Origin of the sequence: Streptococcus sp. SG2 (assembly GCF_030439925.1) — a bacterium.
Taxonomy (GTDB): Bacteria; Bacillota; Bacilli; order Lactobacillales; family Streptococcaceae; genus Streptococcus; species Streptococcus gordonii.
In genome coordinates this window covers 576302-633972 of the sequence record NZ_JAQFJD010000002.1, presented here as the reverse complement: position 1 = coordinate 633972, position 57671 = coordinate 576302, and the positions used below count along the sequence as shown (strand labels likewise).

48 protein-coding genes, 1 other RNA gene and 4 pseudogenes (1 of these 53 cut by a window edge) are annotated in these 57671 nt (G+C 41.1%); 6 read left to right on the top strand and 47 right to left on the bottom strand.

Annotated features, from left to right (window positions below):
* From PCY09_RS06850 to PCY09_RS06830, 5 genes are all read right to left on the bottom strand, one after another.
* On the bottom strand, positions 1 to 1230 hold the 5' portion of the coding sequence (locus tag PCY09_RS06850) for a cell division site-positioning protein MapZ family protein (RefSeq protein ID WP_301556700.1). The gene continues 183 nt to the left of window position 1, outside the view; only the first 1230 of its 1413 coding nucleotides appear in the window; its start codon is at positions 1228 to 1230; its stop codon lies beyond the left edge, outside the window.
* Positions 1231 to 1235: 5 nt separating this feature from the next.
* Positions 1236 to 2393: a class I SAM-dependent RNA methyltransferase gene (locus tag PCY09_RS06845; RefSeq protein WP_045634194.1), complete on the bottom strand. Its 1158-nt coding sequence runs from the start codon at positions 2391 to 2393 to the stop codon at positions 1236 to 1238.
* Between the two features lie 160 nt (positions 2394 to 2553).
* Positions 2554 to 2919, bottom strand: an RNA gene (gene rnpB / locus PCY09_RS06840) — RNase P RNA component class B.
* Between the two features lie 14 nt (positions 2920 to 2933).
* Positions 2934 to 3284, bottom strand: a complete 351-nt coding sequence (gpsB, locus tag PCY09_RS06835) for a cell division regulator GpsB (RefSeq protein WP_012000085.1) — start codon at positions 3282 to 3284, stop codon at positions 2934 to 2936.
* 69 nt (positions 3285 to 3353) lie between these two features.
* A complete protein-coding gene (locus tag PCY09_RS06830; protein WP_125396923.1) occupies positions 3354 to 3881 on the bottom strand; it encodes a DUF1273 domain-containing protein in 528 nt (175 codons plus the stop codon).
* A gap of 65 nt (positions 3882 to 3946) precedes the next feature.
* On the opposite strand from PCY09_RS06830, the gene recU reads away from it, so the two are divergent.
* Positions 3947 to 4549 carry a Holliday junction resolvase RecU gene (gene recU, locus PCY09_RS06825; protein ID WP_045634195.1) on the top strand — a complete coding sequence of 201 codons (603 nt, stop codon included), beginning with the start codon at positions 3947 to 3949 and terminating at the stop codon, positions 4547 to 4549.
* A complete protein-coding gene (pbp1a, locus tag PCY09_RS06820) occupies positions 4542 to 6680 on the top strand; it encodes a penicillin-binding protein PBP1A (protein WP_020992772.1) in 2139 nt (712 codons plus the stop codon). Before recU ends, pbp1a begins: the two co-directional genes overlap by 8 nt.
* A gap of 111 nt (positions 6681 to 6791) precedes the next feature.
* Here the strand turns inward: pbp1a and pepC are convergent, their stop codons facing one another.
* The 13 genes from pepC to rsmH form a co-directional block, all read right to left on the bottom strand.
* The gene (gene pepC / locus PCY09_RS06815) at positions 6792 to 8126 is read right to left on the bottom strand and encodes an aminopeptidase C (RefSeq protein ID WP_061601451.1); all 1335 of its coding nucleotides are present in this window, start codon (positions 8124 to 8126) and stop codon (positions 6792 to 6794) included.
* Between the two features lie 78 nt (positions 8127 to 8204).
* On the bottom strand, positions 8205 to 8765 hold the full coding sequence (locus PCY09_RS06810) for a GNAT family N-acetyltransferase (RefSeq protein WP_046165158.1): 561 nt from the start codon (positions 8763 to 8765) through the stop codon (positions 8205 to 8207).
* A 47-nt stretch (positions 8766 to 8812) separates the two neighbouring features.
* Entirely contained in the window at positions 8813 to 9637 is an 825-nt protein-coding gene (gene nadE / locus PCY09_RS06805; RefSeq protein WP_046165157.1) for an ammonia-dependent NAD(+) synthetase, read from the bottom strand.
* On the bottom strand, positions 9634 to 11094 hold the full coding sequence (locus tag PCY09_RS06800; RefSeq protein ID WP_061601452.1) for a nicotinate phosphoribosyltransferase: 1461 nt from the start codon (positions 11092 to 11094) through the stop codon (positions 9634 to 9636). Before PCY09_RS06800 ends, nadE begins: the two co-directional genes overlap by 4 nt.
* A 221-nt stretch (positions 11095 to 11315) precedes the next feature.
* Positions 11316 to 12230: a thioredoxin-disulfide reductase gene (gene trxB, locus PCY09_RS06795; RefSeq protein WP_061583681.1), complete on the bottom strand. Its 915-nt coding sequence runs from the start codon at positions 12228 to 12230 to the stop codon at positions 11316 to 11318.
* 63 nt (positions 12231 to 12293) lie between these two features.
* Positions 12294 to 12518: a DUF4059 family protein gene (locus PCY09_RS06790; RefSeq protein WP_045772959.1), complete on the bottom strand. Its 225-nt coding sequence runs from the start codon at positions 12516 to 12518 to the stop codon at positions 12294 to 12296.
* 105 nt (positions 12519 to 12623) lie between these two features.
* A complete protein-coding gene (locus PCY09_RS06785; protein ID WP_008808573.1) occupies positions 12624 to 13367 on the bottom strand; it encodes an amino acid ABC transporter ATP-binding protein in 744 nt (247 codons plus the stop codon).
* On the bottom strand, positions 13367 to 14176 hold the full coding sequence (locus PCY09_RS06780; protein ID WP_125396921.1) for an amino acid ABC transporter permease: 810 nt from the start codon (positions 14174 to 14176) through the stop codon (positions 13367 to 13369). The genes PCY09_RS06785 and PCY09_RS06780 overlap by 1 nt, the downstream gene beginning before the upstream one ends.
* Positions 14177 to 14345: 169 nt before the next feature.
* Positions 14346 to 15689, bottom strand: a complete 1344-nt coding sequence (locus PCY09_RS06775) for a DEAD/DEAH box helicase (protein WP_125396920.1) — start codon at positions 15687 to 15689, stop codon at positions 14346 to 14348.
* 99 nt (positions 15690 to 15788) lie between these two features.
* A complete protein-coding gene (mraY, locus tag PCY09_RS06770; protein ID WP_125396919.1) occupies positions 15789 to 16772 on the bottom strand; it encodes a phospho-N-acetylmuramoyl-pentapeptide-transferase in 984 nt (327 codons plus the stop codon).
* Position 16773: 1 nt separating this feature from the next.
* Complete coding sequence (pbp2X, locus tag PCY09_RS06765; protein WP_125396918.1) at positions 16774 to 19029, bottom strand: penicillin-binding protein PBP2X; 2256 nt, start codon at positions 19027 to 19029, stop codon at positions 16774 to 16776.
* Between the two features lie 3 nt (positions 19030 to 19032).
* Positions 19033 to 19353 (bottom strand): cell division protein FtsL, encoded by a 321-nt coding sequence (gene ftsL, locus PCY09_RS06760; RefSeq protein ID WP_012000070.1) that lies wholly within the window; start codon positions 19351 to 19353, stop codon positions 19033 to 19035.
* Positions 19354 to 19361: 8 nt separating this feature from the next.
* Entirely contained in the window at positions 19362 to 20312 is a 951-nt protein-coding gene (gene rsmH / locus PCY09_RS06755) for a 16S rRNA (cytosine(1402)-N(4))-methyltransferase RsmH (RefSeq protein ID WP_125396917.1), read from the bottom strand.
* 194 nt (positions 20313 to 20506) lie between these two features.
* Between rsmH and PCY09_RS06750 the strand changes: the two genes are divergently transcribed.
* Together PCY09_RS06750 and PCY09_RS06745 are read left to right on the top strand one after the other, a co-directional pair.
* On the top strand, positions 20507 to 20698 hold the full coding sequence (locus tag PCY09_RS06750; protein ID WP_125396916.1) for a helix-turn-helix transcriptional regulator: 192 nt from the start codon (positions 20507 to 20509) through the stop codon (positions 20696 to 20698).
* Between the two features lie 71 nt (positions 20699 to 20769).
* Positions 20770 to 21309: a DUF3278 domain-containing protein gene (locus tag PCY09_RS06745; protein ID WP_125369397.1), complete on the top strand. Its 540-nt coding sequence runs from the start codon at positions 20770 to 20772 to the stop codon at positions 21307 to 21309.
* 215 nt (positions 21310 to 21524) lie between these two features.
* Here PCY09_RS06745 and PCY09_RS06740 read toward each other — a convergent pair whose 3' ends face one another.
* From PCY09_RS06740 to PCY09_RS06725, 4 genes are all read right to left on the bottom strand, one after another.
* Positions 21525 to 21782 (bottom strand): DUF896 family protein, encoded by a 258-nt coding sequence (locus PCY09_RS06740; RefSeq protein WP_008808564.1) that lies wholly within the window; start codon positions 21780 to 21782, stop codon positions 21525 to 21527.
* Positions 21783 to 21802: 20 nt separating this feature from the next.
* Entirely contained in the window at positions 21803 to 23842 is a 2040-nt protein-coding gene (gene glyS, locus PCY09_RS06735) for a glycine--tRNA ligase subunit beta (RefSeq protein ID WP_125396915.1), read from the bottom strand.
* A 2-nt stretch (positions 23843 to 23844) separates the two neighbouring features.
* Positions 23845 to 24762: a glycine--tRNA ligase subunit alpha gene (gene glyQ, locus PCY09_RS06730; RefSeq protein ID WP_002911276.1), complete on the bottom strand. Its 918-nt coding sequence runs from the start codon at positions 24760 to 24762 to the stop codon at positions 23845 to 23847.
* Positions 24763 to 25121: 359 nt separating this feature from the next.
* Positions 25122 to 29663 carry a S8 family serine peptidase gene (locus PCY09_RS06725; protein ID WP_125396914.1) on the bottom strand — a complete coding sequence of 1514 codons (4542 nt, stop codon included), beginning with the start codon at positions 29661 to 29663 and terminating at the stop codon, positions 25122 to 25124.
* A 325-nt stretch (positions 29664 to 29988) separates the two neighbouring features.
* Here PCY09_RS06725 and adhP point away from each other — a divergent pair, with 325 nt between their 5' ends.
* Positions 29989 to 31011, top strand: a complete 1023-nt coding sequence (adhP, locus tag PCY09_RS06720; RefSeq protein WP_008808560.1) for an alcohol dehydrogenase AdhP — start codon at positions 29989 to 29991, stop codon at positions 31009 to 31011.
* A 299-nt stretch (positions 31012 to 31310) separates the two neighbouring features.
* On the opposite strand, the gene PCY09_RS06715 is transcribed toward adhP, so the two are convergent.
* The 9 genes and pseudogenes from PCY09_RS06715 to PCY09_RS06675 form a co-directional block, all read right to left on the bottom strand.
* Entirely contained in the window at positions 31311 to 31676 is a 366-nt protein-coding gene (locus PCY09_RS06715) for a TIGR02328 family protein (protein ID WP_045634210.1), read from the bottom strand.
* Positions 31660 to 31874 (bottom strand): annotated as a pseudogene (locus tag PCY09_RS06710) (hypothetical protein). Before PCY09_RS06710 ends, PCY09_RS06715 begins: the two are co-directional and overlap by 17 nt.
* Positions 31875 to 32055: 181 nt before the next feature.
* Positions 32056 to 33141, bottom strand: coding sequence for a HigA family addiction module antitoxin (locus PCY09_RS06705; RefSeq protein ID WP_125396913.1), 1086 nt, complete (start codon positions 33139 to 33141; stop codon positions 32056 to 32058).
* Positions 33134 to 33471 (bottom strand): annotated as a pseudogene (locus tag PCY09_RS06700) (type II toxin-antitoxin system RelE/ParE family toxin). Before PCY09_RS06700 ends, PCY09_RS06705 begins: the two are co-directional and overlap by 8 nt.
* A 130-nt stretch (positions 33472 to 33601) precedes the next feature.
* Positions 33602 to 35203, bottom strand: coding sequence for a type I restriction-modification system subunit M (locus PCY09_RS06695; protein WP_048778800.1), 1602 nt, complete (start codon positions 35201 to 35203; stop codon positions 33602 to 33604).
* A gap of 21 nt (positions 35204 to 35224) precedes the next feature.
* Positions 35225 to 35518 (bottom strand): helix-turn-helix domain-containing protein, encoded by a 294-nt coding sequence (locus tag PCY09_RS06690; protein WP_048778802.1) that lies wholly within the window; start codon positions 35516 to 35518, stop codon positions 35225 to 35227.
* Positions 35508 to 35873, bottom strand: a pseudogene (locus PCY09_RS06685) (type II toxin-antitoxin system RelE/ParE family toxin). The gene PCY09_RS06690 and the pseudogene PCY09_RS06685 overlap by 11 nt, the downstream one beginning before the upstream one ends.
* Before the next feature lie 285 nt (positions 35874 to 36158).
* Positions 36159 to 37010: pseudogene (locus PCY09_RS06680) on the bottom strand (HAD family hydrolase); the annotation flags it as partial.
* A gap of 16 nt (positions 37011 to 37026) precedes the next feature.
* Positions 37027 to 38247, bottom strand: coding sequence for a restriction endonuclease subunit S (locus PCY09_RS06675; protein WP_065428752.1), 1221 nt, complete (start codon positions 38245 to 38247; stop codon positions 37027 to 37029).
* A 284-nt stretch (positions 38248 to 38531) separates the two neighbouring features.
* Between PCY09_RS06675 and PCY09_RS06670 the strand changes: the two genes are divergently transcribed.
* Positions 38532 to 40478, top strand: a complete 1947-nt coding sequence (locus PCY09_RS06670; RefSeq protein ID WP_048778807.1) for a retron Ec67 family RNA-directed DNA polymerase/endonuclease — start codon at positions 38532 to 38534, stop codon at positions 40476 to 40478.
* Between the two features lie 103 nt (positions 40479 to 40581).
* Here the strand turns inward: PCY09_RS06670 and PCY09_RS06665 are convergent, their stop codons facing one another.
* The 16 genes from PCY09_RS06665 to PCY09_RS06590 all read right to left on the bottom strand — a co-directional run bounded on the left by PCY09_RS06665 (position 40582) and on the right by PCY09_RS06590 (position 57659).
* Positions 40582 to 43569, bottom strand: coding sequence for a type I restriction endonuclease subunit R (locus PCY09_RS06665; protein ID WP_048778809.1), 2988 nt, complete (start codon positions 43567 to 43569; stop codon positions 40582 to 40584).
* 136 nt (positions 43570 to 43705) lie between these two features.
* On the bottom strand, positions 43706 to 44158 hold the full coding sequence (locus PCY09_RS06660) for a GNAT family N-acetyltransferase (protein WP_125365788.1): 453 nt from the start codon (positions 44156 to 44158) through the stop codon (positions 43706 to 43708).
* Positions 44159 to 45004, bottom strand: coding sequence for an aldo/keto reductase (locus tag PCY09_RS06655; RefSeq protein ID WP_125396911.1), 846 nt, complete (start codon positions 45002 to 45004; stop codon positions 44159 to 44161).
* 79 nt (positions 45005 to 45083) lie between these two features.
* Complete coding sequence (locus PCY09_RS06650) at positions 45084 to 45281, bottom strand: hypothetical protein (RefSeq protein WP_008808554.1); 198 nt, start codon at positions 45279 to 45281, stop codon at positions 45084 to 45086.
* 146 nt (positions 45282 to 45427) lie between these two features.
* Positions 45428 to 46579 (bottom strand): N-acetylglucosamine-6-phosphate deacetylase, encoded by a 1152-nt coding sequence (gene nagA, locus PCY09_RS06645; RefSeq protein WP_125365784.1) that lies wholly within the window; start codon positions 46577 to 46579, stop codon positions 45428 to 45430.
* 161 nt (positions 46580 to 46740) lie between these two features.
* Positions 46741 to 48372, bottom strand: a complete 1632-nt coding sequence (locus PCY09_RS06640) for a Na/Pi cotransporter family protein (RefSeq protein WP_125365782.1) — start codon at positions 48370 to 48372, stop codon at positions 46741 to 46743.
* 144 nt (positions 48373 to 48516) lie between these two features.
* Positions 48517 to 48864 (bottom strand): 30S ribosome-binding factor RbfA, encoded by a 348-nt coding sequence (gene rbfA / locus PCY09_RS06635; protein WP_008808551.1) that lies wholly within the window; start codon positions 48862 to 48864, stop codon positions 48517 to 48519.
* Between the two features lie 192 nt (positions 48865 to 49056).
* Positions 49057 to 51906, bottom strand: coding sequence for a translation initiation factor IF-2 (gene infB, locus PCY09_RS06630; RefSeq protein ID WP_125396910.1), 2850 nt, complete (start codon positions 51904 to 51906; stop codon positions 49057 to 49059).
* Positions 51907 to 51923: 17 nt separating this feature from the next.
* On the bottom strand, positions 51924 to 52223 hold the full coding sequence (locus tag PCY09_RS06625; RefSeq protein WP_008808549.1) for a YlxQ-related RNA-binding protein: 300 nt from the start codon (positions 52221 to 52223) through the stop codon (positions 51924 to 51926).
* The gene (locus tag PCY09_RS06620) at positions 52216 to 52512 is read right to left on the bottom strand and encodes a YlxR family protein (RefSeq protein ID WP_008808548.1); all 297 of its coding nucleotides are present in this window, start codon (positions 52510 to 52512) and stop codon (positions 52216 to 52218) included. Before PCY09_RS06620 ends, PCY09_RS06625 begins: the two co-directional genes overlap by 8 nt.
* Positions 52513 to 52522: 10 nt before the next feature.
* Entirely contained in the window at positions 52523 to 53764 is a 1242-nt protein-coding gene (gene nusA / locus PCY09_RS06615; protein WP_125396909.1) for a transcription termination factor NusA, read from the bottom strand.
* Positions 53765 to 53808: 44 nt separating this feature from the next.
* A complete protein-coding gene (gene rimP, locus PCY09_RS06610; protein ID WP_008808546.1) occupies positions 53809 to 54297 on the bottom strand; it encodes a ribosome maturation factor RimP in 489 nt (162 codons plus the stop codon).
* A gap of 111 nt (positions 54298 to 54408) precedes the next feature.
* Positions 54409 to 55044: a tRNA (guanosine(46)-N7)-methyltransferase TrmB gene (trmB, locus tag PCY09_RS06605; RefSeq protein ID WP_045772936.1), complete on the bottom strand. Its 636-nt coding sequence runs from the start codon at positions 55042 to 55044 to the stop codon at positions 54409 to 54411.
* Positions 55041 to 55835: a cell cycle regulator CcrZ gene (ccrZ, locus tag PCY09_RS06600; protein ID WP_008808544.1), complete on the bottom strand. Its 795-nt coding sequence runs from the start codon at positions 55833 to 55835 to the stop codon at positions 55041 to 55043. Before ccrZ ends, trmB begins: the two co-directional genes overlap by 4 nt.
* Positions 55836 to 55875: 40 nt before the next feature.
* Positions 55876 to 56931 (bottom strand): ABC transporter permease, encoded by a 1056-nt coding sequence (locus PCY09_RS06595; RefSeq protein WP_061601472.1) that lies wholly within the window; start codon positions 56929 to 56931, stop codon positions 55876 to 55878.
* Positions 56928 to 57659: an ABC transporter ATP-binding protein gene (locus tag PCY09_RS06590; RefSeq protein WP_061601473.1), complete on the bottom strand. Its 732-nt coding sequence runs from the start codon at positions 57657 to 57659 to the stop codon at positions 56928 to 56930. The genes PCY09_RS06595 and PCY09_RS06590 overlap by 4 nt, the downstream gene beginning before the upstream one ends.
* Positions 57660 to 57671: the final 12 nt, after the last annotated feature.

Below are 57671 nucleotides of genomic sequence, written 5' to 3'. Positions count from 1 at the left end.
TTTTAAGATTTTTTCCAAAATACCTGGATTAAAGACCCAAGCGGGATTATTGACATCATCAATCACAGCCTGATTATAAGGAACACGGCTTAGATTTCTCTGCAGAGCCACACCAGTGCTGGACAGTCCTCCATATCCAGTAGAACCACCAGTGATTACGCCTTGATCCGCATTATTAGTGGTCGGTGCTGTTGGAGTTGTTTCAGCAGGTGCTGGAGCTGTATTTGAAGGAGTCCCTTGACCTCCAGCTGATTGAGAGACTGTTTGCTGACCCTTTCCTTGACTAATGGCAGAGCTGATTAACTTATCTAAATTATCATTACCCGTTTTAGCTTCAGTAAAAGTCGCGTCTCCCTTAACTTTTGCATTGGTATCCAAAACGCCATCTTTGATCGCAGCTGTTTCAAACTGAGAATTGACTGCTTGAATTGCTGAGATTTGTTTTACAAGACTATCATATTTAGCCTTAGCAACCGTATATTCCTTATCATTTTTTAGGGCTTCAAGTGCCGTTTTTAATTGATCCAAGTTGGCAAAGCTACTGTTTTTAAGAGCCAATTTATTCTTATCAGTAAAGAAAGAATCGTATAAATCATTAAATTTTTTCAAGGCCTTGTTTTCAGAACTTGAACTACTTGAACTAGTTTTTTTACTTGATTGACTGCTGGAGCTCGTTACTGTTTTACCAGCCTGATTTCGATTCATCGCAAAGTAAGCAGTTGCCGCAATTCCAGCCACCGCCAGAAGAGCCACTAGAGCGTAGATGACCTTTTTACTATCAGAACCGGTCTTTTCATCATCATCTTCATAAGAATCCTCAGTAACCGGTGTAGTTACTGGAGCAACAGTCTCCATGTCCACTTGAGTCTTATCTTCAGGCTCGTCAGCAAAAGCTTGGCTGACCTCAGCTTCTAATCCAGAACTTTTAGGAGAAGCTATAACTTCTTCTTTCGTCTCATCAGTTGAAACTGTTTCTTTTTTCGCTTCTTCTGCCTTTTCGTCTTGTTTCTTTTGAGCTTGAACCGTCGCTGTATACTTTCCAGCTTCAATTTCTTGACGATGCTGCTTGATATATTTGTCTAAAACACTATCATCTTCTTTGACGCCAGCTTCTAATTCTTCACTTTTTCTGGCAGCCTGACCAATAGTCATTTCCTTAGCTTCTTCAAAATCTAAAATAGATTCTTGCTCTTGGCTTTCAGGCTTTGTATTTTCCTTACTCATAGTCATCCTTTCTACTCTTCAAGTTTTCGTTTGACTCTTTGTCCAAAATATTGATATAAATCAACCTTCAAGGTTCCATTATAGAGTTTTCTCTTTTTATCTGCTGGACTTCCATATTTACTTTCAAAAGCCTCATCACTGGTCAGAATAAATTTACTCCATGTTTCTAATGGTGCAAAAGTCTGCCCCATTTCCTGGTAGAGTTTTGTAACAGCCGTATCATCCAAAAGCCTTTCCCCATAGGGAGGATTTGAGATAATTACACCATTGATTTTGTTAGTGTGCAAGTCTTGCAACCTCATTTGCTTAAAGCAAATACAGTCTGCCACTCCAGCTTTTTCAGCATTCTTCTTGGCAATATCAATCATACGCGCATCCAAATCTGATCCAGCAATATCCAATCGAATATCCTGCTTAATTTGCAAACGAGCATCAGCTTTTGCTTTCTGAATCTGTGCTCGATCTATCCAATTCCATTCTTCAAAAGCAAAAGAGCGATAGAGACCAGGAGCAATGTTTTTACCAATCAAAGCAGCCTCTATACAAAAAGTTCCAGAGCCACATGTTGGATCAACTAAAGGTTTATCAGGATACCAATTGGATAAGAGAAGAATGGCAGCTGCCATATTTTCCTTAATTGGTGCTCCACCCTTATCTGTCCTATAACCACGCTTAAACAAGCTAGTCCCCGTCGTATCAATCATGACTGTCGCCAAATCTTTTAAAATAGAAACTTCAATCTTAAATTCAGGTCCATTTTCCATAAGGGGAACCCCTTCAGGACGCGCATAGTGTTTCTGCAACTTCTTCACAACGGCTTTCTTAGAAATTGCCTGAACGCTGGGTTCATTGTGAAGTTTGGACTTGACACATTTCGCTTTCGAAATAGGGAATTTTGCGCCTAAGGGTAGGTAGTTTTCCCAATCAAGTGCAAAGACACCTTGAAAAAGCTCTTCAAAAGTCTTGGCAGGAAAAGTCCCAACAATGATTTTGATCCGGTCTGCCGACCTCAGCCAAAGATTGGTTTGAATAATCGTTTGAACGTCTCCTTCAAAACGAACACGACCATTTTCAACCTGACAATCGATTCCAAGATTTCTAATTTCACGACCAACTACTGCTTCTAGACCTGCTGCAGCTGTCGCTATTAAGTCAAATGTTTTTTTCATTATTTCCTCAAAACAAAGGGGAAGCGTCTATCCATATACTGAGATAGCCGACTTGAGATTTACTTACATCAGGAAAAGTTGCTGTCCCTAACTTTTTAAAGTATATTTCACTATAATTAGAGGCTAAGAACCAAGCCCTAGCCTCCACCTATATGCAATTTTCTATAAGCCATGTTTTGTTCCAGAAATGACTAGGCACCATTTCCTTCGATAATCATCTGTCTACTGTTTCCAGTCAGAATGCAATGTTCGTTTCCACGCATTCCATGCCCCGACCAAAGTTTGGGTTGCTAGCTTGAGGGGTTTACCGCGTTCCACTTCTTGTGTTTCCACAAAAACTACGTCACTGTGGCACTTTCAGGCCTACTCCAGCATATCAAGAGACTTAGCTGTTTCATCCGCCGTAACGGAAAAATCCGTCCCTAGGCTTATTGTTTCGCCTAGCACAAACACTACCGGCATCACAGCCAGTGCTAGCATGGACTTTCCTCATGAAAAATAACTTTTCATGCGATTATCCAAAAATTGCACGTCTTATAATTACAATTGATTTAATTCGCTCGCTTGAATTTGCTTACCGAACACTTCTTTTTCCAAACGGCTTAGTCGTTTCAAGATATCAAAATTGGTAATTGTCGTTTGAGTTGTGTCTCCAAATGACTGATGAACCTGAGAAGCAGTTGAATTTGGAGCTTCCTGCATACGCTTAGAAAGTTCTTGTTTTAAACGGCTATTTTCTTCACGTAATTCCTTCACTAAAGCTGAATAAGTTTCATAGTCTTTGATCACATCATCTAAAAACTCATCTACTTCTTGCTTACTATATCCACGTACTGCTGTTTTAAAATCTTGATCAAAAATATCTTTAGGTGTAAAAATAATACTAGCCATTTCTCTCTCCAATCTGGTTTATTATTATCATTATATACGAAAAGGAAGAGAAAAATCAAGGTATAAACTTTAAATTTCAGAAAAATTTGCCGCCATCTCATTTAAGTCATCAAATGTTAATTTTTTGATATGATATTGTTTATTTTCCTTCATCATTCGGTAAAGATACTTGAGCTTTGTCTCATTTTCTTCATCGTAGAATAGATAAGCGCCATCCGTGCTCTCTAACAAAAATTGATTATAGGTACGAAATTGACTGGGGTTTTCATAGCTAGGATAAGCATATTTGATAAAATCAACATTTTTGAAGTTGGCTAATTTTTCTTGGTTAGCCTCATTCCAATTTTCACCTTGGTTTTCAAAAATAAAGATTGTCGCCAATTGAAAATTATATTCTTCCTGTAATTCCTTGGCAACTTCCAGAACCCAGACTTCGAAGCCCAAGTTCCCAGTAAAAACCAGCCATTTCATGCCATTTTCTAAGAGATAGATCAAATCCCTGCGAATAGCTGCTTTGATAATTTTCAAGCGTTGATCCTTGTCGCCAAAGATTCCTAAATCAAAGGCTTTATAGCCTACAACAAGTACACTGACCATTTTTTATCCTTTTACAATGATTTATGGTATAATAGAGTGATGTTATTGTACCAATAAGGAGTTTTATGGTCAACTATCCGAATAAGCTTACATCTAAAAATAACATAAAAAAGGTGAAAAAAGGGACTGTCGATTTCGCTAATCGGGGAATGACTTTCGAAAAAATGATTAACGACACCAATGACTATTATCTTAGCCGTGGATTAGCTGTTATTCATAAAAAGCCTACACCCGTGCAAATTGTCAAAGTCGATTATCCTAAGCGAAGCCGTGCCAAGATTGTCGAGGCCTACTTTCGCCAAGCATCTACTACGGACTACTCGGGAGTTTACCGTGGGCATTATATTGACTTTGAAGCCAAGGAAACGCGGCAAAAACAATCCATGCCTATGAAGAACTTTCATGCACACCAGATTGAGCATATGGATCAAGTGCTCAATCAAGGCGGAATTTGCTTTGTCTTACTTCACTTTTCTAGCCTGAAGGAAACCTACCTCCTTCCTGCTCCCTACTTAATTGAGTTTTACAAGATTGATAAGGGTGGGAAATCCATGCCCCTGGATTATATTCAGAAACATGGTTATCTCATTGAACAAAACATCCTTCCCAGCGTACCTTATCTTGATATAATCTCAAAAAATTTACTAGGTGGTCACTCTAATGAATAAACAAACCTTAATCACTGCCCTAAAATGGGTTGCAAGCGGCCTTATCTCACTCTTTCTTTTGGGACTTCTGATAGGAAGTTGTCTCTTCTTCTACTATGTGAGCAAGGCCCCTGAGTTATCAGAGAGCAAGCTCGTTGCTACTACTTCCAGCAAAATTTATGATAGCCAAAATAACCTTATTGCAGATTTGGGATCTGAAAAGCGCGTAAATGTAACCACTGATCAAATTCCAACTGATTTGGTCAATGCTATTGTTGCTATTGAAGACCATCGTTTCTTCAATCACCGTGGAGTGGACTCTATTCGGATTATCGGCTCTATCTTTAATAATATTCTTAAGAGATCAAATGGACTTCAGGGTGGTTCTACCTTGACCCAACAGTTGATCAAACTGACATATTTTTCTACCTCAAAAGCAGACCAGACAGTCTCACGTAAAGCTCAGGAAGCTTGGCTGGCTTTCCAACTAGAAAGAAAAGCTACAAAGCAACAAATTCTGACCTATTATGTCAATAAGGTTTACATGTCTAATGGGAACTATGGGATGCAGACAGCAGCACAAAGTTTTTATGGCAAGGACTTAAAAGACCTAAGCTTGCCTCAATTAGCCTTGCTTGCCGGAATGCCCCAAGCTCCAAACCAGTATGATCCATACTCTCAACCAGAAGCAGCACTTCAACGCCGTAACCTGGTTTTATCTGAGATGTACCAACTGAAATACATCACTGCTGAACAGTATGAACAAGCTATCAATACTCCTGTTACTGACGGTTTGCAAAGCTTGAAGAGCTCTGCATCTTATCCAGCATATATGGATAACTATTTAAAACAAGTTATCGAGCAGGTCGAAAAAGAAACAGGCTATAACTTGCTGACTACTGGTATGGAAGTCTACACCAATGTCAATACTGACGCTCAAAAGCAACTGTGGGAGATCTATAACTCCGATACCTATGTTAACTACCCAGACGATGAACTTCAAGTTGCTTCCACGGTTATGGATGTAACAAATGGTAAAGTCATTGCTCAGCTTGGAGCTCGTAAACAGTCTACTAATGTTTCATTTGGTACGAACCAAGCCGTTGAAACCAATAGGGACTGGGGTTCAACTATGAAACCTATCACAGACTATGCACCAGCCATCGAAGATGGGGTCTATAGTGCAACATCTGCAACTATTGCAGATGCCCCTTATAATTTCCCTGGCTCTAGCACCCCTGTCTACAACTGGGATATGCGCTATTATGGTAATATAACCATGCAATATGCCATCCAAGAATCACGGAACGTTCCAGCTGTTAAAACTTTAGAAGCCGTTGGTCTCAAACAAGCACTTAAGTTCTTGAATAAGATTGGTATCAACTATCCAGAAATGCACTATTCAAATGCTATTTCAAGTAATACCAACAAATCTGGAAACGAATATGGCGCAAGCAGTGAGAAGATGGCTGCGGCCTATGCAGCTTTTGCTAATGGAGGAACCTACTACAAACCTCAATATGTCAATAGAATTGTCTTTAGCGATGGTACTGAAAAAGTCTTCTCTAACGAAGGTTCAAGAGCCATGAAAGAAACAACAGCCTACATGATGACAGATATGATGAAAACTGTTTTGACATCCGGAACAGGTACAAATGCAGCAATTTCTGGTGTCTATCAGGCTGGGAAAACTGGTACTTCTAACTATGCAGACGATGAATTAACCAAACTTACAAAACCTTATTACGGCTCTAGTATTGTAACTCCAGATGAACTCTTCGTCGGTTACACTCCTCAGTATTCAATGGCTGTATGGACTGGTTATTCAAACCGATTGACACCAGTTCTTGATGATGGGGTCAAGGTTGCAACTGATGTCTATCGGTCTATGATGACTTTCTTGAATACCAATGGAAACGAAGACTGGGAGCAACCAAATGGGGTTTATCGAGTTGGTTACTATCTATACCTAAACGGATCTAATCCATATCGATACTATATCCAACCTTCTTCAACTTCAGAAGAATCATCTTCTTCTGAGGAAGAGTCTTCTTCAAGTAGTTCGGAATCTTCTACTACTTCCGAATCAAGTTCATCCTCTACTTCCAACCCTCAAGAAAGCAAACCGCAAATTAATAACGGCCAGCGCTAATGTTTGGAAGATCAACATAAAAACTCTATCTTCTCTCATATGAGAAGATAGAGTTTTTTTATTTAGAAAAGGCCTTATATAGCTATAAGGACCTTCTTCATAAATATTCTTTTATAGGGCTAAGGCTCCCATTGGATCCCACGGAGCCAAGACAATAGGCTCTGATTCATAAGCAGCTAATTCCGCTTCAGTCAGAAATTCTTTGCGCACTACGATCTGGTAGGTATATTCATCCATCCAAGAGTCAGAGGCTACAAAGTAACCCTTGTTACCAACCTTTTCGCCCCAAGAGTTCTCGACCTTCCATTTATTGGCTTTTCCATTTTCATCCAAGTCAACCCCTGTCAAAACCATTGCATGAGTCATCAGACTTTCGCTATAGTCCAAACGTCCTGCCTTGTCTTGAGTCAACTGGATATCCATACTAGAAGTAAAGTCATACATGCCGTCAGCCATAATACCCGCTTTACGATTGCTAGACTGTCCAACATCAGAACCAAACCATACGGTTTCGCCAGCTCGCATTTGGGCGATAGCCAGCTCTTTTAGTCTGTCCATTTCAACATTCAAATAACGAACCGGCTTGCTACCAACGACATTACCCAGCATCTCAACTGTATAAGACTGACCATAAGGCTTGTCTGCAGTTGGCGCATTGATGATAGAGACATAATCGTCTAATTTGAGATCAACATATTTTTTGAAGAAAACTTGTGGTGTCAATCCGCTCTCACTATGAAAATTGTTATCTTTATCGCGATAAGAGAAGTCGAATTGGCGAGGCGGTAAACCTAAATTCATAGCTAGGAAGTTAAAGACTTCCTGGAGAAGTTCTTCTTTCTTAGCCTGAAGTTCAGCCGAGTTTGCACCTTCTGCCACTAATTCTCGCAAAATCTGTGCATCCTGACGCAGGAGTTTATTAAGAATCTGATTGAGCTCACGGCTGTTGCTAGAAGAAATTGACTCTGGATAGACTGACTTGGGTACGACGCCATATTTTTCAAAAAGAGAAACAACCATATCCCATTGACCGCCATCCTGCTGAGGCGTATCTAAGAGAAACTTAACCTTGCGACTAGTCAATTCTTGGTCAGCGGTTGCCAGCACCTGCTCTAAGAACCAGTTGGATTTTTCATATTTATCCCAAAAGAAGGTGTGGGCCTGAGATAGTTCAAAATCTTCCAATTGGAAACCAGCAATCATCTTGTGGCGGAAGGTATTAAGAGCTGCAAACATCCAACAGCGCCCAGACGCTTTCTGGTCGCTAACCTTATCCTTAGTGAGATCCAGTGAAAAGACTGGCGTGTTTTCCACAGCACTGCTTCGCTTCTCCAAGGACGTCAAAAGACCATTATGGCTGATGGCATTTTCCATTGCTACAAACTTAGGATTAGCTTCATAAGCAGCATACAACTTATCTGTAAAATCTTGTTCTAACGACTTCATAGAATCCTCCTTGTCATTATACATCTATTATAGAACTTTAAAAAAGGAGTGCAAGTAAAAAGGCTAGACAAAAGAGTCCTAGCCTTTTTCTAAATCAGATTTTAGGATGCCATAGACGGAAAAATCTTTGACTTGTCCTTTATGAAATACAGCCTGACGGAAAGTACCTTCGTAGCTCATTCCAGCCTTAGCCATAACACGCCCCGAAGCTGGATTGGCTGTTACAAATCTTGCTGTGACACGATTGAATCCTGCGTCTTGCAAGAGATAGTTCAAAACAGCTTTCAAAGCTTCTGTCATCAGCCCCTGCCCCCAATAGTCTTTACTTAAAATGTAACCGACCTCGCAATCATTGACCGTATCATCTCTATCAACCACACTGATATCACCAAGCACTTGTTCAGGATTTTCTTTCAGGCAGATGCCCCACTTGTAAAAATCTAAGTTTTGATAATTCTCAACCCAGCGAGCAATAGACTGTTGGGTGACTTCAGGACTCTCGTGAGCATCCCAGGTCACATGTAACAAATTATCCGGACGAGAAGCCCAGTTGTCATACATAGCTTGAGCATCCGATTCCAGAAAAGGTCTTAGTAAAAGACGTTTGGTTTCAATGGACTGTGTACCAATCTTTTTCATAGCTTCCTCGTTTCTTAGCGCAAACTAAAAAGTTTTAATAGAGATTTTCACTTCCAAAATTCATCAAAAATCGTAATCGGCAAATGGCGTTTGTGCTGTCCTTTATGCCACCAAGATTCGATAGTTTCTTGGGCTTGAGCTGAAACAGACTTACCTTCGAGATAATCATCAATTTCATTATAGGTCACTCCCAGAGCGACTTCATCCGCAATCCCAGGTTTTTCCTCTTCCAAATCAGCCGTCGGTACCTTTTCATAGAGGGCAGGATCAGCTCCTAAAGTGGCCAAAAGCTGCTTGCCTTGTCGTTTATTGAGACGGTAAAGCGGTAAGATATCTGCTCCGCCATCCCCAAACTTGGTGAAAAAGGCCGTGACATTTTCTGCTGCGTGATCGGTCCCAATGACAGCCCCGCTGTACGAACCAGCCAAAGCATACTGGGCAATCATACGGCTGCGGGCCTTGATATTGCCCTTGTTAAAATCAGAGACTGTGGCACCCGTTGCCTCCACAGCCTTTGTCATGGCATCAGCAGATTCCTTGATATTGACTGTCAAACTGACATCAGGCTGGATAAAAGCCAGAGCCTTTTGAGCATCATCTTCATCTGCCTGAACACCGTAAGGCAGACGAACAGCGATAAAGCGGTAGCTATTATCACCAGTCTCAGCCCGCATTTCCTCTATAGCCAGCTGAGCTAAGCGACCAGCCAAGGTTGAATCCTGACCACCAGAAATTCCCAGAACATAACTTTTCAAAAAAGGGTGCTTTTTCAGATAGGCCTTGAGAAAGTCGACCGACTTGCGGATTTCTTCCTCCGGGTCAATGATAGGTTTGACGCCCAATTGAGCGATGATTTCTTCTTGTAGGCTCATTTTTCTGCTCCTGTCTGGTAGGCTTTCTTACGCATCTGGTCAATCAAGTCCATCTTATCCTGCCAGATATCACGAGCCAGGTCAACTGGATAATCCTGTGGATTAAGAACCCGCTTGTACTCATCCCAGAGTTTATCAAATTCCTTACGGGCATAAGCTTGAATCTCAGTCAGGCTCCGCTTTTTGTAAACGAGATTTCCCTCTTGGAAAATATCTACCAATAGCGGCACAGCATCAAAATCCTTAACTGTCTTATTAATGTAAGTGTAGGTAGGATGGAACATTTCCAGCTCTTCCAAGCCATTGACATCAATGCCTTCATAGGTAATGTAGTCTCCTTCAGACTTACCTTTTTCCCGACTGGTAATGCGCCAAACCTGCTTCTTACCTGGAGTCGAAACTTTTTCAGCATTATTGGACAGCTTGATGGTATTGCGCAATTTTCCATTCTCATCTTCAATAGCAACAATCTTATAAACTGCTCCTAAAGCCGGCTGATCATAAGCCGTAATCAACTTGGTACCCACGCCCCAAACATCAATCTTAGCTTTTTGCATTTTCAAGTTGAGAATGGTATTTTCATCCAGATCATTGGACGCATAAATCTTAGCATCAGGGAAGCCAGCTTCATCTAATTGCTGCCGAACCTTCTTAGAAATATAGGCAAGGTCACCTGAGTCAATACGAACACCTAGGAATTTAATCTTATCACCCAGCTCACGCGCAACTCGAATGGCTGCCGGAACACCCAAACGCAATGTATCATAAGTATCTACCAAAAATACACAATCATGGTGAGTTTCGGCATAAGCTTTAAAGGCATCATAATCATTACCGTAAACTTGAACAAGGGCATGAGCGTGGGTTCCTAAAACAGGAATATCAAAGAGCTTACCCGCTCGAACATTACTGGTACCGTTGGCTCCACCAATCACAGCAGCCCGAGTTCCCCAGATAGCTGCATCCATTTCTTGAGCACGGCGAGTTCCAAACTCCATCAGGGGCTCATCTTCGATAACAGAACGGATACGGGCTGCCTTAGTGGCAATCAGGGTCTGAAAATTAACGATATTGAGCAGGGCGGTCTCCACAAGCTGACACTGAGCCAGAGGACCTTCCACTTGCACAATTGGCTCATTGGCAAAAACTAAGTCCCCTTCCTGAGCCGACCGTACACTAAGGCTCATCTTTAAATTCCGTAAGTAATCTAAGAAGTCTCCATGATAACCCAAGGACTCAAGATAGTCTAAATCACTCTGGCTGAACGTCAGATTATTGAGATAGGAAATAATTCTTTCTAAGCCCGCAAAGACAGCGTAGCCGTTATTAAAAGGATTCTTACGGAAAAAAACTTCAAAGACTGCACGTTTGTTATGGATATTCTGATTGAAATAAACCTGCATCATATTGATTTGATACAAGTCTGTATGTAAGGTTAAACTATCATCTGGAAACATATTTTCTCCTTTATAAACTGCATGGATTTTACTTATTATATCATAAATTTACAATTAAGAGGTTATAGGGAAATAGTCCGGCAATTAGAAAATTAAAATCATTCTTTCTCCAATTTAGCTAATATCTATTTAATTTCTAATAAACCACTCCACAATTATGCCTCAAAAGCTTCAACAAATCAAAAAACCTTGTTAGTCATAAACTAACAAGGTTTTCGGTTTTATTCATGTTCAGTGATATATTTATAAGCTTCTTGACCCGCAATCGCTCCATCACCTACTGCTGTCGTAATCTGGCGTAAGTCTTTTTGACGAACATCTCCGATTGCGTAGATACCAGCTACTGATGTTTTCATATGGTCATCTGTCACAATCCAACCTGATTCATCTCTTATACCCAAATCAGCTACAAATTCACTAACTGGATCCAAACCGACATAAATGAAGATACCACCAAAATCTGCTTGGCTAGTTTCACCTGTCTTAATATTTTTAAAGGTTACTCCAGTCACCTTACGCTCGTTACCATGAATAGCTTCAACGACTGAATCCCAGACAAAACTAATTTTTTCATTAGCAAAGGCACGATCTTGCAAAACCTTTTGTGCGCGTAATTGATCACGACGGTGAACAATGGTCACACTTTTAGCAAACTGGGTCAAGAAAATGGCTTCCTCAACTGCCGAGTCACCTCCACCGACAACTAGTAAGTCTTCATCACGGAAAAAAGCTCCATCACAAACTGCACAGTAAGAAACACCCCGGCTATTAAATTCAGCCTCACCTGGCACATTGAGCTGACGGTGAAAGGCCCCTGTTGCAATAATAACAGTCTTACTTTCATAAACTTCATCTTCTGTGATAACTTTTTTAAAATCACCCTGATCTTCAATTCTTTGAACATGACCAAATACATGCTCTACTCCGAGATTTTCCAATGGCTCGAACATCTTTTCAGCCAATTCTGGGCCGCTAATCAGGGCATAGCCAGGATAGTTTTCAACATCCGCTGTATTGTTCATTTGTCCGCCTGGAATACCAGCTTCCAGTAAGGCAACTTTTAGGTTGCTTCTTGCAGCATAAAGCGCCGCTGTCATTCCTGCAGGACCTGCTCCAATAATAATTGTATCGTACATGACTCCACCTTCTTTTGTTGTAATAATAATTATTCTAACGCCAATAAAAAACTTTTGCAAGCATTATGCTTTCAGCACTAAGAGAATGCCCATAACCGCAAAAGATAAAATAGGTATAGTCATAATATCAATCAAAAGTACATCAAACAAATGCGCCTGTCGTGCCTTTGCTGTCTTATCCTTGCGACTAGCCATTCTGGCTAAAATTAAAATCCCTGACAAACCGCCGATTAGGGCTGTTGTCAAAAGAAGACTCTCTATATAGAGAGAAAAAATTTGCTTTAACATTTAATCTCCTATGTTTTGGTCTATTTATGTCCAATAAGTCATGCTTATTTCGCTCAAAACAAACTCAGCTGGTAAAACCAACCGAGTTATCTTTTCTCCATTATATCAAATATAGGTTCGTTTGTAACTAGCAAAAAACTCTTTCGTCCGTTCTTCTTTCGGATTATTCATAATCTCATCAGGCTTACCACCTTCAATAATATGCCCCTTATCTAAAAAGAGAACCTTGTCAGCAACCTGTGAAACAAAGGACATATCATGACTAACCAAAATCATTGTTTGACCAGATCTTGCAGCATCAGCAATGGATCTTTCTACTTCGCCGACAAGCTCAGGATCCAGAGCAGATGTAGGTTCATCAAGCAGGAGAACATCAGGTTTCATGGCTAGAGCCCTTGCCAAAGCTACCCGCTGTTTTTGACCACCTGATAAATGACGGGGATAATGATTTTCTCGATCTGATAAACCTACCTTGGCCAATTCTTCTTTAGCTATTTTAGTAGCTTCTTCATCCGATAGTTTCTTGACAACGAGCAGGCCTTCTTTTACATTTTCCAGAGCAGTCCGTCTCTCAAATAGATTAAACTGCTGGAAAACCATGGCTAATTTTCTACGAAGTGTTAAGATTTCCTCCTGAGTAATTTGGGAAAAATCAACTCTAAAATCATCAATCTCAATGATACCGCTATCTGGAGTTTCCAAGTAATTCAAACTGCGAAGAAAGGTGGATTTACCAGCCCCAGATGAACCAATCAGGGCAATAACTTCTCCTTTTTGGATATCCAAACTAAGATTATCCAATACCGCTTGACCAGAGAAAGATTTACTGAGGTTAAAAATGTGAATCATTAAAGGATATCTCCTTTCGCTTGAATTCCTGAATCAATTGCAGCTGGCGTTTGGATGGCCATTTTTCTTTCGATAAAGCGGCCAAATTGCTCAATCATAATATTGACAACCCAATAGACTAGAGCGACTGAAATGAAGCGCTCAAAATAACGGTAATCTGAACCACCTAAAATTTGGGCTTGAGCAAATACTTCGACCACTCCAGCACTAAAGGCTAATGAAGTTCCTTTGGTCAAACCAATCAAGGAGTTGATCAGGGTTGGTGTAGCTACAACTGCTGCATTAGGAATAATCACACGACGATATACTTGGGTATTGGTCATTCCCAAACTTCTAGCTGCTTCAATTTCTCCTTCACTGACAGAGAGAATTGCTGCCCGGATAGTTTCGCTAGCATATGCTGCCTCATTAAAGGCGAAAGCAACAACAGCAAAGATTGAGGCTGGGATTGCATTGATATTAAAAGCTGTTCCAAATCGTTGATTAATTACCTTTAGAGCTATAGGAATCCCATAATAGGTAAGCATCAGTTGGACTAAGATAGGTGTCCCCCTTAAAAAGCTGACAAACAAAGCCTGAATAGGGTACAGAACTTTGACACGGTTGATTTTGACAATAGCAAACAGAAGAGCCAAAACCAAACCAAAAAGGGCGCCGCCCAGTGTTAAAAATAAAGTTGTTGGTAATTTTTCAATAATTCTTGGCAGGGCATCAAAAACAGATCTTAAACTAAAATTTTGGCCATCTGGAATGGACTTCATTAATTCCTGATACCAGTTAGAGGCTAATATAACTAAACTTGCGTTCATCATTCAATCCTTTCATCATTCTCATTTAAGAAGGTCTATGCTCTTTTACTCGGTTTACTGTATCTGAATAACACAAGAAAAAAGATAGACCAGTATACTCTAGTCTATCACACCATTTTTATATCGAACAGTATAAATTATTTATCAAGGGTATAAGCAAATTTTATGACTAGAAGCTTTGGCGCTTGGCCTTGCGTTCTGCACGACCTCGAGCACGACTTTCAGCCCTCTTGGTCTTACGACGTTTTTCATTGACAGCCCACTGAATTTTTTTCTTATAACCAGGTTTGATTTTCTTCTTTTTCTTTTTAACCAAACCAATCATTTCTGTATCGAGCTTCTCATAAGACTTTTCGCGGTTGGCTCGTCGATCTCGATCATAAGTGTCCTGAAATTCACCGTTCTTTATCATCTTAGGAATGAACTTGATACCCAGTTTCTCTAATTCACGAATATCAGAGTCATCACTTGGCTGATAAAGCGTAATGGCCGTACCAGGAAGTCCATTGCGTCCTGTTCTTCCCACTCGATGGACAAAGAAAGACAGGTCCTGCGGAATAGCATCATTGATGACATGACTGACCCCCTCAATATCAATTCCCCTTGCTGCTAGGTCAGTCGCAACAATATATTCAAAATCCAGATTTTTCACTTGATTCATAATCCGCTTACGCTCACGAGGTGCAATATCACCGTGAATCTTAGCCACTTTCAAGCCTTGAGCAAGCAAATAACTGTGTAGCTCATCTGCTCTTGTCTTGGTATTGACAAAAATCATAGCCAAATAAGGCTGTAAGATTCGGCTAATTTCATAAATCTGCGCATTTTTATCGCGCCCTTTTGTTGAGACCAGCCAATTTTCGATTGTATCAGAAATAACCGTTTTAGTCTTGATTTGCTCCATGACCGGATTGGACAGATATTTCTTCAAGAAAGGCTGTAGCTTCTGCGGAATAGTCGCTGAGAATACCAAAAATTGTAAATCTTTTGGCAAGCTTGAGGCGATTTTATCCACTGTTTCTAAGAAACCCATATCTAGTGTCATATCCGCCTCGTCCACAACAAAGGTCTTGGCCTTATGAATAGCTAAATCTCCTGACTTGACCAAGTCATAGATTCGTCCAGGTGTCCCGATAACAATGTGAGGTTGGTTAAATTCTAGCTTATCAATTTGACGAGCCTTGTCAGTCCCTCCTACATAATTAGCAACACGAATTTCCTTATCAGAAAAAGAAGCAATCTGTCTAGTTGCTTGATAGATCTGGGTGGCTAACTCACGGCTTGGTGCCGTAATCACAACTTGTACGTGATCCTCATCTTCATTCAGCTTTTGAAAAATCGGTAGCAGAAAAGTATGGGTCTTCCCAGAACCTGTCTTTGATTCACCGACAAGGTCGCACCCAGACAAAACAACTGGAATCAACTTCTCCTGTACCTCTGTTGCTTCAACAAACTTTAGATCCTCTAAAGCCTCCTGAATATAATTTTTAAAAGTAAATTCTGTAAATTTCATTTTTTCCTCTTATCCTTAGTAGTCCTATCTATTATAACAGAAATTATGGATTTATAGCCATTTATATGAAAAGAAGGAGAACAATCGTTCTCCTTTTTCTTACAAATACAAAATTGCTAGAGCAATCAAACTTGCAACAAGGCCTATTCCCCAGAAGAGAAAATCCACCTTCCATTCACTCCAAGCCTTACCACGGCCAGAAAAACCACCAAGTTCAAAATGATGGTGAACTGGAGTCATTCGGAAAATCCTCTTACCACCTGTCATCTTAAAGTAAGTAACTTGGAGCATGACTGAAGCTGTTTCAAATACGTAGACAATCCCAATCAAAAGCAAGGTCCATTCTTGATGGAGGGCAATAGAGAGAGCCGCCAGCATACCTCCTAGAGCCAGACTACCTACGTCTCCCATAAAGATCTTAGCAGGTTTATGGTTAAATCCGAAGAAGCCAAGCAGGCCACCAATCATACTAAAGATCACAATCAGAAGATCAAAACGCTTTTGTTCTAACGCAATAACCGCATAAGCTCCCAAGCTGATCACGACGGAAATACTTGCAAGACCGTCAATTCCATCAGTTAGGTTGACTGCATTGGAAAAACCAACCAACCAAAAGAGAACAAAGAAAATATAAAGAAAACCTAATTCCAGTGGAAAACCGAAAACGTTCAGCATATCCCCACCGCCGTGGCGTTCAAAAAAGAGATAGAAAACCACGCCGCCCACCAGCTGCAAGAATAGTTTTTGTTTAGGATTTAGTCCCTCGTTGATTCGACGGAAAACTTTTAAGAAATCATCTAAAAAGCCAACTAAACCATACAAGAACAGAATAAACAAAATCGTTGTAACGCTGCTAGAAAGATTTCCTGAAAATAGTGCAATGACAAAACTAGCTACAATCGAAGCCAAGAGGAAAACAGTTCCTCCCATAGTCGGTGTTCCAGCTTTGGCTTGGTGCTGTTTGACATCTTCGTGCATTTGTTGCCCGGAAATGCGGGCTTTTTGATAAAAACGAATAAAGGCAGGGATTCCAATAATTGTTAAAATCAAAGTAGTAATTCCTGCAATTATAGCTGTAAGCATCTTACTCTCCTAGTGTTATTGTTATTTCTTTGAGGTTCTTGATAGAGGTATTGGCTTTTACACTCTGTCCAACAACCTTCGAACCTTCACCTTTGTAGGTAACCTTTATATCTAACCATTTGGCAAAGGTTGATGCGTTCTCTTTCGTCCAACCGTACATGTCTGGCATGTCATCCAGCTCATCTGTTAGAAGAAGGACTTGCTGGTTAGAAGCAACATTCTTACCTGCTTCAACAGATAATTTAGTGATGCTACTTCCTGTACCAAGGATAATCGGCTGAACCAAATTACGACGTAGCTCTTCAGCATAAGAACCCGGTGATTTATCTTTGCCCTTTTCTTTTGTTTTAGGCATAGTGTACTTGGTTTCAGTAATCACATTATCCAAGACATGCGTTGGAGTCGTTAAACCAAGGGTATCTTTCATGGCAACTGCTTCTTCCAAAAGAGGATTAACGACTTCTTTCCATAAATCTGGATAGAACTTCTCCTCAGGCTGCTTCACTGTCACATACATGATGAAATCAGGATCTTCAGCTGGCGTCATAGCAACTACTGAATAGATGTATTCGCCTTCCAAGTATCCGCCTCCGTCCTTAGCTTCTGCTGCAATCTGGGCCGTACCAGACTTGACCGCTACATCTTGACCTGGAACCTGAATGACCGGCACTCCATTTGTCTGTAAGGTACCAAAATTTGGATCTGTCCCAACAGTGATCATATACTTACGAGTCTCTTGAGCTGCTGTTTTAGAAACTGGATTTCCTATGATTTCATTTGTTCCCTTGCGGGCACTGTTAGTGGCCGAATCATAAATGGCACTGATAAATTTAGGTTCCAACATGACACCGTCGTTAGCAATTGCAGTAAAACCACGTAGCATTTGAACCTGCGTTACGTTAATCCCTTGACCAAAGGAACTCATTGCAGTTGTAACGACATTTTTATCCGGAAGATTACCGACATCTTCGCCCATCATGCCAAACCGCGTACGAACACCAAACTTGAATTTATCTAAATAATCACGCCACTTATCATCTCCCATCTTTTTCTCCAGACGGGCCATACCGATATTACTTGAATAGGCAAATCCTTGAGCATAAGTCAGGGTCTGACCTGTTGAGAGCCCCATATTGACTCCCCAGTCTTTGATGGTTGTATCCTCGATTTGAAACTCGTCATTAAAGTAGGTTTCATTGGCAGGGAAAGTATGATTATCGATAGCACTAGCCAAGGTAAATACTTTCATAGTTGATCCAGGCTCATAAGGGCTTTGATAAAGCAAGGTTGACCAATTGAAGTCTTTAGACAGACCTTCCTTGGTATCTGCATTAAAACTTGGGCGCTGAGTTGTTGCCAAAACTTCACCTGTCTTAGCACTAACCAGTGTTGCAGACACAAATTTCCCTTTGACCTTTTCCTGGAAGATATCCATTCTTGTCTCTAGATAGCTTTGTAGATGGCTAGAAATAGTCGTATAAACATCTTTACCATTTTCTGTTGCCACAGAGACTTGGTCTGAACCAGGCACAATATTTCCATTTTTATCGCGCTCATAGGTCACTAGGCCATCCCGTCCAGCCAAGATTTTATCCAAGGAATACTCCAAACCTGTTGAACCACGCAGACTTTTAGATCCATCTTCATTTTCTTCCAATTGGGCAATACCGACAAACTGAGAAGCAAAGGTTTCATTTGGATAGCTTCGGCTAGGGCTGGTATCAAAACTGATTCCTTTAACGCCAGCATCTTCCATAGACTTCTTAATATCTGTCATCGTTGCATAAGGAATATTATTTCCTTTAGCACCAAAATAGACCTGAGTCAATTTTTCCTGTGATAGCTGGCTCTTGGCATAATCGGTCTCAATATCTAACTTATCGTGTAGAATTTGAGCAACCGTCTCATACTGAGAGGGCTCTACATAGAGAATCTCTCCTGTAGCTGACTTATACTTTTTATCAATAATGGCATAGAGATTATAAGTCGTTGAATCTTCTGCAATGGCATTGCCGTTCCGATCATAAATCGTTCCCCGCTTAGCCTGTACTGTTTTTTGAATCTGGTAAACTTTTTTAGCCTCTGCCACCAGGTCCACTCCAAATTTTCGACCAGACCCAATCAAGATAGCAAAGTTAATCAAAAAAACAAAGAAAAGAAAAACAGTCAGGATACTCAGATTTTTCCCCACTTGTTTTCGATTCATATTAGCTGTTTTTCGATTTTTTAAAGCATACCTTAAAATCTTATTCTTCATGCTTTATTCCGCCGTTTTTACGATTGCATTTTGCAAGGTCATTTCCTGAGAGCTGGCCAGGCCAGACAGTCTTTCCTTACGAGTTAAATCATTAATCTCTTGCTTGGCGTTATTAATTTCAACCTGCTTAGTGCTGACCTGGACATTCAAGTCCGTCAAATCATGCTGAACTTGCAAGAGTTTTGTTTGCATAAAGACAACACTAACGGCAATAATAATCGCTGTCAAGATAATCGAAGCATAAAATGCTTTCTCAATACGAGTGAACTTTTTAATCCGTGATTGGAGCTGCTGTCCTCTCGTTTCTTGGCTGTTATTTGGCATTTATTCCCTCACTTGTGTACTTTTCGCGCCACACGCAATTTGGCTGAATGTGCTCGATTATTCATCTCAAGCTCTTCTGCACTCGGCAAAATTGGCTTGCGACTGATTAATTCCAGTTTAGGTTTCAAGTCATCTGGAATAAAAGGCAAGCCCTTTGGCACGTCTACTGTCGAAGCCTCTTTAAAAAGTTGCTTGGTCAAGCGATCTTCCAAAGAATGAAAGGTGATGACTGAAATCCGACCATCTACCGCCAATAAATCAATTGCTTGCTGAATAGACTCATCAGCTGCTCCTAGCTCATCATTGACCTCAATCCGAATGGCTTGAAAAATCTGCTTGGCTGGATGCCCTTTTTTCTTTAATTCCTTGGCTGGCTTGGCAGATTTGATAATCTCTGCAAGCTCTGTCGTCGTTTCAATCGGCTTGATCTGCCTAGCTTGCTCAATTTTACGAGCAATTTGCTTTGAAAATTTATCTTCACCGTATTTAAAGAAAATACGCACTAAATCATGATAATCATAGTCATTAACTACTTGATAAGCGCTAAAATCCGCATGACGATTCATACGCATATCCAATGGTGCATCTTGTTTATAAGAAAAACCACGTTCTCGCTCATCTAATTGGGGGCTTGAAACCCCTAAATCATAACAAATGCCATCAATCTCATCTACACCAAGTTTTTCTAACTGTAGTTTGAGATGACGGAAATTATCCTGCACAAAAGTAACCATGCCTTTTTCGATGTATGGTGCTAAACGTTTTTTGGCATGTTCAATAGCTGTCGCATCTTGATCAAAAGCATAGAGATGCCCCTTGGGACTTAACTTACTTAGTAAATATTCACTATGGCCTGCCCCACCTAAGGTCGCATCAACATACACCCCATCAGGTTTAACATCTAAATAATCAATAGTTTCATGAAGAAGAACGGTTACATGATGAAATTCATTTGTCATATCTTATCTATTATACCATAATCAAAAGCAAAAAAAAATTTTAAAGAAAAAGTAGGACCAGGAAAAATAATCCTAAGTTTTTGTCGCATATACTTGACACAATCTCCAAAAAGGATTATACTATTTTAAAAGTCAAATATACACGACATTTGACTGGTGATAAAGGTGATAAAAAAATAGAAAGGAAGGGTGTAATGAATCGTGTCAAAGAATTTCGAAAAGAAAAAAAGATGTCTCAGCTAGAGTTGGCCAAGTCTATCGGGGTATCGCGGCAAACTATCAATATGATTGAAAACAACAAATACAACCCCACCCTCGAGCTCTGCATCAATCTAGCAAAAACGCTAGATACTGACCTCAACGCCCTCTTTTGGGAGTCCAGCTGACAGAACGACGAGGCAGATGCCTACGAGTCTTTATCTGCAGCAAATTTCATACCTAAAGAAAGGACTAAAAAATGAAAAAAGAAACATTCTCAGACAAGATGATTAAACGATTTTACGGCATTACTGGACCTTTGGACGAGCAAAAACGCCAACAGGCTGAGCATCTAGGAAATATAGGCTTTATTTGGCTTTTCTTTATTCTGATTTTTGGCAATGCCATCGCCTTTCCACTGGCTTTTCGATGGCCTAAAATTATCGCTGTTGCTTATCCTATCCTGCTGGAAATCCTTATCCTCGGCTTCTGTGTCTATATAGTCATTCAAGCACGGCGCAAAGGAATTGATAATCTAGAGCTAGGACTTCAGGATGAAAAAGAAGAAAAAGCTATGAAACATGCTGGTCTCAAAGCAGGCTTCTCTTATTGGCTGCTCTTCTACCCTCTCTTTAGCATCATGATAGCTGTCATGGAAAAGAAAGATATCCTACAAGTTTTGCTTCAACCTAAACTTATTATAGCTGGATTAGCTGCTGGTCTTGGATTTGGACTGATTATGCATTTTATTGCCAAAGGAAAAATTCGTCAAGCACAAAAAAGGGAGGAAGAAGAATGAACCTTCAATCTTATAAAAATACTATCTTAATTCTACTATTTGCTATTTTTCTAGTCTGCCTCTTCTTTCTGAGGACCACAACAGATCCAGTTCTTTTTTGGATTCTAACCTTCACTTGCGTCGCCATTCTCTACATCAGCTATAAACTCTTAAAAAGGAAGAAAAAATAAAATAGTTGGCATTTCAGCTTATGCACTGAAATGTCAACTATTTTTTTATGAATTTGGATCATCTAGACTGCGGCCATGAAGACCTTTCTCGCGCTGAACTTGACGCAACTTCTCAGGCGTCACATCATTGCCATCTTCATCGACAATCTTGATACCTTCGATGTGATGGCGAACAGAGCGACGGTAGCCCTCGATATACTCTTCACGAAGCTTGGCTTGTTCCACTTTTTCCTCAGCAGTTAAGCCTTCCGTTTTTTTCTTTTTAGCCAGTTCATTAATACGGGCAATTTTTTTAGGATCCATGATTCTACCTCTCTTACCTTTTATTTGGTATTAATCTGATTAAACTGCGCCAGCTGTCCAGCTTTGGCCGTCAAAGACGCTAGGAGAGCTAGGCGGTTGTTACGCACAGCCTCATCTTCTGCCATAACCATGGTATGGTCAAAGAAAGCGTCAATAACTGGACTGAGGGCAAAGAGTTGATCCAGATTAGCAGTTAAGTCAGATGTCAGCTCTACTGCTTCAATGGCTTCAGCTAGGTCTTTTTCCTCTTGATTTTCAAAGAGAGCTGGGTTTACAGCTGTCTGCCCTTGGGCTTTCTCAGCTAGATTAAAGACTCGAGATAGGCTTTCCACTGCTGACTTGAAGTTATCTTCCTGAGCTTTTTCTGCTAGAAGCGCTGCTGTTTCTACCAAATCGCGTACAACGAAATGAGTACTTTGAAGAACAGATGTCACGATATCTTTTGGAATGCTGCGATCCATCATCTTCTCAACACGTGCACGGAAGAAGTCCAGCACCGCCTCTTGATTGTCATAGCTTAGGCTATCAAACTTGAGTTCGTAAAGTCGACCAAGAAGCTGAGCCAAGTCAATGTTCCAGCCAAACTTGTCCAAGATACGCACAACACCCTGAGTCGCACGCCGCAGAGCATAAGGGTCATTGGAACCGCTTGGAATCAGTCCAACTGAGAAGAAGGACAGAATGGTATCCAGCTTATCAGCCAGAGCCAAGACCGCACCGACCTTGGTGTCAGGTAATTCGCCATCGGCTGAAGTCGGCATATAGTGCTCCCGAATAGCAGCCGCCACTGCAGCATTCTCACCAGCCAGAAGAGCATACTTTTCACCCATGATACCTTGAAGCTCATCAAATTCCCCAACCATGCCAGTCAGCAGGTCAAACTTATAAATAGCCGCTGCACGAGCCAAGTCGGCTGTCTCATCAGCATCCAATCCTGCTTCTTGTGCCAAGAGAGCAGCAATCTTGCCAGTCCGCTCCATGTGCTCTGCCAGAGAGCCAATCTTTTCGTGGAAGGTCACATTGCCAAGTTTTTCAACCAAGTCAGCAATAGCCAACTTTTGGTCTTCCCGCCAGAAGAATTCTCCATCTTCCAGACGAGCCACCAAGACTTTCTCATTTCCCTTGATGACATTTTCCAAGTGCTCTGCATTTCCATTGCGGACAGAGATGAAGTGTGGTAAAAGCTTGCCTTCAGCATCGCGCACAACAAAGTAACGCTGGTGCTCTTTCATAGAAGTGACTAAGACTTCCTCTGGCACCTCTAAGTATTTGGCATCAAAATTACCCAGGAAAGCAGTTGGATATTCTACCAGATTCAAGACTTCATTGAGCAAGTCTTCGTCAATCTCGATAGAAACCCCGTGCTCCTCTTCCAGTGCTCGAATCTGCTCGACAATCATATCTCCCCGCTCAAGAGGACTGGCAATGACAAACTGAGCCCATAGGTCATCTTCATAGGAATTCGCTGAAGCAATCTCCGTTTCTTGACCCAAGAAACGGTGTCCCCGGCTAGTACGACCGCTCTTGATGTCCAAGAAATCCAAGTCAAAGACCTGCTCATCTAAGAGTACAGTCAAGGTGTGGACCGGGCGGATGTATTCAAAAGTATTGTTGGCCCAGTGCATGCTGACAGGGAAGGTCAGAGCTTGCAAAACTTCTGTCACTGCCGGGATGATCTCCTCTACAGGGCGACCGATCTCTTCCTTGGTCACATAGACGTATTCTTCGCCCTTGATTTCACGAAAAGTAATGTCCTCAACCGTCAAGCCCTTACCACGAACAAAACCTTCTGCAGCCTTGGTAAAGTTGCCATCAGCATCCAGAGCAATTTTCTTAGAAGGGCCTTTGAAATCTTCTGTCAAATCAGACTGCTTGTCCGCCAAGCCAACCACGCGCACCGCTAAACGACGCGGTGTGGAGAACATTTCAATTTTCTCAAAAGTCAGACGATGGTCTGTCAGGAAGGCTCCCATCTTGTCGCGCAGCTGCTTCATGCTCGGTGTCACGACATAGGCTGGCATTTCCTCCAAGCCTAATTCAACTAATAAATTTTTTACCATGATTATTCTCCCTCCTCTGCCAAGAGTTTCTCACGAGTCTCAGCATCCAAAAGCGGATAGCCCAGACGCTTGCGCTCAGCCACAAAGGTCTTGGCCACGACACGCGCCAGATTGCGAATACGAGCGATATAACCAGCCCGCTCTGTCACAGATACTGCGCCACGCGCATCCAAGAGGTTAAAGGTATGGGAGCATTTGAGAACATAGTCATAGGCTGGGTGCACCAGATGCTCGTCCAGACACCTCTTAGCTTCCGCTTCAAACCTCTCAAAATTCCCCAAGAGCAAGTCTTGGTCGCTGACCTCAAAGCTGTATTTGGAATGTTCATACTCAGGATGAGTGAAAATTTCGCCATACTTAACGCCATCAGCCCACTCAATGTCATAGACAGAGTCCACTTCTTGGATATAAGAAGCCAGACGCTCCAGACCATAAGTCACCTCAGCAGTCACTGGTTGAGTTGGCAGACCTCCGACCTGCTGGAAGTAAGTGAACTGAGTGATTTCCATACCATCCAGCCAGACTTCCCAGCCTAGGCCAGCTGACCCAGTTGACGGGTTTTCCCAGTTATCCTCAACAAAGCGGATGTCATGCTCCAGCGGATTGATTCCCAAGAGCTCCAAAGACTGCAAATAAAGTTCTTGGATATTGCTTGGAGAAGGTTTCATGACCACCTGAAATTGATGGTGCTGGTAAAGGCGGTTGGGATTTTCCCCATAGCGCCCATCTGCTGGCCGGCGAGACGGCTCTACATAGGCCGCGTTCCAAGGCTCAGGACCAATAGCCCGCAGGAAAGTATAAGGACTCATGGTTCCCGCCCCCTTCTCATTATCATAAGCCTGCATAAGCATACAACCCTGATCATTCCAGAATTGCTGTAAAGTCAAAATTATTTCCTGAAAGGTAAGTTTCTTGGACATTAGTTACTCCTTTTGTTTTTATTTTAGCTCAGGGACCATCTTTTGCTCCGTTTGAACAAACAAAAGAACCACATCCGACAGTCCTAGGCTATTGCGACCTAGGGGCGTCAAAAACGCGGTTCCACCCTAATTTATTACTTCATTCTGTTTACAAAATATAACCAAAAGCGCCATCTGCTCTGCTTCCCTATCTGGCTCACACTATCCCAGACTCGCTAAAAAGTAGACAAAGAGATTTCTTTCTAAAAAAGATTATAGCAGAAATCCTAACTATTGTAAAACACTTATACGCCCTTAATAAAAGAAATCCCTCAAGTATAAACCTAAGGGATTCTAATTCTAAAGTAAGCTTGAAATATTTAAGCTTGTCTTGGTTTTCTTGGCTTCACAACTCTTGGTTTTCTACCATCAAGTTTTCTCCTAGCCATCTTCAAATTCGCAATAGCTTCCTTAACTTCTGCTTGGCTAGCTCCCGGATCGTCCAGAACTGCCTTAGCTTGAGCGTACGCTTCTAAATATGCTGCTTTAACATTCTCGCTAGCATAGATAAACTTATTGCTGATTGCTTGATAGTGCATGTCGTATTCTACTAATTTTTGCAAATCAGTAAAGTTCGTTGGCTTACCATCTAATTTTTTCTCAGTTGCCGCCAGTTTAGCCAGTGCCGTATCGATTTGCTCCTGGGTTACCTTCTCTTGGAGTAAGAGAAGAGTAACTTCTTGGAAGGCTTGGTCATAGGCCCGGCGGTTTCTATCCTTAGCATTGGCATAAGCACCTGTCTTCGTTGTTGCAGCATAAGCTTCTACTGCCGCTTTAACAGCTGCTACATCGGATTCTTTACCGTCAAGATCAGTTGTTGCGGCTTGCAATTTAGCAACAACAGCATCCACTTCTGCCTGCGTCAATTTACCAGCTAAAGCATCTTTAGCAGATTGATAAGCTTGATCATAAGCCAGACGTTTTGCGGTAGAAGCATTGTAATATTGAACCGTCGATACTAGATTTGATTGCTGATTAACCGCAGCCATAAGAAGGGTTTTAACAACAACTCCTAGTTTAAGAAGATTGTTCTTACCTTCAAGGACCTCAACAGTTGGATCTGTTTCCACAAGCTCATAACCAGTTGGGAGATTTACAAAGACAGAGTAGAATCCTGCCCCTACTGATCGTCCAAAGGAATTCTTGCCAAATTTAGCAGCAGGTAAAGTATATACATCGCCATTGTTGTTCTTCAGAAGTACTTGAGTATTCTTTGGTACAGGCTGATCAAAAGCAACACTGACTGGCGCAAAGACAACTTCCTTAACAAGGAACTCAATGGTCTTGAAGCTATCTTGTGCTGTTAATTCAAATTCCTGCGTCTTGGAACCGTAGAACTTGATTTCATCTCTATCATAGGTGAAGACTTCCACTGTATAACGGCCGAACGGCAAGAAGTTGATATCTTTTCCTTTGTCCAAATCAACGTATTTTCCTTTGTCGTCCTTGATTCGATAAACAAAGGTCGTGTCGACATCTTTATGTGTAGTTGCATCCACCATGGAAACTCGAATCCGACCTGAATTTTCAGGGCTGACAAATTCAGACAAGGCAAGAACATCTTTGTTGCCTGCATAATCTTCTACCGCATAGAAAATCTGGGACTTGTCCACTCCTTCTGGCAAGGTGTACGTACCATCTTCATTGGCTGAAAGATAAACTCTATGCTCGTATTCCCGTTCTTTCCCATGGGAATCCACGTCTTTATAAGTGATGGAACCTTCTTCATCTGCCTTCAAGTAGAAGACTTGTTCGCGCAGGATACCACCGTTTCCGACATCATTTGGCTTACGGACTGTTAAAGTCTCAACACCGTCTTTATTCGTGATATAACCTGAAGTAATCTGAGGTTTTTGGGTATCAATTTGAAGATCAAAGCTTACGGTTTGTTCTTCTGCACCAGGCACGTCAGGTGTGTAGCGAACGACATAGGTATAGCGACCATCTTCTAACGGGTTGCCCTTGCTATCGCGACCATCCCAAACAGTATTTGTCAAAAGATAAGACTTCGGTTTTCTCGCATCACCGCTATAGAAATTCTTGCGGCCATCCCAAGCCTTGCTACTTTGCCAGATTGGGAAGCGGTAGTCAGTATCATCTGTTGTATACACACTAGCTGTCAGATTGTTCACATTCCGGTAGAAGACAGAGCGGTACTGGATTACATCTTTATTGCCATCGCCATTTGGTGAGAAGGCTAAACGAATATTGCCATCAGCATCCAGCTGCAAGATATGTTTCCCATCAGCATTTTCTGCTGTTCCTAAGACAACTGAACTGCGGTCTACAGTTTTTCCAGTTGAATAAAGGGTATCTTTAGACGTTGTTACAAGGCTCGTCACATTGCTTTTAGAATCAATACTTTTATCCTCTGGCACCTGATAATAGAAGCCTGATTTGCCATCGCGAACTAATTTATAAATTGGTTTTTCAGCAGCTGGCAGATTTTGGAATTGACCACGGAAGCCCATAAATGGAAGGCTCACTACATCACCATCATCTGCTGGATCAACAAAGCGAACAAAACCTTCCAAGAAGTAGCCGTTTGGCATTAACTTGGTCAGCTCTTCCGCAAATTTAGCCACATTAACCTTTACAGTTACAGTTTGACTACTATGAGCCTTGACCGTAACTTCAGGCCAGACTGTCTCAGTCAATTTACGAGGTGTCAGATCAAATTGACCATCCTTAACAGTATCCGTATTGGTATTGACAATCATTTTCAGGGTTCGGTCAGTATCAGTAATATTATGAACCGTCACGTCAAATGTAAAGCTATCTTCGACATTGCCTAAGGATACGCTTGGGTATTGGTTTTCCCCAGTAACATAAAGTCCAGTAGACACTGCGGCAGCTGTATCAACGATTCCTGCACCTTGCTGACGAGGAGAGGTATAAGCGCCTGTTTCTTTATCAATATGCAGCTTCGCAGTAGACATGATCAAAGCCTTGACCAATTCAGAATTCTGAGCTGGAGTTAGGTCTGGATAATGCTTGAGCAGGTATTCTTTCACCAAGGCCGCAACACCAGCCACATGAGGAGAGGCCATACTGGTTCCGTTCATGCTACCATAGGTATTGTCATTGAGTGAAGAATAGATAGATCCACCTGGAGCTGATACATCCGGCTTCAGCTGACCATCGGTAGTAACACCCCAGCTAGAGAAATCAGATAGTTCTTTAGCTGTTGGATTTGGACGATTATCTTTCAATCCGTTGAAGGCAATCTTATAATTACCAGCAGCCAAGGCTTCACCATACTGTTTGCTGATAAAGGCTGATGGAGCTGATTCTGAATCCTTATCCAAGGCCATCTGGATATTAGCACCTTCAACATTGTTGTAGATGAGGGCCCCAGCTGCACCATGTTGGATCGCATTTTTAATCTTCTCAGAGAATGTAATCGAACCACGCTGAATAAGGGCCAACTTCCCTGTCAAGTCTAGGCCATTAAAATCTTCCTCACGTCCTTGACCAGCATTGACATACTCGTATTCCTTGCCCTTTTCAAAGTCAGCCTTGCTATCTGCTTTGGCAAATGTAAATTTCCCATTGCTTAATTCAGCATTGTTTTCTAGACCACGAACTTCCATGACTTCTTCAGTCACTACTGTATTATCAACAGAGGCAACAGAAATAGCTCCTTCTGCAGTTGAAGGATTTCCGACTAAACCATAGTCTGGATTTTCAGCTAGAGGTTTGGAATGGCCACTTCCGAAAGTATTTTCGTTACCAGCCGCAATTACGACACTGACTCCTTTAGCTCGAGCTCGTTCAATCGCTGCAGAGAGACTAGGACTCATGTTTACGACTGATCCTGTTGCTGAACCCAAACTCATGTTGATGGAATCTGCCCCCAAGGCTACTGCATCTTCAATGGCCTTGATATAAATGGCGTCACTCGTAGTTTTTTGACGGTCTGAGAAAACCCGCATGAACATCACTTGAGCTTCAGGAGCAACCCCATAGATGTATTCCCCATTGCTATCCTTCTTGTCTGGATTTCCAGCAGTGATACCAGTAACGTGCATACCATGAGAATAGCTATCTTTTTCCTTGATGCTATCATCGCCATCAATATAGTTATAGGCATAGACAACCTTGCTGTTATACCATTTACCATAATCAATTCCGGCCTTCTTCTTTGCCTCTTCAATAGCAGCTTCCGTTTGGTATTTGGCCTTTGAAGGATCCGAAATACGCAAGACTTCATGGTGGACGTCTAAACCAGAGTCGATAACAGCAACCAAGCGACCTTCCCCTTTATAACCTTGAGACCAAGTTTGAGGAACCTTGATGATTTCATTACTACTGATGCTAGTTGGTTGCTCGTCCTTGCTGACTTTACCTTCTTCCTCAGAAGTCGCAGTAGCAACTGGCTGGCCTGTATTTTCTGACGCTACAGCTTCTGTAGTCGCTGGCTTGCTTTCAGGATTTGTAGCTCTAACCTCCTGCTTATCATCTTTCTTCGCAGATGAAGGGCTTGTCACCTCTGCTGTCGAAACAGTCTGTTTTGGCTCTGTAGCTACAGTTGTTTCGCTAGCTACTTGCTTTTCTTCCTTAGTTTCTCCTGCTGATGGAGCTTGAGCATTTGCTGGCTCTGAACTTGAGGATTTGTCTACTTCTTCAGAAGCTTGCGACTTTTCCTCTTTTACTGTCGCCTTATCCGCAGAAAGAGCCCCCTGCTCTGACGAATCAGCTGTTGCAACTAAACTCGGCTGCTGACTCGTTTCTGCTGTGCTAACGGCTGTCTGTTCGTCCGCATTGGCTTGGCCTGAACCAAAAATCAAAGCAGTTCCCAACAAAGCCGAAGCCAAACCAAATTTGAACTTCCGAAGTGAAAAACGTTGTTGTCTTTTCATACAAAACTCCTCAATATTTTTTAAATCATATTATAATAAAAATTGTCTGAAAATTCATACTTTGTTATAAAATGTAACGAAAATGTAATATTCCCGAATGTTTTTCTACTAAATACCTATTTTATAAAGTTTGATGAGTCAATTTGTTTGAAATATAGAATAAAATTAGAATAATATACGGTTTTTAGCACCTTTGTCGTAAGAAATAGTCCTCCTAGCAATCTAGCAGGGAATTACTTTTTGTTGAAAGCGCTTGCTGATCCAAAAACTTTGTGATATAATTAACATATTAATAATAATAATAACTAAACAGGAGGAACTACTTATGAAAGCAGTTGTTGTTAATCCAGAAAGTACTGGTGTTGAAATCATTCAAAACAAAGAACTCCGTCCGCTTGAAACAGGTGAAGCTCTTGTAGAAATTGAATACTGTGGTGTCTGCCACACTGACTTGCACGTTGCACATGGTGACTTCGGCAAGGTCCCAGGCCGTATCCTTGGTCACGAAGGGATCGGTATCGTCAAAGAATTGGCTCCTGATGTGAAGAGCTTGAAAGTCGGTGACCGCGTCAGTGTAGCTTGGTTCTTTGAAGGTTGTGGCACATGTGAATACTGTACTACAGGACGTGAAACTCTTTGCCGTACAGTAAAAAATGCTGGTTATTCTGTTGACGGTGGTATGGCTGAACAATGTATCGTAACAGCTGACTATGCTGTCAAAGTTCCTGAAGGTCTTGATCCTGCACAAGCTTCTTCTATCACTTGTGCCGGGGTAACTACTTACAAAGCCATCAAAGAAGCTCAGCTCCAACCAGGCCAATGGATCGTCCTTTATGGTGCAGGTGGTTTGGGTAACCTAGCTGTTCAATATGCCAAGAAAGTTTTCAATGCCCATGTTATCGCAGTCGACATCAACAATGACAAACTTGCCTTAGCAAAAGAAGTTGGTGCTGATATTGTCATCAATGGACATGAAGTTGATGACGTTCCTGGCCTTATCAAAGAAAAAACAAACGGTGGAGCTCATTCTGCTGTCGTAACAGCAGTTTCTAAAGTGGCCTTCAACCAAGCCGTTGATTCTGTACGTGCAGGTGGTCGTGTAGTAGCTGTTGGTTTGCCATCTGAAATGATGGACCTTAGCATTGTCAAGACTGTTCTAGACGGTATCCAAGTCATCGGTTCTCTTGTAGGTACTCGTAAAGACTTGGAAGAAGCCTTCCAATTTGGTGCTGAAGGCTTAGTTGTTCCAGTCGTTGAAAAACGCCCTGTTGAAGATGCCGTAGATGTCTTTGATGAAATGGAAGCTGGTACTATCCAAGGACGTATGGTACTTGACTTCACTCACTAATGCCTCTTTCTATTAATAAACAAAAAACGGACTACTCTATGTTTAGTTCGTTTTTTTTATTGATACTTTTACGGTATAGGGTTCTTAAGATTGGTTGCAAAAAAGATCTCACTATTTATGAAGAAAACAGATCTATCACCCTGTTTATGAAATAGCGTGCAACAAGCTCTTTTTCATTACTTTCTAACCGAAAATACATCATAATACTAAAGCATAAGACCTAGGGAATAATCCTTAGGTCTCATCTTTATGACTCAAAAATACGAAGAAGAAGTTTTCATCGCAAACCTTTTGAGTCGTTATTCCAGCTCTATCCCCTTCTCACGGAGATTATCTACACATTCCTCATAGTAGCGGGCATCATGCTCACTGTAGATGGGATTGCCTAGCTTCTCCTCAGGCAAGTCTTCATAAGAAGGGCAGGTTTTCCCACGGTAGTTCTTGTCCAGCCATTCTGGGCTGACCCGATAGCCACGACTAGCCATCTCCTCCATGATCAAACGATGATAGGCATAGAGATGGTAGGGGGAATGGGTAAAGACATAGTCAACTGTCGCATGCCTCCTCCCCCAGCCATTACCACGTAGGGCGCAACATTCCCGATGTTGCCCCAACAGCTGAGGTCGGGGAAGTTGAGGAACCAAGGCCTCATGCCAAAGTCTCATGGAAGTCTCCTTTCAATAAGGTAAAATATTGTAAGCAGGTGTTTGGATAAAGAGCAAGTAAACCTCCCTTGGAAGCTTGGCCCCATGCTCTGGGATTTGACAGGTATGCACAATCATATTTTCAAGCTCGATTAATTCAACCTGTCCATTCTTCAAGTATTGACGGATTTCTGGGTAAGTCTTGCTGGAATGGCTCAAAGAAAGATCCTTATTTTCCGCACAAAGTTGCTGACAAAATGCCCATTAGTTCTTACTATTCATAGCCGAAACTATCTCCCTTTAAAAAAAATGAGCGAATTATGAGCGGAATATGAACGAATAAATGAGTCTCATTACTGACCGTATTAAGTTTTTTCATCTTCCACAAATTTCCATAAACTCAAGATACAAAGTAATAATTTTCTTTTAGTTCTCGGAATCGGTCAAAACTGAGAATGCCCTCATTTTGTAATCTTCCTAAGACGACACTAGGATGAATATCAATCTCCTCAGCAAAGTGTATAATATCCGACTTATCAAAGTTTCCTTTTTCTACAAAAGTTTGATAGTCTTCAGGTCTAATCAAGAAATCTTTTGCAAACTGGTCTGCCCGCTCCTCGAAACGAAGGTATGACTCACTATTTCCAGCATCAGATGAAAAATCATTCTGCAAAATATGCCCAATCTCATGGAAAAGTGAGAACCAGAAAATATCGGATGCTTTGTTTCGATCTGTGAGTAATAGCATGGCACTGCCATTTCCAAATTTTTTAGTTGCACCATTCAGATTGGCATTTGGCAAAGCAGGTAGACCGACTAGGACAATACCACAGTCTAGCAAGATATCAGACAAGAGTTGAGGAAAGGCTTCTGGATCTTGTCTGGTCAACTTTCTCAAAGCAGGCAAATTTTTCTCTAGCTTTCTGCGATTGAGCTTGGTAGTCGTTTTATCACGCGCTTTTTTAGATGCCAACTCCAGCATGATATTGGAGTTTACTATACTTTTAGGCGTAAACTCACGTGTATTACGATAGCTAACTAGATGGTTGAAAGTCGTGAGGTTTTTTAAATTCGCCACACCTAAAATCTTGCGAAGCTCAACAATCTTTTCTTTCAAAGTATAGCGTTTGTCTGGAACGTAGCCTTCTTCCTTAAAATACTTGAAGTCAATCATCTCGCAGATTTTTTTCTCGCTACCTTCTTCTAGCTCTTTTTGTTCTACGATCTCTGCCACTTTTACATCGTAAGCATTCTGAAGATTGAGCCAGGTTTGCATGGAAACCCCGCTTAGCTTGGCTAACTTATGAGCCGTATCCTTACTAATAGACTCCTCAGCATTGATGATCTTGCTGACAGTCTTTGCCGAAACTCCTAAACGCTCCGCAAATTCTTTTTGCGTTACGTTATAATCTTCAATCAACTCTTCAACATACTGACCTGGATGAAAAGCAATCAGGTCTTTGTATTCAACAATTTTATTACTCATAGTGATTGCTGACCTCCTCTATCTTTAGGATTTCGATCTCTCGAGGCTTAAAAAAATAACATCTTTATCTACCTCACGAAACCCTACAATCAAGCGATAGGAACTCTTTCGACCATCTATATCCAAAGCAAACTGTCCTTGTCTCTTTCCCTTGAGTTGGTGAAAGTGATACTTAGGAAAAGCCGTCACACTAGCTAAAGAATCCGCCACTTCCAAAAAGTTGATCAACTGATGCAACTTTACAGCAATCTTATCCGAAAAATCCTTTTTCGCCTGCCTCAGTTCTGTGCACTGCTTTTTAACAGTTTTGTTTGTATAGATAAGCTTCATAAGTTCCTTTCTGTTAAATTAAATTACCTTTTAGGTAATTTAATTATAGCATCTTTAGACAATAAAAACCAGCCAAAAGTTAATTTGGCTGGGATTTTAAATCGGGTTGACGTTTCTAACTACTTTCCCATCACCCTTTGAACTCCTTCAAAAACTGTTTGAGCTCAGCATCTGCTTCTGGTGTGGTTCCGTGGAGTTGATTAAGCATTTCTAGTAGCGAAGCTGTTTGGCTTTCGATTGCTTTATTTGTCTCGTTAATCTTGCTGACGATTTCTGTTAGTGGCTCTACTTGTTCTTCCTCAAAGGTATCTACATAGCGAGGAATATTGAGGTTATAGTCATTTTCTACAATTTCTTCATAGCTTGCTAGATGGGCAAACTTGTCAATCTCCTCACGAGACTTATAGGCTTTCAGGATCTTCTCGATATGGGCATCCGTCATGATGTTCTGGTTCTTGCCCTTATCAAATTCCTTGGAAGCATCGATAAAGTAAACGTCCCGATTGGTCCGGTTTTTCTTAAGAATGATGACCGTCGTTGGGATGCTGGTATTGAAGAAGATATTGGCAGGAAGACCGATCACGGTATCAATAGCCCCTTCTTCAAGCAAGGCCTTACGAATAGTTCCTTCAGCATTGCCACGAAAAAGGACCCCGTGAGGTAGGACGATAGCCATGACTCCCTTGTCCTGCTTGAGGTGGTAATACCCATGTAAGAGGAAGGCAAAGTCAGCCTTAGACTGGGGCGCAAGTTTCCCAAAAGGAGAGAAACGAGGGTCATGGAGGAAGCCGGAGCTTGCGGACCACTTGGCAGAGTATGGAGGGTTCATGAGAACACCGTCAAAGTTGGTCGGCTCCTGGGTCGGCCAGTCTTCATCCAGCGTATCGGCATTGTGCAAGAACTGGTTTTCAACAGGAACCCCGTGGAGGATCATGTTCATCCGAGCTAGATTATAGGTCGAAGTATTGAGCTCCTGACCAAAGTATTGGACTGTTTGAGGTTGATGAGAATACTTCTTAGCATTGAGCAAGAGGGAGCCTGATCCCATGGTAGCATCGTAGAGTGTAAAACCCTGCTCGTCTTCACGCCCTAAAAAGGCAATCTGGGTCATGAGCTTGGCTACAGGCTGCGGAGTATAGAACTCTCCTGCCTTCTTACCCGAGTCGGTCGCAAACTGACCGATCAGATACTCATAGGCATCACCAAGCATATCTCCTGCGTGCCCCGCCACTTCCAGTACTGCTAGCTCTTTCATAACGGCAGCTACTAGCTGGTTTTGCTTTTGAGGAGTTGCTCCTAGTTTCTTGGAATAGAGATCAATGTCCTCAAAGAGGTTTTCATAGAGTTCATCACATTGCTCAATGTCTCGGAAGCCTTGAGCTAGATCTTCCAGCTGGAAGGTGCCTTCATTGACTCGATCCACCAAGGCTGTAAAGGTCAAGCCCGGCTTGATGACATAGTTGAGCTCATCCTTGATGACGGAGATGAGGTCCTCTTGAGAGTCTGGATCCTCATAGTAGGATCGGTAAAGAGCCAGGGCTTCATCCAAACTCTCTGTCTCCTCCTCCATGGTCTCAGCCACAAAGAAAAGCAACTTATCTGAGAGATACTTGTAAAAGATCATCCCTAAAAGGTAAGACTTATAGTCATTGGCATCCATCTTAGAGCGGAGCACATCCGCTGAGTTCCACAGGGCTTGGTAGAGCGACTGGGAGGTTTGTGTTGTTTCCATAATAATTCTTTCTGATTTCTTTTAGATGTTTTCTTGTTCCAGTGGGACGACAGCGAGGGTCTTGCCCAGACTGGCTAAGACTTTCAAGACCGTGTCCAATTGAGGGCTGGTCTTTCCTGTCTCCATCCGAGCGATGACCGGTTGACTGACCCCACTGAGTTCTTCTAGTTTCTTTTGGCTAATGCCCTTTTCATGCCGAGCCTCGATCAGCTCAGTCATAATTGCGACCCGCAAATCACTTTCCAGGATTTCTTCCTTGGTGAAGAGCTCGGCTCTCACATCTTTCCAATTGCTACCGATGGCACTATTCTTCATCTCTTAGCCCTCTTTCCTTCAAATCTTGCAACGCTCGCTTGGCTTTCTCGATCTCTCATCTAGGTGTCTTTTGCGTCTTTTTGACAAAATGATGCAGTAAGACAAAGCTTCCATCCAGCCAAGCCACGAATAAAATCCGATCCCGCAAAGGTCTCAACTCCCAAATCTCCGCATCCAGATGCTTGATATAGGGTTCACCAGCACGTGTTCCATGCCGGCTTAAAAGTTCAATATAGTCGTTGAGCTTGTTAAGTTTGATCCGGCTGTCCTTGCTATCGCGACGAGCTAGCTCCCTCATATAGTCCAAGACGGGCTGATTTCCATGTTTATCCTTATAAAAATAAATAGCGTGCACAAAGCAACCTCTTTTCGAATATATTATAACTCCAAAGTTATTAAAAGTAAATACTTTTAAGTTATTAAATACTAAGGAGCAACCTTTGAAAGAATCAAAGGAGCTCACTTATACTATTCGAAAAATGATGTACTTATGGATGTTGTTAAGAGTAATTGAGAAGGTTAGATAAACATATCTTGTAAGAGTTTCATTTATAACTTAGAAATTTATAAATGAAATTTAAGTCTATTTTTTCTTTCTTTTAAGCTTTCTTGTGCCTGCTTCAACCTTATCAGCATTTTTCTTAATTTCTAATTTTTCATTAAATACTGTTTTATCAATAATTGTCTTGATTAAATTATCAAGTTCTGTTCCTTCTGAATAATCTGCTGGCACAAAATAATCAATACGACTATCACGAGTCATTTTGTGAACTTTAGTTCTATCATTAGTTTTTGGATTGAATACACCGATAGAATAACCTCCTCGCGTTTTAACTAATTTCATACAGGGTATATCAGTATCACTATCACCCAAATAAATCATATTTCTGAAAGGAACACGTAAATCACTCTCTGGGAAAAATTCATTGACTGCGGAGTCATTTACATCTAAAACACCTTTGGTGATTCGAAATAAAAATTGCGTCTTATTGGTGTAATTCACTACTTGAGCTGGCCAGACTGCAACTCCATTTTCATCACAATAAAAAGAAGTCGCATAAATTTTCTTAAAAGCTCCTTTTTTAGCAATAGAAGTCCCCTCTATCATTTCTTTCAAACCCGATGAAATAATATAGTGCTCAACAGTTACACCTCGTTCTTCCCCATACTTTCTGATTCGTTCAAACCAGCCTTCAACCCCATCGAATAATGCTACTTTTGAACCAAACCTAGCTAGTTCAGTTTTTGTGAATAAAACTTTTCCTGCAGATTCTGTTTTCATAGTATACATATAAGCTAGATTTTGGTCCATATCATTATTATAGGCAAAACTATTTGACTTTTTCCAAAAATCTCCAATTTCATAACCTAGATTCTGGATAAAACCTTGGGCTTGCATATCATCAGGAGACAGAGTTTTATCAAAATCATAACAAATGGCTACAACTGGTTTATCATCTTTAGTGAGACGATTAGATTCTATTTTTGACATAACGCTATTCTCCTTTTTATATAAACATATCCTGTAAGAGTTTCTTTTTGAGTGTTTCCAGTTGAGAAAATTTTTCTTGGTGAGCGGAAATAAGGTTATCTAGGTTAGAGAAGTAGGCGCCGATGGCTTGTTGTTCTTCCATACAAGGGACTAATATCTTTTGATTTTTTACAATATCACTATTGAGATTAACTTGACTTCCTGGTTGACCGTATCGATTCCATTTTTCTTTAAACATTTCTAGCCATTGAAACATAAATTCTCTATCAAATTTTGGATTCATAAAAATTAAAAATCCATCATGTACGCCAGTTTTAACGTAGTTAACAACGGGCTTTCCAACAGTGGCAGCAATACTAAGTAATAAATGAGGTTCCGTTAGAACTCTTGTTTTTTCTTGACCTAATTTTGATATTTTTTGTTCCAAACTATGAATTCTGCCATTCTGACTTGTCACATCAGAGATACGTAACCAGCCAATTTCTGAATTTGGATCAAACCATTTTGGATCTTGTATTGGTCTCGGAGAAGCACCTCGAACAATATCAGCTAGCTCCCCAATATACTTTTCTTCCCACTCACCTTCAAATCCATCCAAACGAACCTCAGGAACCATCTGCCCATCTTTTGGAAACATCTTGGAGAGCATGGTCGCCTTGAGAGATTGGTAGTTGGCGAGATTGTCCTTGTAGCTGACCAGAAGGTCGTCGAGGGTGCGGAAAAGGGAGCCGATTGCGGATTGTTCAGGAAGAGATGGAATGCTTAAATCCATTTTCCCTAACTCTTTACCAGAGATTTCTAAAAAGGTTGATCCAGCTGAATGTTTCAGGGCATATTTTTTTATCTGATCTGAATATGAATATAAAAAGTATACATCAGTTCCTTCATTTACAACTAATGATTGAAAACCTTGATTCGTTGCAGACTCTTCAGTTAGGATTCCAACATCACCAATTCCTGCACGTGAGGTAAATAAAATTGTTTTAAATGCTGGCAACAGCTTCGCGGAACTTTTTTGTAAACCCAATTGTGAAATTGTCTTCTCACTTTTTGTTAAGTAAACTGTTTCTCCTACCTCGGTAGGAGAAAACCAATTAATGCCACCGTTCCAATAGGAAGATTGCTTAGTATCAGGAGTTCCTCCTCCAATAATTTCAGCAATCCTATTCAATTTAGTTGTTTTCCAAATATCCAAATATTTACTAAAGCGAACATTTGGAAATTTATTTTGGAGCATTATAAATCCCTCTCTATTTTTACTAGTTATATCATTAAGTACTATAAACACTAGAAATTATATTTAATCTAGTTTATTATACAATATTTTATTGATTACATAAACGTATCTAGATATTTTTATATTTGTGTGGTAAAATTTTAGTGTGCATGGCTAGATTTTTAACTTGTGATTCGCAAGTAATTAAAGTAATGTTATATGAGTCTTTTAGCATATAGTATAGCTAGACTTAGGTCAGACATACTAAGCAACGCATAATGAGTTGCCATGCACTTTTTATAATTATGAAATATACAGAAATTAAGACAATAATCGATTTTATAAAAGCAATCAAAGTTAATAACTATTCTTATATAAACTATTTGTTGTATGGAATTAAACCAAATAAACAGTATAGTTTATTTGAGATTCCAAAAAAGAATGGGGATAGTAGACAAATTGTATCACCTAATCCGAAATTAAAGAAGATACAGAAAAGAATATACTCTCTTCTTTGGCAACGGTACGAAGAGGTGATGCTATCAAAAACTGGAAAATATCAAAAAACACCATCACTAAGTCATGGCTTCCTTAAAAATAGAAGTATTATAACCAACGCACAAAAACATAGAAATAGAAAAATCATATTAAATATAGACTTAAAAGATTTTTTCGATTCATTTCATTTTGGTAGGGTGCGAGGTTTTTTTCTAAAAAATAAATATTTCAAATTACCGGAAGAAGTAGCAACTATACTGGCACAACTTACTTGCTACAATGGAAAATTACCCCAAGGTGCTCCAACTTCACCATTAATTACAAACCTAATTTGTGAGATTTTAGATTATCGAATTGTTACATTGTCAAAAAAATACAGAGTAACATATACACGTTATGCAGATGATTTAACTTTTTCAACAAATAATAATTCTTTCTTACAATCTGTTTCAGAATTTATCATAGAGTTGACAAATATAATTCAAAAATCTGGATTTGAAATCAATGATTCAAAAACCCATTTAAGTTTATATAATCAGCGACAAGAAGTTACAGGGCTAATTGTTAATAAAAAAATTAATGTGAGACGGGAATTTTATAAAAAAACTCGCGCAATGGCCCATAACTTATATAAAAATGGTGAATTTTATATTGATGAAAACAATAATAAAGGAAGCATAAATCAGCTACATGGTCGGTTCTCCTTTATCTATAATATAGAAAAATATAATAATTTTTTAAGTTATAAAAAATCTTTATCCAAGAATAGCGTGGAATATCAAAAAAATTTACTATCTAGAAATATTGGAATTAAAGGAAATAATGATTTATATACAAAATTTCTATTACAAGAGCATGATATAAATAATACAACTTATTATTCACCAGAACATAATAAACTTTTTTTACCTAAAGATTTCTATTCTTATTTTTTAAAATACGAGAGCGACTACATTAAATATCTTAGTGCCAAAGAAAAAGAATATCAAAAATTTTTATTTTATTTAAATTTTTATGGAAATTCATACCCCACTATAGTTTGTGAAGGAAAAACAGACCCCCTCTACATTAAAGCAGCTCTAAAAAATCTATATAAAGATTATCCTGAACTTGTAACATATGATGATCAAAAGTTTACATTCAAAATTAATTTTTTCAAACGTACCAGTGATACAAATAAACTTCTTTTTGGAGTTCCTGAAGGTGGTGGAAGTAGTTTAAAATTTTTATATAACTACTTTTCCGATATTAAACCTAAGAACAATACACAAGAAGATATCTATACGAACTACTTAGAGTATTTTGAAAATTTAACACTCCATTCAGCAATATCTCCCACAATATTTCTTTTTGATAATGAAGGAAGTGGCCAACCTTTAAGTAATTTCATTTGTCATGTTGCAAAAGACATTAGAATTCCAAATAATGATTTGGATGATAGACGTAAAGAGATGTATTGTCAGAAAGTTAAAAAGAACTTATTTGTTCTTTCTACCCCAAAGGCTGCACATGATACAAAGAGTGACATAGAAAGTCTACTAATTAACAAACCCGTAATTAATGGTCGAACTTTCAGTTCACAGGAATCTTATAAAAGAGAATTTGAATACGGAAAAAATGAACTTGCTAATTACGTTCTAAAAAATTATAAAAATATAAACTTTGAAAAGTTTAAACCTCTATTAAACACAATTCGTGAAATTAATATTTCCTATAAAAAAGAATATAACAAATTAAATTCAAAAAGAGAATGATATTTCAAAAGTTATTATTTATTTCTAACTTTCGAGATATCATTCTCTTTAAATTCTCATAATTATATTAAATATTGATTTATTTCATTAATACTATATATTGTTACCTCCCCACTCTCAGTGGTTCAATCACCTCTTCGATCAGTTGGGTATAGGCTTCTTTGATTTGTTTTTTGTAGCTGAGTGGATTGAGGGCGTCTGCTACTTCTACCTTATAGTCTTTGTAGCGTTGGCTCTTGGTCAGCTGGCTTTCACCTGTTTGCTTCTTAGCGCCTTTACGGTAGTGTTGGATATAGTAGCGAAGTTCGTCCTCTCCGACATACCATTTTTTGACAAAGTTAGAGATATGTTTATCAATCACCGTCTCAATCATATTATCTAAGACACCTGTGATGGATAAACCACGATAAAGTTTTGGGTTTGCTTGTACTTCTGTCCAAAGATTTTGGATGATTGTCGCAAGTCCTGGATTGGTCCTATTCAAGCCTTGGATATAACCATCCACAGCAGCAATATCCTTGTCACTAAGAGGTTCTGCTAAATTGTCATCCTGCTGGATCATACTCTGGATGAGAGTCAAGATATAGGCATAGTTGATCTCATCAACCTGGACAGACTCAAGCTCATAGTGGATATCCAGCGGATCATCTTGATCATCGTCATCTACACGGCTTTTCAGCTCTGCTAGAATATTTTGATAGAGACCTAGGTAGCTTTCTAGCTTGGCATTCGTCAAGCCAGTCTCTTGGTAAATCTCCTCTTCTTTGTATTCATTATAGACGCGGATAGAGGCCAGATACTTATCAAAGGCTTGGTAAGATTTCGCTATTTTACGTAGCTGAGCTGTACTAGCTTGCTCGATAGAAATTCCTTCTTCTTCATGGTCCGTAACTTGCGCTTGAAATTCTCCGCAAGCTGATAGAAAGTTGCTTTTTTCTTCTTCCCAGCTTGGAGCCAAGACCTCATTTTCTCCTCCATTGGAGTAAAGCTTGAGGGCATTGTCGACAGCTTCCTTAAAGGCCTGAGGGCGCTGGAAGGTGATGATATGGCCGAAGCGCTTCTTGTCATCAAAGATCCGATTGGTCCGGCTAAAGGCTTGGATCAAGTCCTGCGGACGCATGGGCTTACGGTCGATAAAGAGCGTGGAGAGACAGGGAGCATCAAAGCCGGTCAAGAGACGATCAACCACGATGACCAGATCCAACTGCTCATTGCGATAGAGGTACTTGTCCTGCTTTCTGGCCAGGCGATTATTGACATCGGTATTAAAGCCCCGCAGATCCGCTAGTCTAAAATGCGTACCAAACTCTTGGTTGTAATCCTCCATGACTTGCTTCATATGGTCTTGGTAGCCGATAGACTCTTCCTCATTTTCAGACACTGAGTAAGTGATGGTAAACTTTGGAAAATCCGGCAAACGGCTTTTGACCCGCTCGGAGACCTTGACCCGCTCCTTGCCAGCCATGATACTCTTGAGCAGATTATAATAAGCCTGTGCTTGTGGGATAGACTTGACCGTTAAAATAGCGTCATAGCTTTTTCCAACTCCTTTAGGGATATTGAGCTGTTGCTGGCTCTTATTAAGGATAGCATCCAGGACTTCTAGCATGTGTTCCTTGTCCTCATAAGCACTATCAGGGATCTCTTCCTCCAGCATATCAGAGATGATAGTATTTCGATAATCCACCTTAAATCCCAGAACTGCTCCATCATGGATGGCTTCCTTAACTGTGTATTCATGCAGGCGTTCGCCATACTGTTGGTGGGTGGTTTGAGCCAAGTCTCCCACTTGTTTTCGTTTATTTTCCTTAAAGATCGGAGTTCCTGTAAAGCCGTACCAGAGAGAGTTTCGGAAGTAGGCCTTGATCTCCTTTTGCATTTGTGGAGTGACAGCTCGGTGGCACTCATCCACGACAAAGGCCACGCGTAGGTCCTTGATCTTCCCAGCATCCCGCTGGTACTTACCTTCTTCAAACTTGCGCATCATGGTCGTAATTTTCTGAATGGTCGTGACTACCACGCGCTTGTCATTGCCCCCTAGACGCTTGACTAGTTCGTGAGTATTATCCGTCTCATCAATATCAATGACATCATTGGCAGCGTATGAGAGGAAGGACGAGGTCGTCTGCTGGTCTAGATCTCTACGGTCGACGACAAAGATGGTCTTTTGGATGGCAGGAATCTGCAAGAGATTGCGGGCCACTTTGTAAGAAGTCAGTGTCTTCCCTGAACCTGTCGTATGCCAGATATAGCCCGACTCTTGACGGCGAGAAGCATCCTGTACTGCCTCAATAGCATGGATCTGATAAGGACGCAGGAGGATAAGAGCTTTCTTGCTATCGTCGATGACCGAGTACTGCATGACCATCTGATGGGCCCGCGGGATGGAGAGGACCTCATGGGCAAAGCTAGTCAGATCCGTCACGGGTCGGTTGTCCTTATCCACCCACTTGGTCAGAAACTGTTTGTTCAGCTTATTTTCACGGGCTGCAGCGATATAGCGAGTGTCGACCTTATTGGTCACGACAAACATCTGCAAGCTCGAGTAGATGCCACGGAACTTGCCTTCACGGTCATATTTTTCTATCTGATAAAAAGCTTTCAAAAATCCAACTCCTGGACTCTTGAGCTCAATGTGAATCATAGGAAGTCCATTAATAAGAAGAGTCACATCCATTCGTCTGTCTTGATCTTGAGGGTATGCCTTGTCTCGCTCGACTTGGTTGACTACTTCATAGCTAGATTTTCCAGCGGCGATATTGTCCCGCCAGATGACTGCTAGACGGATGGTACCAAGACTAGCATCTTCGCGCTGAACCTCTACCTTGGCAATACCGTTTTCTCCTGCTAGCCACTTGGCCGCCTCATAATAGCTGACAAAGTTGAGCTGATTCTTGATTTGGTGTTTTTCTTGATCAGTCAAGGGATGATCCGCTAACATGGCGACATTATTTTGAGCTAGTTTCTCAAAAAAATTCTCCCACAACTGGCCCTCTGTCTTGAGATCTTTCCGATAGGTCCACTGGCTTTCTCCAGATGCCAACTGCTGAATCAACTGTTTTTCAATTTCTAATTCCTGGCTTGTTTTCATTTGATTTCCTTTTGCTTTACATGAGGATTTTCACTTTATTCTTCTATGTTTCATTATAGCATAGAAAGGCTTGATTTTATAGCGTTTCCATGGCTTGGTAAGAAAATCCCCAGCTCTTTTCAAACTGGGGATGACTTTATATTTTTAATTCATACACTTCCTGCCAGCCTGCTGGTCCTAATATGCGCTGGGGCTGTTTGCTAAAACCGTTCTCTCGGTAGAGATAGGAAGCGACTTGATTTCTCTCATTAACGCCTAGGATAATGCTTTTATACATAGGCAGATGCTCTCTTATGAAGTCCGGCAGGAGCTTTAAAGTCTCGCTTCCGTAGCCTCGCATCTGAAAGGCTTCATCCGTTGAAAAGTTACGAAGGAGCAGGCTATCTGGCTGACTGCCATAAGTGTACTTTTCTTCTCCAGCATCCAAGATCAGAAAGGTTACGATTTGATCTTCTTCAAGGCCCAAGATGGCATAGCGATTTTCTAAGTCAGCGACAGCCTGGCTAGGATGGCTGGTAAATCTCAAGTCCGTTAATTGATAAGCCTGCAAGGCCTCTCTATCTGAACTTCGGTAGAATCGGACTTTCATCTAAAAATCCATTGCATCAGGATTTGGTGCGCCACCGGCCAGGCCGCTGATATTTTTAAGCACTTCCAAGTCTGCTGTATCTAGCTTGATGTCAAAGCAGTCCAGATTGCTGGCAATCCGGCTCGGAGTGACCGACTTAGGCAGGGGCAGGAAGCCTTCCTGCAAGCTCCAAGCTAGGGCGATTTGAGCAATGGTCTTGCCATACTTGTCCGCCACAGCCTGCACAGCTGGATTTTGGAAGAGCTCACCTTGGCCAAATGGTCCCCAAGCTTCCAGTAAAATATTGCGCTCACGGCAGAAGTTCACTGCTTCTGTCTGATAGACACCTGGCGCCAGGCGGATTTGATTGACAGCTGGAGTCATGCGTGCTGTCTCAAGCAAGGCTTCTAAGTGGTGAGGCAGGAAATTGCTGACGCCGATTGCACGAATCTTACCAGCATTATAGAGATCTTCCATGGCACGCCAGACTTCAGCATTGCGCTTTTTCCAAGCATCCTTTTCTCTCAAAGCTTTGGGATTAGGCCAGTGGATGAGATAGAGATCCAGATAGTCCAATTCCAACCGCTCCATTGATTGGGCAAAGGCATCCTGAGCCTCCTCATAAGTATGAATGTCATTCCAAAGCTTAGTCGTGATGAAGAGCTCTTCCCTTGGAATGCCACAGTCTTTGATTGCCCGTCCGACACTCTCTTCGTTCTTATAGATAGCTGCCGTATCGATGTGACGATAGCCCTCCTTGAGAGCGGCTAATGTTGCCTGATAGGCTTCTTCACCATCCTTAGCCTTCCATGTCCCAAAGCCAAGCACTGGGATTTTCACGCCATTGTTTAAAAGGTACGTTTCCATAGGTATCCTCCGTCTATTATTTATGAGATCCTCAAAGAGCTAAATTGCTCTGTTGAGAAATAGTTGTCTATTATCCGACCTAGTCCTTCTTTTTCTTCTTAGGGACTATAGGCCCTGGTTTGAAGATATTTTTCTTGGTCGGTGCCATACCCTTACTGATAAAACTATAAATGATAAAGGCGGCTCCAGCGACAATCATCAGAATACGACTCATCGCTAAGCCAAAAAGAAGAAAGACCACACCCATAAGGGTAAATTTATAATCAATCTTTTTCATGTTTCACTCCTGTTTATTTCGTTGATATCATTATATCATGAATACATCATTTCTTATTGATTCAAATTTATTTTCTCAGCTTAAAAAAAATAGAAAGAACAGGCTCACCTGCTCTTTCTTTAAATAGTTAGGAGACTTTTGTATGATTAGGCTTCAAATCTTTTCTCACCATCCAAGTATGTGGCAATCAAGTCCAAGTCATCATTTAAAACGATAAAGTCCGCATCATATCCCTCTTTGATCTGACCGCAAACATCATCAATATGAACAGATTTAGCTGGAATCAGGCTAGCCATCATGACGGCTTGGTGAGGATTGGCAATGCCCCATTTAACAACATTCTTCAAGCCATCTTTTAATTTCAAGATTGAACCAGCTAAGTTGCCTGTTGATTTAAGGCGGGCAGTCCCATCTGCCACAACGACTGGAAATTCACCCAGCATATAATCACCGTCTTCCAGACCGCCAGCTGTCATACAGTCCGTAATGAGAGCGATATTTTCATGGCCCTTTTGCTTGATCAGAATATCGCAAGCCTTAGGATCCACATGGTGGCCATCACAGATTAATTCTGCGTAGGTATGAGGAAGCTCATACATGGCACCAACCATACCTAGCTCCCGGTGGGTCAAGCCACGCATACCGTTATAGGCATGTACCCATACGCTAGCACCAGCTTCCACTGCCGCCTTGGCTTGGTCAAAGGTTGCATCAGAGTGGCCGAGTGCTACTGTCACCCCTTCGTCAGTAATCGTACGAACAAACTCTTCGACACCATTTCGTTCAGGCGCAAGGGCGATCTTATTCAGCAAGCCATTTGAGGCCTTTTGCCAAGCACGAAATTCATCCATGCGAGGATCCTTCATGTAGGAAGGGTTTTGCGCTCCCTTGTATTTCTCGGTGAAGTAAGGTCCTTCAAAATAAAGGCCACGAATCTTGGCACCAGTAGCCTCTTGGTAGCGGGCGCCGATATTTTCTGTCACAGCCAGCAAAAGCTCATAAGACGAAGTCAAAGTAGTTGGTAAAAAGCTCGTAACCCCTGTTGTCAAAAGACCATCACTCATGGTATGAAGGGTCCCTTCAATGTTATTGTCCATGACATCCACTCCGCCAAAGCCATGAATGTGGGTATCTACTAGACCAGGTGCTATGGAATAACCAGTGTAATCAATCACTTCAGCATCAGCAGAAACTTCTTTGACCAACTTTCCAAATTTGCCATCTTTGATTTCTAAATAACCGCCTTGACGGATCCCTTGAGGATAGAAAAATTGATCAGCTTTAATATATTTAGGCATAATATAACCTCCAGATTTTGTCCAAATAGACTAACTTTCTCCCTATTTGGTACTCATTGATTATGTCATCTATATTATAAACCTTTCCCATTTATTTGTAAATGGTATAGACCTATTTTGTGAAAAATTATTATATTAAAAAGACAGGAAGCTTTTCCTGTCTAAATTTGTTCTGCTTGGACCTTTTCAACCAAATTCATAGCATGGTCCGCAACCCTTGTATAGTGAGAAATGATATCAATAAAGTTGACCCCAGCTTGTGGTGTACATTCTCCGCGGTTGAGACGAGAAATGTGGGTCTTCCTAAGCTTACGCTCCAGCTGATCAATTTTCGTATGCTTCTCTTCTAGGCTGTCAGCCAGTTCAATATTATTATCTTCAACTGACTGCAAGGCATCCTTGACAAAATTCAAGGTCATTTGGTAAATCGTTTCTAATTCTTCCAAGGCAGCTTCTGAAAAGATAACTTTTTTCTTGATCAGGTAGTCTGTCAGTTGGAGCAAGGCTTCACCGTGGTCCCCAATTCTCTCCAAATCTCGAGAAGAGTCTAGGATATTGGTTAAGACTTCGCTTTCCTTTTGATTCAGCTGTTCTCCAGAAAGATCAATGAGATAACGTGTCAGTTCTTCGTCAATAGCATTGATGGCCACTTCCGTCTTATGACCCTTGTCTGCAGATTTTTCAGTATGGTTGATCAAATAATCATAGGACAGTTCAAAAGATTTGACAGCGTAGCTTCCCAAATGAAGCAATTCTTTCTTAGCATTTCCTAAGGCTAGTGACGGCGCTTGCTTGATTAGGATCTTATCCAGATATAGCGGTTCGTACTTAACAACTTCATCTTCACCAGGGATTAGTTTGGTCACTATATAAGCAAGAAAACCAATCAGTGGGAATTGAATAATGGTATTGGTAATGTTGAAGGCACCATGAGAGAAAGCAATCGTCATCTCAGGCGATAAGTGTAAGGTAGATTGGAACCACTGAACCATATTGGTAAAGGCCCCAAGAAAGAGCAGACAAACCAAGGTCCCAAAAACGTTAAAGAGTACATGAGATGCTGCAACACGTTTGGCAGCAATATTAGCACCCAAGGAAGCAATAATAGCTGTTATGGTCGTCCCGATATTGTCCCCAAAAAGCACCGGTAGGGCTCCTTGAAGACTAATCAAATCACTAGCATATAGATTTTGCAAGATACCAATCGTAGCAGATGAAGCCTGAATCAGCAAAGTCAACCCTGTTCCGACAAAGACTCCCAAGACTGGATTTTTGCTGAGCTGAATCATATAATCTTTGAAAACCTGTAAATCCTTCAGAGGTTCCATTGCTCCGCTCATCAGATTCAACGCAAAGAATATCCCTCCGACCCCGAAGAGGATCCGACCGATATTGTTCATAGCACGGTTTTTAGTAAAGAATATACAGACAGCACCGACAAAGAGAATTGGAAGGGCATATTCCCCGAGCTTAAAACCAATGATGAAGGAAGTCACTGTTGTTCCGATATTGGCCCCCATGACAATCCCGATGGCCTGGCGCAAGGTCAGAAGTCCCGCACTTACCATACCGACAGTGATAACTGTCACACCTGAGCTGGATTGGATAAGAGCTGTCATCCCGATTCCAACCAGGATACCCAAGATAGGATTGCTGGTATACTTATCGATAAAATAACGTAGGCGATCCCCAGCGGCTTGTTGCAGACCATCACCCATCATCTTGATACTATAAAGAAATAGTCCCAAACCACCTAAAAAGTTAAAAATAATATCTTGCCAATTAATGGACATCCTTTGCCTCCTAAAACCTCTTTCGAAGTATTCCTTTTATATTTTATAGAATAATCGTCAAAGTCACAAGACCTTTTTCAAAAAAAATGAAAAAACTATACTATTTTGTGCAAGAAAAAAAGACCACAGAAGGTCTTTTTCCTATTATTTATCCAAATCCCGCAACATTTGGTCAATCTTGTTACCATATTCAATTGACTGATCTTTTACAAAGGTCAGGTCTGGGATTTTATACATTTTTAAATTGTGTCCCAACTCACGTTTGATGGTCCCAGTTGCTTTTTCAAGCCCCAACTGGGCTTTTTGGTTATCTGATGCCAGATCGCTCATAATAGTATAGTAGACCTTGGCCATTGATAAATCACCCAGCATTTGCACATCAGTGATGGTCACACCTTGGACACGTGGATCGCGGACTTTCTTTTGCAAAATCTCATTGACTTCGCGCTTGATTTCCATTCCAACCCGGTCCACACGGAAATGATTTGCCATTGGATTTCCTTTCTATTTCTTTCTCTGTAAGATAAGCTAGGCTGAGCCTAGCTTATTTTTATTTGGTGATAGAAGCTAGCCGTCTCATTTTGAGAAATATCTTGATGTAGGATTTCAGTAGAATCTGCCATCCTCATCAAAATTGATCTCATGAATACGGACTTAAAAGCTTCAGGGTTTATCTTTTATCTTTTATTTTTTAATTTCTTCCATGATATAGGCTTCAATGGTATCATCTACTTGAATATCATTATAGCCTTCAATCATGAGACCACCTTCACGGCCGTTCGTAACTTCTTTGACATCATCTTTGAAGTGCTTCAAACTAGCCAACTGGCCGTCATAGATCACGACGCCGTCACGAATCACACGGACCTTAGAGTCACGGGTAACTTTACCGCTGACAACCATAAATCCACCGATGGTACCAACTTTAGAAACCTTGAAGGTTTCACGGATAAGGGCTTCACCGATAATTTTTTCTTGGTATTCAGGGTCCAGCATTCCCTTCATAGCGTCTTCCACTTCTTCGATAACCTTGTAGATGATGCTGTGGAGACGAATTTCAACGCTATCAGACTCAGCTTGCTGACGAGCTTGTGGCGTAGGACGGACATTGAAACCGATAATAACGGCATTTGAAGCTTCAGCCAAGGTTACGTCTGATTCATTGATAGCACCAACTGCTGAGTGGACGATGGTTACCTTCACGCCCTCTACTTCGATCTTTTGTAGGGAAGCAGCCAAGGCCTCAACAGAACCTTGTACGTCGGCTTTGATGATAACATTAACAGACTTGACTTCACCCGCTTTAAGGGTATCAAAGAGATTTTCAAGGCTAACACGGTGAGTGGCTTGACGTTGCTTCAGCAAAGCCCGTTTAGCACGTTCTTCACCGGCTGCACGCGCAGCTTTTTCATCTTCATAAACAGCGAAATGATCACCAGCCATTGGTGTTTCGTTCAGACCTGTGATAGAAACTGGTGTAGATGGACCAGCCACTTTGACACGACGACCCAAATCATTGGTCATCGCACGGACACGACCAAAGGTATTACCAACAACGATAGGATCTTGAACGTTCAAGGTACCTTGTTGGACAAGCAAGGTCGCAACAGCACCTTTTCCTTTATCCAAACGTGCTTCGATAACGGTACCGATGGCACGGACTGTTGGGTCAGCCTTAAGTTCTTGGATCTCTGCTACAAGTAGGACTGTTTCCAATAATTCATCGATGTTTTGGTTGAACTTCGCTGAGATTTCTACAAACTCAGAGTCTCCTCCCCAAGCTGTTGACATAACACCATGCTCTGCCAATTCACCGATAACACGTTCAGGGTTGGCACCTGGCTTATCAATCTTGTTGATAGCAACAATGATTGGAACGTTCGCTGCTTTTGAGTGGTTGATCGCTTCAATAGTCTGAGGCATAACCCCATCATCAGCTGCAACGACTAGGATAGTGATATCCGTAACAGACGCACCACGAGCCCGCATAGATGTGAAGGCCGCGTGTCCTGGCGTATCTAGGAAGGTAATCTTCTTGCCACCTTCGACGATTTGGTAGGCACCGATATGCTGAGTAATTCCTCCCGCTTCACCTGTCGCAACGCGTGAATTACGAAGTGTATCCAAGAGGGTTGTTTTACCATGGTCAACGTGACCCATGATAGTTACAACCGGTGGACGTTCTTCTAAAGCATCTTCATTGATGTAGCCTTCTTCGACAAAGAAACGTTCAATATCAGCAGTGTCAACTTCAACCTTCTTCTTAGCTTCGATACCATAGTCTACCATAAGGAGTTCAATTGTATCACCGTCAAGAGATTGGTTTTGCGTTGCCATAACGCCCATCATAAAGAGCTTCTTAACGATTTCTGCTGGTTCACGTTTGATCCGTTTTGCAATTTCTGCCACGGTCATGCCATCTGTATATTCAAATTCTGTTGGCAATTCATGGAATTTACGCTCTGTAACAGGTTTTGGTGTCGCATTATTATTCCGATTGTTTTTGCCTTTTTTCGTTTTCTTATTGTTATTCCAATTACTATTCTTTTGATTTCTCACTTGATTTTGACTGCTTCGATTCTTTTGTTGTTTTCTTGGACCATCTTCTTCGTGATCAAAGTTATCACGTTCCTTATCAGGTCGTGCTTGTTTCTTCCGACGCGTATCTACAGCAGGCTCTTGAGTTGTTGGAGCTGGTGTTGCTGGTGCTTGCGCTGTAGTTTTTGGAGATTCTACTTCTACAAATAAATCTTCCAATTTAGCTTGTTCTTTACGCTTATTCTGCTCCCGCAAAGCTTCCTTGTTAGCCTTAGCCTGTTTGAAGCGCTCTTCACTAGAACGAGCATACTCAGCATTTTGCTCAGCTTTCAAGGCTGCTGCCCGCGCTTTAAAGTCAATCTTAGGCCCCTGGTTAAAGGACTGGCGTTGTTGATTATATTGGGATTGACCTTGATTGCGATGTTGATTGCCTTGTTCCTGACGATTGCGGCGATCATTGCGATTTTGACTATTACGGTCATTGCGATCGTTTTGGTTATTCCGGCGATCGTTGCGATCATTGCGGTTTCCTTGTGGTCTTTGTTGACCCTGTTGTTTACGACGCTCTGCCTGCTCTTTCGCCCGTGCCTCCCTTTCCGCTTTAAAGTTACGGCTTTGTGGACGTGTAACTTTAGGAGCAGTAGTTCCTTGTGCTTGCTCTTGCTTAGTTGCTGGAGCTTTTTCCACAGGCTTAGGAGATGGTGCTGGGCTAGGTGACGGCTTGTTTGCTGCCTGTTCAGTCTTATCCTTTGCAGGCTTTGATGGCGTCGCCTCTGTTTTTATTGGCTCAGTACTTGGTTTTGCTTTGGCATCAGAAGCACCAGTAACTGCCTTTTTTACAGAAGCAAAACTGGCCACAATCTTATCCGCAGCAGCAGCTTCAACACTAGATGAGTGACTTTTAACATCCAAGCCTAGCTCTTTTGCCCGCTGAACAATTTCCTTACTTTCTTTTCCCAGTTCTTTTGCGATTTCGTATAATCTTTTTTTAGACAAATCCTTGTCCTCCTGTTCTATTGCATAATAGACCTCATTTTCTTTGTAAAACCAGCATCTGTGATGGCAAGCACTTTTCTTGCTTTACCAATCGCAGAGCTCAATTCCAGTGTTGAAAACACGGTTGATACATCTACTTGGTAATAGTGGCTTTTATCTTTAATTTTTTTACTCAAATTTGGAGCAGCGTCATGGGCTAGAAAAACCAGTTTGGCCTTTCCTTCTTGAATGGCCTTAACGACTAATTCTTCACCAGAAATAATCCGTCCTGCTCTTTGTGCCAGACCTAGTAGATTTGCGACTTGTTGTTTATTCAAGACCTAACTCTCTTCTTTTCACTTTGTGATCAACATAAGCAATCAATTCATCATAGAAAGCTTCGTCCACTTCCATATTAAAACTGCGATTAAAGACTTGTTTCTTTTTAGCTTGAAGCGCTTCTTCGTTATCCAGTTTGATATAAGCGCCACGGCCATTTGCCTTACCGGTTGGGTCAATAAATACTTGGCCCTCCTTATTTTTTACAATTCGCAGTAAATCACGCTTGTCAATCACTTGGTTTGAAACAACTGATTTTCTTAAAGGGATTTTTCGTGTTTTTGCCATACTTGCCCCCTTAGTCTAGCTCTGTAACTTCGCTTTCTTCAAGGTCTGTTGCTAGTGCTGCTGCAGCCATTTCTTCCATTGCTTGGTCCGTGTAGGTCAGATTTGCATCCTCTTCATAGATAACTTCCTCTGCCACTTCTCCAAAGCCACCCAATTCATTAGCTGCTTCCATAGCTTCAAACTCACTGGCTGATTTGATATCAATACGATAGCCTGTCAAGTGAGCTGCCAAGCGAACGTTTTGTCCACGACGACCAATCGCCAATGACAATTTATTATCTGGAACGACCACTAGAGCACGTTTATTATCTTCTGCGTTAAAGATAACTTGGTCCACTTCAGCTGGTGCAATAGCATTGTAGATGAATTCAGCTGGGTCTGCTACCCATTCGATAACATCGATATTTTCTTCAACAGGAACCATGCGATCGCTCTTGGCATCGTATTTTGCTGGGTGGAATTTGCTAGTGATTTTCTTGATATTAGCTCCACCACGACCAACGATTGTACCGATAGCATCAACATTTGGATTATGACTGCGCACAGCAACCTTCGTACGGTCTCCTGCTTCACGAGCCACACTCATGATTTCTACAGTTCCGTCGTAAACTTCTGGGATTTCTTGTTCCATCAGACGTTTAATCATTTCAGGATGGCTACGGCTTACAAAGACATTTACTCCACGTGGGTTGTCTTCAACCTTGTAAACGAAAACTTCGATTCGATCATGTGAAGCAAAGACTTCGCCAGGAATCTGATCTTGTTTAGAAAGTTGGGCTTCGATACTACCTAGGTTCACATAGATAAAGCGGTTGTCAAAGCGTTCTACTGTACCTGACATGATTTCATTTTCATGTTCCTTATAAGTGTTATAAGTAATGGTACGAGTTTGCTTGCGCATCTTTTCCATAATAGTCTGTTTAGCAGACTGAGCGGCCACACGACCAAACTCAGCAGGAGCTTCTTCAAATTTAATCTTATCTCCTAGTTCATAAGCAGAACTAATAGCAAGCGCATCTTTCAAGCTGATTTCTAAACGACTGTCAAAGACTTCGTCAACCACTTCACGAACTGTATAAACGTGGAAGTCTCCTTTTTTCTCATCGAAATCAATCAAAGCACTATCTGCTTGACCATAACGACGACGATAAGCAGAACGAAGAGATTCTTTAACTGCGTCAATAATGTCTTCTTTTTTGATACCTTTATCTTCTTCTAAGATGCGGAAAGCATCTAGCATTTCTTTACTCATGTTTTCTTCGCTTTTGCTAGGCAAAAGCAATCCTTTCTTTTATTCTAAAACTTAACAGCGAGTCTTGCCTTGGAAACAAGACTATAGGGAATGTCAATTTCTTTCTTACGGGTTTTGTCCATATATTCTATGGTCAGAACATCCTCTTTAAACTGGAGCAAGGTCCCTTCAAAGACCTTTTGTTTGTCCAAGGATTTATACAAACCAACATGAATATATTGACCAACTGCTGCTTCGACCTGCTCCTTGGTCTTAAGCGGCCTTTCTAAGCCGGGGCTAGTCACTTCAAGGAAGTACTGCTCAGGAAAGGGATCCGGCTTAATCGTATCCAGTAAGGGACTGATAATATCCGTCAAATCAGCTGTATCATTGACGGTGATTCCTTCTGGCTTGTCCACAAAAACACTTAGGACATAGTCGCTCCCAATCTTACCATACTCTACATCTACCAATTCAAATGGCGCTGTAATAGCTGGCTCAATCACTGCCGTTACTAACTCTACAATTGTTGCGATAAGACTGCACCTCCTCATAGATAAGAGGCGAAGAATGATCTCCGCCTCACTTTCTAATATTCACTAAACTGTATTATAGCACTCCTGTCCTTAAAAAGCAAGAGATAGAGGCTTTTTCAGCATTTTTTATTAAAATACTGCTTCTACTCGGTAAATAACCTGCCCTTTGCTAGAAAACTTTTGTTCATATTCTGTCAGAACATTTCCTTCAAAGTCGCTCGCATGTAAGTCAAGCCAGACTCCCTTCAGCTTCATACCATACTGAGAAAAGCTGACTAGGCTGTACTCAAACAAACCACGGTTGTCCGTCTTAAAATGAACTTCTCCTTTTTCCGGCAAAATCTGCTTAAAGGTATCCAGAAAAGACTTATAGGTTAAGCGACGTTTCTCATGGCGTTTTTTGGGCCAGGGATCAGAGAAATTCAAATACAGTCGATCAATCTCCCCGTCAGCAAAATAGTTGGTCAAATCAGAACCGTCCACCCAGAGCAATTTGATATTAGGAACATCGGTTGCCAAGACCTTGTCAAGAGCGTAACTGAGAACTGATTTTTGGATATCAATTCCGATATAATTGATATTTGGGTTGGCCTTAGCCATACCAGTAATAAAGGCCCCTTTACCACTTCCAACTTCAATATGAATCGGATGATTATTACCAAAAAGCTCCTGCCATTTCCCTTTGGCATCAGCTGGGTTTAAGACGACATATTGGGGATTGGCTTCTAGAAGCTCAGTTGCCCCCTTGCGGTTTCTTACTCTCATGATTCCTTTCTGTATTTGGCCCGGAAATTGCGCAAAGCATAAATTTCACGGTTCACATTTTCTAAATCGTTATTCTCATAATACTTAGCGACTTGGCAAAGGTAGCTATACTGACTGTACCAGTAGAGCTTCTCTAAAACCTTTTCATTGTATTTATAGCCATAATAAATCAGCCATTCTTCCCAACGTGCTTCTGGAATATAGTGACTGAGCAAATGTGCTACGTCGAACATTCTATCTGTTAAGCGGACAGAGTCCCAATCAACGAGGTATATCAATCCACTCCTTGTTTCTACCCAGTTACTATGACGCACATCCCCGTGCACAATAGTTGCATAATCTTCTCGGAAGGCAGGCAAGTTTTTACGTAAGTCTGCAATGATGGACTGTAAATACTGGTTGCTCTTCAAGGCCATAGGCACTTTTTCTACCCAGTTATCTAAGAGATCATTAGGATGCTCTAAAGCGTAACCTAGTTTTGTCAACTGAGTCATTAGCGGCCGTGACCGGTGCAGACGGATTAAAATATCAAAAATTTGCTTTCTTTCCAAACCATCTGGTCCTAAAATTTCACCAGACAGCCATTCTTGTGCAGTCATCACATTGCCATCAGGAAGACGGCGGCTCCATAGAAGTTGCGGAGCAATTTGTTCCTTAGCAAGCCCTGCTAAAATCGGAGTCGTATTCATCTTCACAAACACACGCTCTCCATCAGGATAACTGCCCATATAAGCCTTCCCGCTCTTACCATTTATAGGCGTTAGGGTCAGTTCATTATCGTTCAAGTCCATTCTTACCCTCCATCAAAGTTTCCAATCTATTTTACTAGTTTTAAGCCCTTTCGTCAACCAATCCTTTAAGCTTGTAAGGTAGATAAACTGCGTAAAGTATCAGGTATACAAGAAGGATAAAAAGGACCATTATTTTTTCTTTAAAAAATAGCAGAGCTGTCAATAATTCTACGAGCAATACGACTGCCCCAATGCTAGTGATAACTCGTTTAGCTCCTTTTACCTTTGCACTTTCCTCTAGAGGGAAGAGTTTGATTAAATATTGATAATCATAAGCATCATACAAGGCTAGAAGCTGAAAGAGCAAGAGGTACTGAAAAAGACCGACAAAGACTGTTGCAATCATGCTTTGAGACAGAAAAATAATGATCAGCAAAGATAAAATCAACAAACGTAGACTAAGGGCAAAAAAGTCCCCATTTCTCAAATAAGAGCGCAAGAAGAGATTGTCCCAAACTTTCTCTTGGTTCTTGGACAGGCGGTTGGTCAAGAAATCTAAATAAGCTCGTCTTTTTACGCTACTTGATATTCCCTTAACATTCGTAAAGAGAGCAAAAAATTGCAAAATTCGCTGTTTGCGTCTCTCTTCGTAAGCAATTAAAGACTTCCAATCAAGCCCTTCCTGCAAATAGAATTTCTTACTTTTCCATTGAAATACTAGAGCTTTCAAAGCAAATAGGAACAAACAATATAGAGCAAATCCCCATATAGTCACACCTAAAGCTAGAAAAAGAGGTGCCAAGAGAAGCAAAGCCAAGGTTTGCAAAATTCCCCAAAGAATAAAAGAATTTCGCCTTTGTTTTCCGACATAGACACGGACTTCTTCTTCCTTAGCCAAAAGAAAGAGGCTATCTGGCTTTTCAAGATAGGTAGCAATCCTGCCCATAAAAATCAGGCCTAATGATAGGAAGACTATGGCTAGCCAGATAGGCAAATGATTTTTAGGAAAATTGCGAAGCAACTGGCTGTATTGAACCGCTGTAAAGCCCAAGAAAACCATTAAAAATAGAACAAAGTGGTCATTCAGAACATAGCGCAGATATTTGACACACTGATTCCGAAAATCCAGTTTGCGCTTAGCAAATACTTCTCTCATAGGGTCGCCTCTTCTGTCAAAGCTAGGTAGATTTCATTGAGACTTGCTTCTGGCAATGAAAATTCTTCTCGCAACTGTGCTAAATTTCCTTTAGCCCGTACCTGACCCTTGTGCAAGATAACAAAAGAATCACACATTTTCTCTGCCGAATCAAGCACATGAGTACTCATCAGTATAGACTTTCCTTTAGTCTTTTCTTCTGCTAGGAGCTCGATCAAATCAGAGATGGCCAGAGGATCCAATCCTAAAAAGGGTTCATCCACAATAAACAAACTAGGGTCAATCACAAAGGCACAGATGATCATAACCTTCTGCTTCATTCCCTTTGAGAAATTGACCGGGAACCAATCTAACTTGTCTTTAAGACGGAAGATCTGAAGCAATTTATCCACTCGATCCATAGCTGTTTGCGAGTCAATGTCATAGGCCATAGCAACCGTCTCGATATGTTCCTTCAAGGTTAATTCTTCGTAGAGACTCGGTGTTTCAGGGATAAAACCAATCTTTTTGCGATAGGCTGTCCTGTCTGACTTCAGACTCAAACCATCTATCAAAATCTCCCCTTGATAAGGCGTCAATAGGCCGATTATTTCATTGATGGTTGTTGATTTTCCAGCTCCGTTTAGACCAATCAGTCCGACAAGCTGACCGTCTCCAACTTCAAAACTGACATCTTTCAAAACAGGAATATTGACATAGCCACCTGTAAGCCCTTTTATTTCTAACATTTTTTCTCCAAT

Excerpts from the sequence above, each read along its gene's own strand:
- PCY09_RS06845 (WP_045634194.1), bottom strand. The coding sequence starts at position 2,393 with ATGAAAAAAACATTTGACTTAATAGCGACAGCTGCAGCAGGTCTAGAA.
- gpsB (WP_012000085.1), bottom strand. The coding sequence starts at position 3,284 with ATGGCTAGTATTATTTTTACACCTAAAGATATTTTTGATCAAGATTTT.
- PCY09_RS06830 (WP_125396923.1), bottom strand. The coding sequence starts at position 3,881 with ATGGTCAGTGTACTTGTTGTAGGCTATAAAGCCTTTGATTTAGGAATC.
- recU (WP_045634195.1), top strand. The coding sequence starts at position 3,947 with ATGGTCAACTATCCGAATAAGCTTACATCTAAAAATAACATAAAAAAG.
- pbp1a (WP_020992772.1), top strand. The coding sequence starts at position 4,542 with ATGAATAAACAAACCTTAATCACTGCCCTAAAATGGGTTGCAAGCGGC.
- pepC (WP_061601451.1), bottom strand. The coding sequence starts at position 8,126 with ATGAAGTCGTTAGAACAAGATTTTACAGATAAGTTGTATGCTGCTTAT.
- PCY09_RS06810 (WP_046165158.1), bottom strand. The coding sequence starts at position 8,765 with ATGAAAAAGATTGGTACACAGTCCATTGAAACCAAACGTCTTTTACTA.
- nadE (WP_046165157.1), bottom strand. The coding sequence starts at position 9,637 with ATGAGCCTACAAGAAGAAATCATCGCTCAATTGGGCGTCAAACCTATC.
- PCY09_RS06800 (WP_061601452.1), bottom strand. The coding sequence starts at position 11,094 with ATGTTTCCAGATGATAGTTTAACCTTACATACAGACTTGTATCAAATC.
- trxB (WP_061583681.1), bottom strand. The coding sequence starts at position 12,230 with ATGTACGATACAATTATTATTGGAGCAGGTCCTGCAGGAATGACAGCG.
- PCY09_RS06790 (WP_045772959.1), bottom strand. The coding sequence starts at position 12,518 with ATGTTAAAGCAAATTTTTTCTCTCTATATAGAGAGTCTTCTTTTGACA.
- PCY09_RS06785 (WP_008808573.1), bottom strand. The coding sequence starts at position 13,367 with ATGATTCACATTTTTAACCTCAGTAAATCTTTCTCTGGTCAAGCGGTA.
- PCY09_RS06780 (WP_125396921.1), bottom strand. The coding sequence starts at position 14,176 with ATGAACGCAAGTTTAGTTATATTAGCCTCTAACTGGTATCAGGAATTA.
- PCY09_RS06775 (WP_125396920.1), bottom strand. The coding sequence starts at position 15,689 with ATGAAATTTACAGAATTTACTTTTAAAAATTATATTCAGGAGGCTTTA.
- mraY (WP_125396919.1), bottom strand. The coding sequence starts at position 16,772 with ATGCTTACAGCTATAATTGCAGGAATTACTACTTTGATTTTAACAATT.
- pbp2X (WP_125396918.1), bottom strand. The coding sequence starts at position 19,029 with ATGAAGAATAAGATTTTAAGGTATGCTTTAAAAAATCGAAAAACAGCT.
- ftsL (WP_012000070.1), bottom strand. The coding sequence starts at position 19,353 with ATGCCAAATAACAGCCAAGAAACGAGAGGACAGCAGCTCCAATCACGG.
- rsmH (WP_125396917.1), bottom strand. The coding sequence starts at position 20,312 with ATGACAAATGAATTTCATCATGTAACCGTTCTTCTTCATGAAACTATT.
- PCY09_RS06750 (WP_125396916.1), top strand. The coding sequence starts at position 20,507 with ATGAATCGTGTCAAAGAATTTCGAAAAGAAAAAAAGATGTCTCAGCTA.
- PCY09_RS06745 (WP_125369397.1), top strand. The coding sequence starts at position 20,770 with ATGAAAAAAGAAACATTCTCAGACAAGATGATTAAACGATTTTACGGC.
- PCY09_RS06740 (WP_008808564.1), bottom strand. The coding sequence starts at position 21,782 with ATGGATCCTAAAAAAATTGCCCGTATTAATGAACTGGCTAAAAAGAAA.
- glyS (WP_125396915.1), bottom strand. The coding sequence starts at position 23,842 with ATGGTAAAAAATTTATTAGTTGAATTAGGCTTGGAGGAAATGCCAGCC.
- glyQ (WP_002911276.1), bottom strand. The coding sequence starts at position 24,762 with ATGTCCAAGAAACTTACCTTTCAGGAAATAATTTTGACTTTACAGCAA.
- PCY09_RS06725 (WP_125396914.1), bottom strand. The coding sequence starts at position 29,663 with ATGAAAAGACAACAACGTTTTTCACTTCGGAAGTTCAAATTTGGTTTG.
- adhP (WP_008808560.1), top strand. The coding sequence starts at position 29,989 with ATGAAAGCAGTTGTTGTTAATCCAGAAAGTACTGGTGTTGAAATCATT.
- PCY09_RS06715 (WP_045634210.1), bottom strand. The coding sequence starts at position 31,676 with ATGAGACTTTGGCATGAGGCCTTGGTTCCTCAACTTCCCCGACCTCAG.
- PCY09_RS06705 (WP_125396913.1), bottom strand. The coding sequence starts at position 33,141 with ATGAGTAATAAAATTGTTGAATACAAAGACCTGATTGCTTTTCATCCA.
- PCY09_RS06695 (WP_048778800.1), bottom strand. The coding sequence starts at position 35,203 with ATGGAAACAACACAAACCTCCCAGTCGCTCTACCAAGCCCTGTGGAAC.
- PCY09_RS06690 (WP_048778802.1), bottom strand. The coding sequence starts at position 35,518 with ATGAAGAATAGTGCCATCGGTAGCAATTGGAAAGATGTGAGAGCCGAG.
- PCY09_RS06675 (WP_065428752.1), bottom strand. The coding sequence starts at position 38,247 with ATGCTCCAAAATAAATTTCCAAATGTTCGCTTTAGTAAATATTTGGAT.
- PCY09_RS06670 (WP_048778807.1), top strand. The coding sequence starts at position 38,532 with ATGAAATATACAGAAATTAAGACAATAATCGATTTTATAAAAGCAATC.
- PCY09_RS06665 (WP_048778809.1), bottom strand. The coding sequence starts at position 43,569 with ATGAAAACAAGCCAGGAATTAGAAATTGAAAAACAGTTGATTCAGCAG.
- PCY09_RS06660 (WP_125365788.1), bottom strand. The coding sequence starts at position 44,158 with ATGAAAGTCCGATTCTACCGAAGTTCAGATAGAGAGGCCTTGCAGGCT.
- PCY09_RS06655 (WP_125396911.1), bottom strand. The coding sequence starts at position 45,004 with ATGGAAACGTACCTTTTAAACAATGGCGTGAAAATCCCAGTGCTTGGC.
- PCY09_RS06650 (WP_008808554.1), bottom strand. The coding sequence starts at position 45,281 with ATGAAAAAGATTGATTATAAATTTACCCTTATGGGTGTGGTCTTTCTT.
- nagA (WP_125365784.1), bottom strand. The coding sequence starts at position 46,579 with ATGCCTAAATATATTAAAGCTGATCAATTTTTCTATCCTCAAGGGATC.
- PCY09_RS06640 (WP_125365782.1), bottom strand. The coding sequence starts at position 48,372 with ATGTCCATTAATTGGCAAGATATTATTTTTAACTTTTTAGGTGGTTTG.
- rbfA (WP_008808551.1), bottom strand. The coding sequence starts at position 48,864 with ATGGCAAATCATTTCCGTGTGGACCGGGTTGGAATGGAAATCAAGCGC.
- PCY09_RS06620 (WP_008808548.1), bottom strand. The coding sequence starts at position 52,512 with ATGGCAAAAACACGAAAAATCCCTTTAAGAAAATCAGTTGTTTCAAAC.
- nusA (WP_125396909.1), bottom strand. The coding sequence starts at position 53,764 with ATGAGTAAAGAAATGCTAGATGCTTTCCGCATCTTAGAAGAAGATAAA.
- rimP (WP_008808546.1), bottom strand. The coding sequence starts at position 54,297 with ATGAGGAGGTGCAGTCTTATCGCAACAATTGTAGAGTTAGTAACGGCA.
- trmB (WP_045772936.1), bottom strand. The coding sequence starts at position 55,044 with ATGAGAGTAAGAAACCGCAAGGGGGCAACTGAGCTTCTAGAAGCCAAT.
- ccrZ (WP_008808544.1), bottom strand. The coding sequence starts at position 55,835 with ATGGACTTGAACGATAATGAACTGACCCTAACGCCTATAAATGGTAAG.
- PCY09_RS06595 (WP_061601472.1), bottom strand. The coding sequence starts at position 56,931 with ATGAGAGAAGTATTTGCTAAGCGCAAACTGGATTTTCGGAATCAGTGT.
- PCY09_RS06590 (WP_061601473.1), bottom strand. The coding sequence starts at position 57,659 with ATGTTAGAAATAAAAGGGCTTACAGGTGGCTATGTCAATATTCCTGTT.